Source organism: Methylococcus mesophilus, from assembly GCF_026247885.1.
Taxonomy (GTDB): Bacteria; Pseudomonadota; Gammaproteobacteria; order Methylococcales; family Methylococcaceae; genus Methylococcus; species Methylococcus mesophilus.
Genome location: NZ_CP110921.1, coordinates 3004994 through 3062448 on the forward strand (window position 1 = coordinate 3004994; position 57455 = coordinate 3062448).

Genomic DNA, 57455 nt, shown 5'->3' on the forward strand with positions numbered 1-57455 from the left:
GCCAGGATGCCGACGCGGAAGCCCTGGGCTTCCAGCAGTCGGCCGATCAGCGCCATGCCGAAGCTCGGGTGGTCGACATAGGCGTCTCCCGTGACCAGAACGACGTCGCAGGAGTCCCAGCCGAGTTGCTCCATCTCGGCGCGCGTCAACGGCAATTGGGGGGCGACGCCGAAGCGGGCGGCCCAGAATTTTCGATACGAGAAGATGTCCCGTGCTTGCTGCATGGTGCCGAGGACCTGAGTGGGGAGGTTAGTCTAGCGGATCGGGCAAGCCCGCCGCCAGCTTGAAAGGGCGATGGCGCGGCGTCAGCGCCGTGGCGGGGCGGATTTGCCGCCGCGGCCCAGTTTCAGATTGGCTCTGGATTCCTTGAAAACACCGATGCCCCAGATTCCCCAGGACGCGGTTTTCAGCATGATGAGCGGGATGGCGACGGTTTGCAGTCCCCACACGGCCACCGCCATGGCGCTGGCGCCCGAGATGCCCCAGGCGACCATTCCCCAGCGTCCGCCGACCGCGGCTTTTCCCCATCGCAGGGCGGTTTGTTTTTTTTCTTGTTTTTTCATCCCGGTGCGATTTCTGAGCGGGATCGGCAGGCATCGTCGCGCGTTCATGGAGCGATCGGCCGATAAGCGCCGCGGGGCATTGAAATGTGATCGTAACAATGAGGCTGTTGTCATGCAAATGACATCTGGCGGGCTGTTTGCCTTTTCGGGAACGAAAAAAGCCGCTATCCGTGCCTTAAAGCCCGGACAGCGGCGCCCGTCTTGCAGTTTCCGTAAGACTCTTAAGGGGCGGCTGCCCCGCGAGCCTTACGCCGGCATCAGCGGATGTCCGGGCACAGTTCGCGTTCGAACAGGTGCGAGAAGCTGTAGAAGGTCTGGGTCAGCGTGCCCATGACGGCCAGCGCCAGCCAGCCGAAGATCACGAAGCCGTAGTGCAGCGGCGCCACGAACAGCTCTTCCATGAACCAGAAGGTGTGACCCCACTCGTTCAGACCCACGTTCGGCAGAATCATGAACGGACCCACCACCAGCACCAGGTACGGCAGCGAGATGCCCTTCGCGAAGAACGGCAGACGCGTCTTGGCGTAGAGGAACGCCGCAAAGCCGGTGATGATGTAGATCGGGTAGCTCAGATAGAACTCGATGATGTGCGACGGGGTGAAGTCGGTGTCGCGCACGATCGTCTGATGCCAGGTGCCGTCCTGCTCGGTGAAGTAGGAAGCGCCCCAGTAGATGGCCCAGGCGTAGGCTACCAGCCAGGTCAGGTGGGTGAAGTTGCGGCGCAGCTCTTCACGCGGGGCCAGCGCGGCCAAGTTGCGGTCGCGGGTCTTCCACAGATAGCCCCACAGGATCGAAGCCGTCACGATTTCCAGGACGATCTCGGTGTACAGGAAGTTCATCCAGTAGGTTTCGAACTCCGGTGCGAACGAGTCCAGGCCGGCGGACCAGCCGTAGACGCCTTCGTACCAGCGTACCCACATGTAGAACACGGTGTAGATAGCGAGCGCGAAAACCAGCCACTTCTTGTCCAGTAGCGGCCGGTCGGCAGCGGCGATGCCGCCAACGGTTGTTGTAGCCATCTGATTTCTCCTGAGTTGGTGTTGGTTTGATGCCATCATGCCCACTCTTTTGGTGGCTATGGCAGTACATAAGACCGGCGCCGGCGGAAAAAATTCCCGAGCACCGTTCTGGGAAAATGACCCGTCGGTTGGAGCCGGCATGCGGAAGGTTAATGATACACTTCCGGCTCGCCGCGTTTCTTTGTCTTTCAAGATCGGTCTGGGTCGAGGTCCGGCTGCGATGACGGTGCCTGCAAAATTCGATTACTCAACGGGATCGCCCTTGCCCCTGGGCGTTCATTTCCAGGGAACGGACGCTAACTTCTCCCTGTTCAGCCGCCATGGCTCGCGGGTCCGCCTGCTGCTGTTCGCCGACCCGAGCCATGCCCAGCCTCACCAGGTCATCGATCTCGATCCCCATCACCACCGCACCGGCGATATCTGGCATGTGGCGGTGCACGGTGCGCACCGCGGCCTGGCTTACGCCTTTCAGGTCGACGGACCCCATGAGCCGCATCTGGGCCATCGTTTCGACCCCGAGGCGGTGCTGCTCGATCCCTACGCCACGGCTCTGGTGACGCCGGAGCATTGGGAGTTTTCGGGGGCCGCGGTTGGCGGGCCGGGGGGCGTGGCTGCAAAGGCATTGGTCACGGCGGACCATTTCGACTGGGGCAACGACCGTCCGCTCAAGCATCATTGGTCGGAACTGGTCATCTATGAGGCCCACGTACGGGGACTGAGCATTCATCCCTCGTCGGCGGTCAGGCATCCCGGCACCTATCTCGGCGTCATAGACAAAATCCCCTATTTCAAACAGCTCGGGATCACCGCGCTCGAGCTGATGCCGCTGCAGGCGTTCAATCCCTACGAAGTGACCCGCTACAACCCCGTCACCGGCGACAAGCTCCGGAACTACTGGGGCTACAACACCATTGCCTTCCAGGCGCCGCATGCGGGCTACGGAACCGGCGCCTACCCCGGCTGCCAAGTGGAAGAGTTCAAGCACATGGTCAAGGCCCTGCACGAGGCCGACATCGAGGTCCTCCTCGACGTGGTGTTCAACCATACCGCGGAAGGGGATGAAACCGGTCCGATCTTGAATTTCCGCGGCCTGGACAACAGCATTTATTACCTGCTGGAAGAAGACCGCCGGTGTTACCGCAACTATTCGGGTTGCGGCAATACCGTCAACTGCAATCACCCCGTCGTGCGCAACTACATTCTGGACTGCCTGCGGTACTGGGTGGTCGAGATGCACGTGGACGGCTTCCGGTTCGATCTGGCGTCGATCCTCGGGCGCGACCGCAGCGGGCATCTGGTGCCCAATCCGCCGCTGCTGGAGCTGATCGCCGAGGATCCGATCCTGCGCGACGTCAAGCTCATCGCCGAGGCCTGGGACGCCGGTGGCGCCTATCTGGTAGGGCGTTTCCCGGGCGAACGCTGGTGCGAATGGAACGGCGTATACCGGGACGACTTGCGCCGCTACTGGCGCGGCGATTCGGGCATGGCGGGGGCCTTCGCCAGCCGCCTGTGCGGCAGCGCGGACATCTACGAGCATTCCGGCAAGGCGCCGGTGAACAGCATCAACTTCGTCACCTGCCACGACGGCTTCACGCTCAACGACCTGGTCAGCTATGCGTGCAAGCACAACACCGCGAATGGGGAGGACAACCGGGACGGCTCGGACCATAACTTCAGCGCCAACTATGGCTGTGAAGGGCCGAGCGGCGATCATGAAATCAATGCCATCCGCCGCCGTCAGATGAAGAACTTCATGGCCTCGCTGCTGCTGTCCAGGGGGGTTCCCATGATCCTGGGCGGCGACGAGTTCTGCCGGACGCAGTTCGGGAACAACAACGCCTACTGCCAGGACAACGAGATATCCTGGTTCGACTGGCGGTTGCTGGAGGAAAACCTGGCCTTCTTCGAGTTCATCCGCAAGATGATCGCGTTCCGAACCCGTCATCCGGTGCTGTCGCGGGAGCTATTCTACCGGCCTGAAGATATCCTCTGGTTCAACCCGGCCGGCGGCCAGCCGGACTGGCAGACCGATACAGCTTTGGGTTGCTGCATTCGTGTCGTGGGGGAGCAGGAGCAGCCGCTGTGCCTGCTGTTCAATCCGACGGCGGAAGGGCTGTGCTTCCGCCTGCCGGATACGCTCCGGGGCGGAGTCTGGATCAAGGCTGTGGATACCGCCGTGGAATCGCCTTGCGACACTTGCGAATTCGAAGGGGTAAGCCCGTTGCCCGACCAGCGGCGCCTGTTCCTGCCCGACCGCAGCCTGGTGGTGCTGGCGGAGGGGACCGCGACGGCTGCCGCGGCCTGCGCCTGATCAGTCGGTAACCGATTGGCTGGCGGTGAAGGTTTTCCCCAGGTTGTCGCGGATTTCGGCTTTGAGTTCGCCCGCCTTGTCCGGCACGAAATAGAAGCGGAAATTGGGGTCGGCGCTGATGGCGATGTCCGTCTTGGCGGTCAGGACCTGAGTCCCGTTGAAGCTCACCTTGACTTCCTCGACGTAATGCGCGGGTTTGATCAGGCGCGAAATCTGGTCCATCTGCAGTCCGGTAATGTTCGGATGGCTGACGAGGAGCTGGACGGCGTTGGCTTGTCCCAGCGAGGCCTTGTCTCCGTCCATGCGGAACTTCATCTTCCCCAGCCGTGCCATGGCGGCATCGAGGTCCGAGCCGAGGGGGGCGGAGCAGCCTCCGCTGGCCTTGACGAAGGCCTTGCTCATATAAAGTTTGCCGTCGCTGGTCTCGGCGATGGCGCGGATATAGGTATAGGAGTTGACGCGTACCCGCATCGCCAAGTCGGCTTTGCCGGTCGCCGGAGTGAGGTCGAAGGATGCGGCGAAGGGCACGGGATTGTTGTCGATGATCAGGGTGATGCGTCTGATGTATTTCTCCGGCGTCTGCGGGATCTTGCCCGTGATCTGGAGCGGAACCAGGGCAGGGTCCTCGGCGCGGTAGGGCGCCGTCAGTTCGATGACGCCGCTGCCTTCTTCGATCGGCTTGTCGCCGAAATACTGATTCCGCAGTGCGCTTGTCCATGCGCCTTCGTCTTGCGGGTCCGCCGCCTGTGCCAGGGCGGAGAGAACGATTCCTGCCAATAGGAGCCAAATACGCGGGGCGATTCCAGCTTGCATGTGATGATCTCCGGGTGGGTATTATTAGAGAATACTGTTAGTCGTCTTCCCATTCCAGCGCGGCGAACGCTGTCGAGACGTTCCTCTTGTTGAATTCGTCGAACAGTTGCCACTCGCCCCGCATCGAAGTCCCCACGCTTTCCATGGCCTGTTCCATCGTCCTGTGCTGTTTGATCGCAGCGCGGACCTCGGTTGCGAGACCGCTGAGATAGCGCTCCTCGGCGGCGATGGCCTGGGGCCAGTCGCTGACGGCCGGGCCGTGGCCGGGGACGGCGAGTCTGGCCGGCACGGCTTTCAGTCGCTCGATTTCCTTCAGCCAGCCGGTCAGGCTCCCGTCCACCACCGGCAGATGCCCCATGAACAGGAGGTCGGCCGCCCATAAGGTGCCGGTCTTGGCATCATAGACGCTCAGGTCGTTGTCGGTATGGGCAGGGCCGTGGGCGGTGAGACTGAGCGTTCGGTTGCCGAGGTCGAGTTCCATCCATTCCTGTACCGGCTGGTCCGGCGGCACGAAGTCGTCGGCGGTGAGGGTAAAGCCCAGGTCCCGTGCAGCCTTTTCGATATAGTACGGTGCCCGCATCGCCATTACCTGAGCGAGCTTGTGATGGCCGATGAACGATACGCCTGGCCCCTTGAAGGCCCGGTTGCCGTAGATGTGGTCCGGGTGGACGTGGGTGTTGATCACGTAGCACACGGGCAGCGGAGTGCGGGCGGCGATCGCGGCCTTGAGTGCCCGGCCCTGTTCGGGGCTTCCGCCGCTGTCGATCACGGCGACGCAGCGTTCGCCCGCGATGAAGCCGATGTTGGCGATTTCCCCCCGGTTGTGCGTGTCGGGCAGTTCGTGCCGGCCCTGATGAACGAAAATGCCTTGCGCGATTTCACGCAGGTCGAGGTCCGGCTGGGCGGCGGCCAGACCCCACCATAGGCCGCATAGGGCCGCTCCGGTGGTTCGGGCGAATCGGGGGGGCACTGGGATGTCCTCTGTAAGGAGTGAAAAATACCTGACAATAGCGTTCTGGCATTTTCCCCGTCGGCGCTGCGATGTTCAACTGTCCCGGTTCCGGCCGAGCGTGGCGAATTGACGCGCTCGGCCCGGTCCGGTTGCGGGTCAAACCCACGAAAGACGCGGCTTCCGGGTGCATTTCCCGGGTCTGTCTTCAGGTTGACTTTTATGGCGAAATCCTTCACCTTACGCGTCCAGACGGGCTGGACGGGGCATTTTCATGCCTTTTACCGGGAAAAATTCCGGCGATACCGGCCGCCGTCCTCCCTAGAGTTTTCGGAAATTTTTTCACTAACAAGACGTATTCTGCGGACGCAGATACCAGGAGGAAACAAGATGAAAAAACCCGTGAAAAGCTGGCTCATCGCGAGTTCCATTGCATCGTTGCTGGCAGTACCCGGGGTCTCTTTCGCGAACGCCGAAGTGGAAGCACTCACCAAGGATCCGAAGAACTTTGCGACTTGGGGTGGCAACTACGCGGGCACGCGTTACAGCACGCTGGACCAGATTAATTTCAAGAACGCCAAGCACCTGCAGCCGGTCTGGACGTTCTCCACCGGCATGCTGCGCGGCCATGAAGGCGGTCCGCTCGTCGTCAACGACGTGATTTACATTCACACCGGGTATCCTCACAAGGTCTACGCCTTGGATCAGGCGACCCAGTCCGTGCTGTGGGAATACGTCTATTCGGCCGATAAGGGCACCGATCAGTCGCAGGTCATTTCCGTGATGTGCTGCGACGTGGTCAACCGCGGTCTGGCGTATGGCGACGGCAAGATCTTCCTGGGACAAGGCGACGCCACCTTGGTCGCCCTCGACGCCAAGACCGGCAAGGTCGTCTGGAAAGTCAAGAATGGCGATCCGAAGTTGGGCATGACTTCCACCAACGCACCGCTGGTCGTCAAGGACAAGGTCCTGACGGGTATCTCCGGCGGTGAATTCGGCGTGCGCGGCTTCCTGGCCGCTTACAACATCAAGGATGGGAGTCTGGCCTGGAAGAAGTTCAGCATGGGGCCGGACGACGAAGTGGGCCTGGATCCCGCAACCACCATGACCTGGACCGACGGCAAGATGGCGCCGGTCGGCAAGGACTCGTCGCTGAAGACCTGGCAGGGCGACCAGTGGAAGATTGGCGGCGGCACCACCTGGGGCTGGTACAGCTACGATCCGGACCTGAACCTGGTCTATTACGGTTCGGGTAACCCGAGCACCTGGAACCCCGTGCAGCGTCCCGGCGACAACAAGTGGTCGATGACCATCTGGGCCCGCGACGTCGATACCGGCGAAGCCAAGTGGGTCTACCAGATGACCCCGCACGACGAATGGGACTACGACGGTATCAACGAAATGATGCTGGTCGACCAGGAAATGACCGCGAAGGACGGTTCCAAGCACTCCAAGCTGCTGACCCACTTCGACCGTAACGGCTTCGGCTACACCCTGGACCGTGTCACCGGCGAGTTGTTGGTGGCCGAGAAGTTCGACAAGGCCGTCAACTGGGCGACTCACGTCGACATGAAGACCGGCCGTCCGCAGGTCAATCCGAAGTATTCCACCCAGCACGGCGGCCAGGATGTCGACACCAAAGGCATCTGCCCCTCGGCAATGGGTGCCAAGAACGAGCCGCCGGTTACCTATTCGCCGCGGACCAAGCTCATCTACATTCCGGGTAACCATACCTGCATGAACTATGAGCCGTTCGAGGTCGAATACACTGCGGGTCAGCCGTATGTCGGCGCTACGCTGAACATCTTCCCGGCGAAGGCCAACGTGAAGACCGGCGAGAAGGAGTCTGGCAACCACATGGGTTCCTTCACCGCCTGGGACCCGGCGACCGGCAACATCGCCTGGCAGATCGACGAACCGTTCTCCCTGTGGAGCGGCATGCTCTCGACCGCTGGCGACGTCGTCGTCTACGGTACCCTGGAAGGTTACCTGAAGGTGCGTGACGCCAAGACCGGTGAAGAACTGTACCGGTTCAAGACGCCGTCGGGTGTCATCGGCAACGTCAACACCTGGACCTACAACGGCAAGCAGTACATAGGTGTTCTGTCCGGCATCGGTGGTTGGGCCGGTGTGGGCATGGCAGCCGGGCTGGAAGGCGACACCGAAGGTCTGGGCGCAGTCGGCGCCTACAAGGGCCTGAGCAGCCATACCAAGCTGGGCGGTGTGTTCACCGTGTTCACTCTGCCCTAAGAACCGGTCTGGTTCCATGAGCTGAGCGCCGGCTTCGGCCGGCGGATGAATGCCCCGGATCGGTCACCCGATCCGGGGCATTTTTGTTTGTGCCGGATGCAAACGGTGACACAATCGCCTAGGTGGCCGCTCGGCCACGAGCTCTTATTTCGGGTCACGACGATATGATGAAAAAGACAGGTCTGATTTTGGCCGGGTTTGCCTGGCTCGTCACAACCGCCACCGCGCAGGCGGGCGGCGACGCGTTCAAAGTATGTGCCGATCCCAACAACCCGCCGTATTCCGATCAGAAGGGCGGCGGGTTCGAGAACAAGATTGCCGAGTTGTTCGCCAAGGAACTGGACAAGAACCTCGTCTACACTTGGTTTCCGCAGCGGATGGGGTTCATCCGCAACACGCTGAAGGCCAAGGAGCCGGACTCGGAAGAATACAAGTGCGACGTGGTGATGGGCTTGCCTGCGGGTTACGATCAGGCCGCAACCACCAAGCCGTACTACCGATCTACCTATGCCTTGGTTTACGTCAAGAAGAAGGGTTGGGACGACATTCATTCAGCCGCGCATCTGGATGCGCTGCCTCCGGAGCGAAAGGCGAAACTTCGGATCGCGATGTTCGACGGCTCGCCGGCTACGACATGGCTACTCAAGCACAAGCTGGTGGAGCAAGGTGTCCCTTACCAGTCGATGACTGCGGACGCAACAATCAACACCACGCAGACGGTAGAGAAGGAACTGCTCGCCGGCAAGATTGACATGGCGATCGTCTGGGGGCCGATGGCGGGCTACCTGGTTTATCACAACAAGGCGGGCACCTTCGCCATGATTCCCATGCAGTCCGAGGAGGGGGTGCGCTTCGATTTTCCGATGTCGATAGGGGTCCGGATTCCAGATAAGGCGCGGAAAGAGCAGCTGGAAGCGCTTATCGACAAGAAGGCCACAGACATCGAAGCGCTGCTCAAGAAATACCACGTCCCGCTGCTGGACAAGGACGGAAAGCTGCTGACTCCGGCCGAGGAGTAGTTCGCTCGTCCAGTTAGAGTCGGCGTTCTGTGGTCGGTAGCGGTGGGCCGGTGACGTAAAGCTGAAAGAGCCCCTGATATTTCGGGGCTCTTAGTGTGCTTAGGCTTGTGCCTGATTGGGTGGGATGGAGAACTGCTACGGCTTTAGGCCCGTAGATCAAGAGCTCACTATTTGATTTGCCGACTCGGCTTCAGGCCTCCTGGAGTCATCAACCCGAATGGTTTGATTTGATTCCGGCCGCATGTGGGGAAACAGGATCACGTCGCGGATGGAAGGCGAGTCGGTGAAGAACATCACCAAGCGGTCGATGCCGATGCCTTCGCCGGCGGTGGGCGGCAAGCCGTATTCGAGCGCGCGGATGTAGTCGGCGTCGTAGTGCATGGCTTCTTCGTCGCCCGCGGCCTTGTCCTCCACCTGCTTGCGGAAGCGCTCGGCCTGGTCTTCCGGATCGTTGAGCTCGGAAAATCCGTTCGCCAGCTCGCGCCCGCCTACGAAGAATTCGAAGCGGTCGGTGACGAACGGGTTGTCGTCGTTGCGCCGGGCCAGAGGAGAGACCTCGGCCGGATAGGCGGTGATGAAGGTCGGTTCGTCCAGCCGGTCTTCCACGGTTTTCTCGAAGATTTCGGTCTGGATCTTGCCGAGTCCGTCGCCTGCGGCGACTGGGATGCCCAGTCGCGCTGCGATGCAGGCGGCGTTTTCGCGATCGGCCAGCTCTTCAGCCCGAATATCCGGGTTGTGATGCAGGATCGATTCCAGCACCGTCATGCGCCGGAACGGCTGTCCCAGGTCGTAATCCTTGCCTTGATGGGTAACGACGGTGCCGCCCAGCAGGCTCAGCGCAATCCCCCGCATCAGCGTTTCGGTCAGGTCCATCAGGTCGCGGTAATCGGCATAGGCCTGATAGAACTCGATCATCGTGAACTCGGGATTGTGCCGGGTGGACAAGCCCTCGTTGCGGAAGCTGCGGTTGATCTCGAATACTTTCTCGAAGCCGCCCACCACCAGCCGCTTGAGGTAAAGCTCCGGGGCGATCCGCAGGTACAGGTCCAACCCCAAGGCGTTGTGATGGGTGACGAAGGGCTTGGCGCGGGCACCGCCGGGGATCACCTGCATCATCGGCGTTTCGGCCTCGATGAAGCCGCGCTCGCTCAGGAATTCGCGGATATAGCGCACGATGGCGCTGCGGAGCTGAAACACCCGGCGCGAGTCCTCGTTCATGATGAGGTCCACGTAGCGCTGGCGGTAGCAGGTCTCGGCATCAGTCAGTCCGTGAAACTTCTCGGGCAGTGGGCGCAGCGACTTGGTGAGCAGGCGGATGCCAGTGGCTTTCACCGACAGCTCGCCGGTCTTGGTGCGGAACACCGTGCCTTCCACGCCAACCACGTCGCCGATGTCCCAGCCCTTGAAGTCCTCGTAGACGCCTTCCGCCAGGGCGTCCCGCTGCAGGAATATCTGCATGCGGCCGGACATGTCCTGGATATGGGCGAAGCTGGCCTTGCCCATGATGCGTTTGCCCATCAGCCGGCCCGCCAGCTTTGCCGTCACGGGAAGGCTCTCCAGCGCTTCCGCCGTTTCCTCGCCGAAACGCTCGTGCAGCTCTGCAGCCAGAGTGTCGCGGCGGAAGTCGTTGGGGAAGGCGACGCCGGCCTGCCGCCGTTCAGCGAGCTTTTCCCGGCGCAGCGCGATCAGTTTGTTTTCGTCTTGCAGTTCGCTCATGTCTTTACAGGCCGCTCTTCAGGCTGGCTTCGATGAACAGGTCCAGGTCGCCGTCGAGCACTGCCTGGGGATTGCCGGTTTCCACGTTGGTGCGCAGATCCTTGATGCGGGACTGGTCCAGCACGTAGGACCGGATCTGGCTGCCCCAGCCGATGTCGGACTTGGAATCTTCCAGCTTCTGCTTCTCGGTATTGCGCTTCTGTATCTCCATTTCGTACAGCTTGGCGCGCAACTGCTTCATGCACCAGTCGCGGTTGGCGTGCTGGGAACGCTGGCTTTGGCATTGCACCACGACACCGGAGGGGACGTGGGTGATGCGCACTGCCGACTCTGTCCGGTTGACGTGCTGGCCGCCGGCGCCGCTGGCGCGGTAAACGTCGGTGCGCAGGTCGGCCGGGTTGATGTCGATGTCGATGTTGTCGTCGATTTCAGGCGAGACGAACACCGAGGAAAACGAGGTGTGGCGGCGGTTGCCGGAGTCGAACGGCGATTTCCGCACCAGCCGGTGCACCCCGGTTTCGGTGCGCAGCCAGCCATAGGCGTATTCGCCCTCGAAGCGGATGGTCGCGCTCTTGATGCCGGCGACGTCGCCGGCGGATTCTTCCACCAGTTCGGTCCTGAAGCCTTTGCGTTCGCCCCAGCGCAGGTACATGCGTTCCAGCATCTGGGCCCAGTCCTGGGCCTCGGTGCCGCCGGAACCGGCCTGGATGTCCAGGAACGCGCTGTTCGGGTCCATTTCGCCGGAGAACATGCGGCGGAACTCCATTTCGGCGACGACATCCTCATAGTGAGCCAGGTCCGTGGCGACCGATTCGACGCTGTCCTCGTCGTCTTCCTCGACCGCGAGCTGGAGCAGCTCCTCCGCATCGCTGACGCCGGCCGCAATCTCGTTCAGCCGGTTGACCACGCCTTCCAGTTGGGTGCGCTCTTTGCCGAGCGCCTGGGCGCGTTCCGGGTTGTCCCAGATCTTTGGGTCTTCCAGTTCGCGCAGGACTTCGGTCAGGCGTTCCTGCTTGATGTCGAAGTCAAAGATACCCCCTAAGAGCATCCTGGCGGCTCTTGAGGTCTTTGATTTGATTGTAGAGAGGATTGAGTTCGCGCATGGCGGTAATCCGTTGAAAACCTTGCATTGTACTATATGGGCTGCGCTTTCGGCAGGCGTGGCCTTTCTGCTATCGTTGGGACTTTTGGCGTCGAACCGATTTGTGGAGTCTCATGGCTAAAGTGACCGTTACCCGATGCGACGATTCGACCTTCGAAGTGGTGGTGGAGGACGCCGCTATGACTTCGCACACCGTGACGGTGGACCCGTCCTATGCGGCCAAGCTGGCGGGCGGGGTGCCGGTCGAGATGCTGGTGCGCCGCTCCTTCGACTTCCTGCTCGAACGCGAGCCGAATCTCAGCATCCTCCGCCAGTTCGAGCTTTCCCTGATCGGGCGTTATTTCCCGGAATACGAGCGGGTGATACGGGGCATGCTTTCGTAGATCTCGCACAGAGTTATCCTTACCTTGTGAAAATGGGTGAGCGACAGGATTGATCGAGGAAAAACATGGCGGAATTGGACGAAATCGGAACGGAAGCGCGCGCGCTGCTGAATCAGGCATATGACGGCGTGCTTTCCACGCATTCGGCAGACATGCCGGGATATCCCTTCGGCTCGGTGATGCCGTACTGCCTGGATCGGGGCGGTGCGCCAGTCATCTACATTGCCAGCATCGCCCAGCACACCCGGAACATCCAGGCGAACCCGAAGGTCTCGCTGATCGTGCTCGACCGCAGCGTCGGGGACGTGCAGACAAACGGCCGGTTGACCCTGCTCGCCGACGCGCAGCCCGTGCCCGAGGACGAAGTGGATGCCGCCGAGCGTTATTTCTCCTTTTTCCCGGACGCCCGCCGTTTCCAAAACACCCATTCCTTCGCCTTCTACCGGCTGGCGCCGGTGCGCCTGCGCTATATCGGCGGCTTCGGCCGGATTCATTGGCTGTCGCCGGAACGGGTGCTGCTGTCCAACCCCTTCGGTGCGGAGGAGGAAAGGGCGATGCTGGAGCATATGAACGCCGACCACCGCCAGGCGATGTGCCGGTATTGCGATGCGGCCAGCGTTGCCGTCGAAGCCGGCACCGAACCGGCCATGGTCGGGATCGACGGGGAGGGATTCCATCTCCGGGTGGGTTCCAGGGTGGTGCGTTTCGCCTTTCCCGCCCCGGCGTCGACGCCGGCCGAAGTGAGGGCGGCCCTGTTGGCGATGGCGCGCTCCGGCCAGTGAGGCGGGCTATTTTGCCAGCAGCACGATCTCGTTGTGTTCGTCGTCGATGGTGACGCGGAATCGGTTCAGATAGCTCATACCCAGCAGCATCGCGCCGTTCAGTCGTTTGTCGGCGATGAAACTGACCGGGACGTTCTCGGCGGAGGCGGGGCCGACGGTGACGGAGGGAAGCATGCCGGTCTTGGTGTGGACCTGGCCGCTCGCGGTCTGGCTGATGCCTGCGGCAAGCCTTTCGGCGTCGAATCCCAGGGTGGTGATCATCGAGGTCGGCAGCACTACGGTCGATGCGCCTGTGTCGACCAGGACGGATACCGTCTGAGGAACCCCGTTCGGGCCGACGAGGATGGCTTCCACCTGGTGATGGACGCCGATGCGAAGAGTGGGGATGGTCGAACTCGGCGGCGGTTTCCCTCCGCTGCGTGCGGTGCCGGTGATGACCACCCGCTCGATCTGCCCCGGCCGGCTCTCCATCAGGATGTAATTGTAACCCTGCAATAGCGCCTTGAGGCTGTCTTTGATGTCGCCTTCGGCGATGCGGCCCGGTTCGGCGCTCAAACGGTCGAGCCCTTCGATCGAGAATCCGTGTTCCTGCGCCAATGCGGCGAGCTGTTCCGCCAGCCCGGCCGCTTCAGCGCCAGCCGGCCACAGCCCGAAGATCGCGCATGCGAGCAGATACGGCCGGGCGATTCCCGGCCATGGGTCTTTGGGGCAAGCCATTCAGAGGCCGGTGTTCGAGTAGAACAGTATTTTCTCGCCCATGAACTGCACGCTGATGGTTTTGGGTTCCTTGCCCCAGACGCAGCTCTTGACCGAAACCACGGACTGGCAGTTCTCCGGCTCGCCCAGCAGTTCGACGACCTTAGAATATTCCATGCCGATGGCGAGCTTGTCGTAGTTCTCGCGGGTCACTTTGTTTTCGCAGGCGGCCAGGATCAGGCCGAGTGCAACCGGCAGCAGGGCGCGTGTCATGCCACGCAGGAGTTGCTTCATAGCGTCACTTCCGGAAGTGGGTGAGGGTGGGGTTCGATGATCCCTTAAACGGTCCGCGGGAGGCAAGCGGTGCAATCCGCGGTGTCTTGCAGCATACTGCCTTTCCCCGAACCTGCGGGGGCGTCGTGATCGAAACCTGTTCAAGGGGGAACTTGCCGTGAATGCGCGAATCCGGGTTTTGGGTTTTCTGCTGGCGTTGTCGGCCCTGTCCGCCGTGCATGCGGACGAGCGGGCGCCATTGACTTACGACCGAATCGATATATCGTCCGAGGCTGAGGGCGATGTGCAGAACGACATCCTCTTCGCCGTGCTGTCCAGCGAGATGGAAGGCCCCAAAGCCGCGGCCCTGGCCGCCGAGGTCAACAGTGCCGTCGCCAGGGCGGTCGAGCGGGTCAAGCAGGTGCCGGAGATCAAGGTGCAAACCGTCGGTTACCAGACGTCGCCGGTCTACCAGAAGGAGCGCATCAGCGGCTGGCGGGTGAAGCAGTCGATCCGGCTGGAAAGCACCGATGCCGGCAAGCTCGGCGGCCTGCTGGGGGAGCTTCAACAGCAGCTTCATCTCGAATCCGTCGGTTACGAAACCTCCCCCCAGAAGCGGAAAGAAGCCGAAGACGGCTTGATCAAAGAAGCGCTGGGGGCGTTCCGCCAACGGGCCGAACTGGTGACCCGGGAACTGGGCCGCAGCCGCTACCGGATCGTCGCCCTGCGGGTCGATACCGGCGGTCCGCCGGTCCGGCCGATGGCGCTGGGCATGCGCGCCATGGCTGCGGACGCCGCTGCGCCGGTACCGATCGAGGCCGGCACGCAGAAGGTTGAAGTCAACGTGAGCGGTGCCATCGAGCTTCAAGCGGACTGACTCGAGCCGTTTGCCCGGCTGCTCGAATAGACAAGGAGCCGATATGGAAAATTCGAACTCACCCTGGGGGCGTATCGCCAAGCCACTCCCCAACTCGCTGCCGGCTTCTCCCGCCCGCATCGTCCTGATCGTCTTGGCGCTCATGGGGCTGTGGACCGCCTACTACACGATCCCGGCCGAATCCGAAGGCGTGGTGCTCCGGTTCGGCAAGTACATCCACAAGGTTCCGCCGGGTCTCCATTTCAAGCTGCCTTACGGCATCGACAGCGTCATCGCCGTGCCGACACAGCGCCAGCTCAAGCTGGAGTTCGGGTTCGCCACGACGGGCGCGACCAATCCGGACCAGGTCGGCCTGGAGCCCGGCAAGGAGCGCTCCATGGTCACCGGCGATTTGAATGCGGCGCTGGTGGAGTGGATCGTTCAGTACCGTATCACCGAGCCGCAGGACTACCTGTTCGCGGTGCGCGATCCCGGCCTCACCCTGCGCGATATTTCAGAGTCCGTCATGCGTGCCGTGGTCGGTGACCGTACGGTGGACGAAATCATCACCATCGGCCGGCAGGAGATCGAAGAAACCTCGCTCCAGCGAATGCGTGCGCTGGCCGAGCTTTATCACCTGGGCGTCTCCATCAGCCAGGTGCAGCTCAAGAACGTCAATCCGCCGGAGCCGGTCCAGCCTTCCTTCAACGAAGTCAACCGGGCCCAGCAGGACCGCGAAAACGTCATCAACCTCGCCAACGGCGAATACAACAAGGCGGTGCCCCGTGCCCGCGGCGAGGCCGACCAGCAGATCCGGGCGGCGGAAGGCTACCGTTTCAAGCGGATCAACGAGGCGGAAGGCGATGTTGCGGCCTTCAGTGCCGTGCTGGAGCAGTACGTCAAGGCGCCGGAGGTGACGCGCACCCGGCTCTACCTCGAAACCATGGGCGATGTGCTGCCCCAAGCCAAGCAGTCGATCGTGGTCGACGAAACAGTGCAGCAGATATTGCCGATGCTGCCCCTGCCGACCGCCATGCAGGAGGAAAAGCGATGATCGCCGCAAGACACTGGGTTTCCCTCGTGGCCGCGCTGGTGCTGCTGGCGCTGTATCTGTCCGCTTACACCGTCGACCAGACCGAGCAGGTCATAGTCACCCAGTTCGGCCGTCCGGTGGGCGAGCCGATCACCGAACCCGGCCTCCACTTCAAGCTGCCCTTCGTCCAGCAGGTCAACCGCTTCGACAAGCGCTACCTGGCCTGGGACGGCCCCATGGTCGAGATGTCCACCAAGGATAAGACCTACATCCAGGTCGACACCTTCGCCCGCTGGCGGATCACCGACGCCATGCGCTACTACCTGCGGCTGCGGGACGAACGCAGCGCCCAGTCGCGGCTGGAAGACATCCTCGGCAGCGAAACCCGCACCGCCATCGCGCGGCACGAGCTGATCGAAGTCGTGCGCAGCGACAAGGAGCGCCAGCCTTTGCGGGACGAAGGCCTGGCCGCCCAGTTGCCGGAGGTGGGGCTGCGCCCGATCCGAGTCGGGCGGCAGCAGATCGAGAAAGACGTGTTCGAGAGTGCGGCCCCCAAGCTGGCGGAATTCGGCATCGAGCTGCTCGACGTGCGCTTCAAGCGCCTCAACTACAATCCGGAGGTGCTGGAGCGCATCCACCAGCGCATGATCAGCGAGCGCCTGCAGATCGCCCAGCGTTTCCGGTCGGAAGGGGAAGGCGAGGCCGCCCGCATCGCCGGCAACAAGGAGCGCGACATCAACGAGATCGCGTCCACCGCCTACAAACGGGTCCAGGAGATCGTCGGCGAAGCCGATGCCAAGGCCACCGAGATCTACGCCAAGGCCTACACCCAGCGCCCCGAGGCCGCCGAGTTCTACCGTTTCCTCAAGAGCATGGAGACCTACCGCAGGATCATCGACCGCGACGCCACCATCGTCCTATCCACCCGCAGCGACCTGTTTTCTTTGCTCAAGCGTATCGAGGCGGAGCGGAAGCCTTGATGCGCAAGCGCCAACGCCAACGATAAGACTCGAATGGGCCGGATGACGGGCGCCGTGGAATCGGCATCGGTGGCCAAAAGTCGCAGAACGGTTGTTCAGTCTTTCAGCAGAACCCGCTTCACCGCCTCGCGCATTTCGTCCTTGGACGAAATAAAGCGCTCGAACTGATCGGGCGTCAGTACCTGCTGCAGCTCGGCATCCTTGTTTTCCTGGATCGCCTTGGCTTTGAGCATTTTGCCGAGGCCGCCGTCGGCGCTCTTAATCACGGGTTCCATCTGTTCGGCGAATTTTTGATTGATGGCGGCGATCTTGGGCATCTGGGCATCCGTCAGGGCCAGATGGCTCTTCATGTACTCGGTCTGGGCCGAGGCTCGCTGGACCGGCGTCGTCGCTTTGAGCTGGTCGAAGTCGTCCGCGCGGGCGGCGGTGCCGAAGGCCATCGCCAGGAAGATGCAGAGTTTGAGGGTACTCTTGATGAGGTGATTCACGAGGTTCTGACTCCTGTAGTGGTGAATTTTTTCGCTGTGGTGTGCAAGGATCGCCACATTCTCAGGCAGGCAAATTGCGGCATCGGGTCAAGTCTGCATGCTTGCCAAATTAAGACGACCGGTCGTATTATTTTGCCATGGCGAAAACCGCGACCAAACAACTCACCCGGGAAAGGCTGCTGAACGAAGGCGTGGCTTTGCTCATGGAGCAAGGCTACCACGGCACCGGACTGCAGGACATACTGAACAGCGTGGGTGTGCCGAAGGGGTCGTTCTACAACTACTTTGCCAGCAAGGAAGAATTCGGCGCCGAGGTGATCCGGCACTATATCGAGCCTTTCATCCTGCAACTCGACGGCCATCTCCGGAATTCCGCACTGAACGGCGCCCAAGCCCTGCAGGCGTATTTCCGTGCACTGATCGAAGAAGCCGGCCGCCGGCAGTTCAAGGGAGGCTGCCTGCTGGGCAACCTGATGGGCGAGATCGGGGACACCAGCGATACCTGCCGTGAGGCACTGCGGGAGGTGCTGCACCGTTATCGGGACAAGCTGGCGCAAGGCATCGCCCGTGCCCAGAGCGAAGGCGCGTTCCGGCGCGATCGGGCTGCCGAAGACCTGGCCGATTGCCTCGTCGACGCCTGGCAGGGCGCCTTGCTGCGGATGAAGGTCGAACAGTCCGTCCGCCCGCTGGAAGAATGTTGCCGCAACCTGTTGGAGGGTTATTTCCGAGCCTGAAAAATTTTTTGAGCCATTTCGAGACGACCGGTCATATAACAGAGAAGAATGAGGTTATGCCATGAAGACATCCGTTTTTTCAACAACATCTGCGCGCTTCGCTTTGCGAGCCCTGGTTTCGGGTTTGGCCTTGGCGCTCGCGGCACCGGCCGGCGTGAGGGCCGATGAAACCTGCGCCTCGCCCTACATGAAGAAAATCACCGGCCAGGAGGATTACGTCTACGTCTGGACCCTGGGGGCGGAAGGCATCGGTGACGAGCAGGACAAACTGGTCACCGTCGACGCCAACCCGAAATCGCCTCAGTACGGCAAGGTGGTGAGCACGCTATCGGTGGGCGGACGCAACGAGGCCCATCATTCGGACTTCACCGACGACCGCCGGTACCTCTGGGCCGGCGGGCTCGATACCAGCAAGATCTTCGTGTTCGACGTGCACAGCGATTCTGCCAAGCCTGTCCTCTCGAAGACCATCACCGACTTCGTGGAAAAGAGCGGCGGCGTGGTCGGGCCGCACACCTTGTACGCCCTGCCGGGACGCATGCTCATCACGGGGCTTTCCAACAACAAGGACCACGGCGGCCGCACGGCGCTGGTGGAATACACCAATGCCGGCGAATACGCCGCCACCCATTGGATCCCGACCGACGGCGACCTGCGCGGGGCGATCAAGACCGGCAAGCATGCCGATGGCTACAACTACGACGTACGCGCTCTGCCTCGCAAGAATTTGCTGGTGACCTCATCTTTCACCGGCTGGAACAATTACATGATGGACTTCGGCAAGATGCTGGCGGACCCCGAGGCCATGAAGCATTTCGGCAACACCGTGGTGGCCTGGGATCTGCTCACCAAGCAGCCGAAGAAGGTCTTCGACGTGCCCGGCGCGCCGCTGGAAATCCGCTGCGCCTGGGGCGAAGCCCACAATTACTGCTTCACCAGCACGGCGCTCACCTCGCAGATCTGGCTGATTTACGAGGATGCCAAGGGCGAGTGGCAGGCCAAGGCCGTCGCCGACATCGGCGAGCCGGCAAAGGTGCCGCTGCCGGTCGACATCTCCATCTCCAATGACGACACCCGGCTGTGGGTGAATACCTTCATGGACGGCAAGACCCGTTTGTTCGACATCAGCGATCCGCACCACCCCAGGCAGGTCTACGAAAAAACCATCGGCGCCCAGGTCAACATGGTGTCCTCGAGCTGGGACGGCCAGCGGCTGTACTACACCTCCTCGCTCCTGGCCAACTGGGACAAGAAGGGCAAGGACAACGAGCAATTCCTGAAGCTTTACCACTGGGACGGCAAGGAGCTGAAGGAGCAGTTCGCCATCGACTTTTACGCCGAGAAGCTGGGGCGTCCGCACCAGATGAGGTTCGGGGCGCGGGCGCTTTATGCGGGGCCGGCGGGCGACGGAAACCGCGTGGTGCAGGCCAGGGCGGAATGAGTCTTCGTCACCGGAAGTTTCCGGCGTGAACCTTATTCCCCTTTCGTGCCGGCTCCTGGCCTGGCTGGTTCCAGCGCTGCTGTCGGCGGCGCCGGTTCTCGCCGGCGAACTGGCGCCTGGCTACCGCGACCTGCCGTTCTCCGCGCCAGAACCGGGCAGCTACAAGCTCCCAGTTTTGGGTTCGGCGGCGGACGGCGCGGCGTTGGATTCCGACGGGCAGCCGGTCAGGCTTAATGCTCTGTACGACGGCCGCATCGTCCTGCTCGGCTTCATCTATTCCACCTGTGACGACGTCAACGGCTGCCCCTTGGCGACGGCGGTGTTCCAGAAGCTCAGGAATGCCTTGAAATCGGAGCCGGAGCTGGCCGGCCGGCTTCGCCTTCTCACCCTGAGCTTCAATCCGGAGCACGACACGCCCGAGGCCATGCGTCGCTACGGCGAGGGCTTCCGCGACGGAGGGGTGGACTGGCATTTCCTCACCACGCGCTCTGAGGCCGAACTTCAGCCGATTCTGGAAGCCTACGGCCAGTCTGTGCAGAAGGAATACGACGCGGATGGACGCTCCACCGGCAAGTATTCCCATCTGCTGCGGGTGTTCCTGATCGATGGGCAAAAACGGATTCGCAACATCTATACGGTTTCGGTGCTGCATCCGGATTTGGTGCTGGCGGATGTGAAGACCCTGCTGCAGGAAGCCCCGGCGCCGGTGGCCGGAGGCAGACAGGTGGCATCCCCGCCGCTTCGGGCCGGCGATGACAAGACCGGCTATGCCAGCCCGGCTTATGAGACCCACGCCTTGGCCTTGGACGCGCGCCGTGGCCGGCCGGCCGATCTGTTCCAGCGGGCGCAACGGCCGGTGCTGGGACTGCCGAAACTGCCCGTGCCGGCAGACGACCCGCTGACTCCCGCCCGGATCGCCCTGGGGCGCAAGCTGTTCTACGACCGCCGCCTCTCGCTCAACCAGACCTTCTCCTGCGCCATGTGCCATATCCCCGAGCAGGGATTCACCAGCCAGGAGCAGGCCACGGCGATCGGCATCGAGGGGCGCACGGTCCGGCGCAATGCGCCGACGCTCTACAACGTCGCCTATCTGACGAAACTGTTCCACGACGGCCGCGAATCTTCGCTGGAAAACCAGGTCTGGGGGCCTTTCCTGGCGGCCAACGAGATGGGCAACCCTTCCGTCGGCTTCGTGGTGGACAGGCTCAAGTCGCTGCCGGATTACCGCGGCCTGTTCGAACAGGCCTTCGGCCGCGGTCCGGGCATGGAAACCGTCGGCCAGGCCTTGGCCGGCTACGAGCGCGTCCTGGTATCGGGCGATTCGCCGTTCGACCGCTGGCGCTATGGACACGAAAGCGGGGCGCTGTCGGAAGCCGCACGCAAGGGATTCGAACTGTTCACCGGCAAGGCCGGCTGCGCGGCCTGCCATACGGAGGGAGACCGCTATGCTTTGTTCACCGATGACGCCCTGCACAACACCGGCGTCGGCTACCGCGCCAGCATGAACAAGGAGCCCGCCAGCCGGCGCGTCCAGGTGGCGCCGGGCGTATCCTTCGAGGTGGACGCGAAAATCCTCGCCCAGGTCGCCGAGCCCGCCCCCGGCGACCTCGGGCGCTACGAAATCACCCAGAACCCGGCCGACCGCTGGAAATACCGTACGCCCACCCTGCGCAACGTCGCCCTCACCGCGCCGTACATGCACAACGGCGTCTTCGCCAGCCTGAGGGATGTCGTCGAGTTCTACAACCAGGGCGGCGAGCCCAACGAAAACCTCGACCCGCTGATCCGGCCGCTGGGGCTGTCGGCGCAGGAAATGGATGCCCTCGTCGAGTTTCTCGCCAGCCTCACCGGCGGGGACAATCAGACCCTGGTGTCGGATGCGTTCGCGGCGCCGGTGGGGGATCGGCACTGAACTGGGGGCAGGGTACGGCATATACTTGCGGCCTAACTCCTTCGTAGACAAAGCCGATGACAGCTATTCTCCATATCACCAGCGGCGACCTCGCCGGGGACCTGATCGCCAGGAGCGGCATCCCCGGCGAAGTCTTCGTCTGGCATGACATTCTCTACGACGGCCCGCGCCTGCCTGGGTGGCCGGACGAAGAGATTCTGACTGCCAGGGCGGCTTATCTCGAAGCCGCGACCGGTGGCGGCTTGAGCCGCGCTGTCATCCTGCCGACGCTGAAAACGCAATATGCGAGGCTGAAAACCCTGCTGTCCATGCACGTGGTGCTCTGGTTCGATGCCTGTTTGTTCGACCAGTCCATGCTCTGCCACGTGCTGACCTGCTTGCGCATTGCTGGAGTGGGGGCTGCGGAGTTGATCTGCGTCGATGCGTTTCCCGGCATCGAGCCCTATCACGGGCTCGGCCAGCTTTCTCCGGAGCAGATGGCTTCGGTCTATCCCCGGCGCCGGCCCGTGACGCCGGACCAGTTCGACTTCGCCGAGCGGGTCGGTCGCGCCTTCGCTTTGCAGGACCGGCAAGCGTTCGAGGCGTTGGGGCGGGAGGCCGATGCGCCGCTGCCCTGGGTGCCGGCGGCAGTGCGGCGCTGGCTCGCGGAACAGCCGGACGAGACGGGGCTGGGGCGTCTGGAGCGGCTGGCCCTCGAGGCGATCCGTGCCGGTTGCGAAACCCCGGCGGCGATTTTCGCCGCCACGGCAGCCGCTGATTCGCCGCCCCAGTTCTGGACCGACATCACCCTGTGGGCGCGGATCAACGCGCTGGCGGACCGCGACCCGCCTTTGGCCGTCATCGAGGGGCCCGAGGTCCGGTTGCCGCAATGGGGAGGCATGGCCGGTCTGGAGCGGTTCCGGATACGGCCGGGGTAGGCGTTTTCAGTCGGCCAGCCAAGTCCGGAACCGGGGCAGGACCAGCAGTCCAGGGATGGCGAACAGGGCGCAGAGGATGAAGAAGTTCTGCCAGCCGACGGTCGTGGCCAGCCAGCCGGAGGGGGCGGCGGCGATCACGCGCGGCACGCCCATCAGGCTGGACAGTAGCGCATATTGGGTGGCGGTGAAGCGGCGGTCGGTCTGGTTGGCCATGAAGGCGACGAAGGCTGCCGTGCCCATGCCTGCGGACAGGTTCTCGAAGCTGATCACCGCGGTCAGGGCCGGCAACTGCGGGCCGGTGTGCACTAGTACGGCGAAGGCGGCAGTGGAAAGGAGCTGCAGCAGGCCGAACTGCCACAGCGTGCGGTAGATGCCGTAGCGCAGGATCAGCGCGCCGCCGGCTAGGCCGCCGAGCACCGTGGCCCAGAAGCCGAACAGCTTGACCACCGCGCCGATCTCGGTCTTGCTGAAGCCCATTTCCAAATAGAACGGCGTGGTCATCTGCCCGGCCACGGTATCGCCCAGCTTGTACAGCAGGATGAACAGTAGTACCCACATGGCCTCGCTGCGCCGGAAGAACTCGACGAAAGGCAGCACCACCGCGTCCTTCAGGCTGTTCGGGTGGGCTTCCCCGGCGGCGGCCTCCGGCAGCAGGAGCGTGACCATGATGCCGGAGGCCATGACGATGGCCATCAGGCCGTACATGTCCGGAAAACCGATCCAGTCGGCCAGGATCAGGCCGCCGCCCGAGGCCAACAGCATCCCCAGACGGTAGCCGTTGACGTAGAGCGAGGCGCCCAGGCCCTGCTCACGGTCGTGCAGGCTCTCCCGCCGGTAGGCATCGATCAGGGTGTCTTGCGACGCGGAGAAGAAGGCGACGGCCAGCGCCAGTCCCGCCAGCATGAGGGCGGAAGCGCCGGGGCCGTATACGGCGAGGCTGGCGATCGCCACCGCCAGCAGAAGCTGCATCAGCAGCAGCCAACCGCGCCGCCGGCCCAGCCGTGGCCAGTGGAAGCGGTCGAACACCGGCGCCCACAGGAATTTCAGGGTGTACGGCAGGCCCACCAGGGCGAACAGGCCGATGGTGGTCAGATCGATACCGCGGTCCTTCATCCAGGCCAGCAATACCGAGCCCGTCAGCAGCAGGGGCGCACCGCCGTAGAAGCCCATGGCGAACGCGGCCAGCATGCGGCCGCTCAGGATGCTGCGCACAACCGGTTCAGAAGGCGAGGTCATAATCGATGGTGAGCGGGGCGTGGTCGGAGAAGCGTTCGTCCTTGTAGATCGCTACGGAGCGGATCAGGTCGCGCAGGGCGGGGCTGACGACGTGGTAGTCGATGCGCCACCCCACGTTTTTGGCCCAGGCCTGGCCCCGGTTGGACCACCAGGTGTATTGCTCGGGCTCGGGATTGACGGTGCGGAATGCGTCCACCCAGCCGTTGTCGTCGAACACCCGGTCCAGCCAGGCGCGCTCTTCCGGCAGGAATCCCGAGTTTTTCTGGTTCGAGCGCCAGTTCTTCAGATCGATGGGTTTGTGCGCGATGTTCCAGTCGCCGCAGAAGACGTATTGCCGGCCGGAGCGGGCGCAGTCGTCCAAAAAGGGAAGAAAGCGGTCCAGGAAGCTGAACTTGACGGCCTGGCGTTCTTCGCTCGACGAACCGGAAGGGATGTAGAGGGAAACCACGCTCAGATTGCCGAACCGCGCTTCCAGATAACGGCCTTCCGCATCCATGTCTTCCCAGCCCAGGCCCTGGATCACTTCGTCCGGTTCCTTGCGGGCATACAGGGCCACGCCACTGTAGCCCTTTTTCTCGGCCTCCAGGTAATAGCAGGAATAGTTTGCCGGCCAGAACAGTTCGTCGTTGAGCTGGGCGGTCTGCGCTTTGATTTCCTGCAGGCAGACCACGTCGGCGTTTTGCCGCGGCAGCCAGTCGAAGAAGCCCTTGCGCGCGGCAGAACGGATGCCGTTCGCATTCAGCGTGATGATTTTCATAGGTGGAGTCGGGATGTTCGACGGGATATGGGAGTGTCAGGCGAGCGTTCCGGGATTGCGGCTTGCTGCGGTGGTCCGATTACAGTACCATGCCAGATTTCGTCTGATCGAGCCCCTTGGAGTAGCCTCGTACCATGAAGCCTGACATTCATCCCGAATACGCGACAGTGACCGTAAGCTGCAGTTGCGGAAACACCTTTGAAACCAAATCCACGATCGGCAAGGATTTCCAGGTGGAAGTCTGCTCGGCCTGCCATCCATTCTATACGGGCAAGCAGAAGATCGTCGATACCGCCGGCCGCGTCGACAAATTCCGCCGTAAATACGGTCGCGGCTGAAAATAAAGTGGGCAGGGCGGTTCGCCTGATTGCGGCAGGCGGCCCGCCGCTTCTCGCGGGGCGGCTTCTCCCGTCCCCTTAGTTTCTTGTGCCGGCGGGTTTCCCGAGCATGGCGCGCAGCTCACGTATCGACGCCGCGGTTTCCCTGTTTCCTGCGGAGGCCGCCCGCCCTGCCGCCGTAGCCGGGAAGATGCACAGATCCATCGGCGTTTCGTCCACGAAGAACGACAGGGCGGGGAACGTCGTGTTCTCGCCCCGGATCCGGCAGCGGCACGAGGTTTCCCGGAACGGCACGTGGGCGTCGAGCAGTTTGCGCATGACTTCTTCCGGCGCATCCGCAAACACGTGCAGCGTGATTGCACTGTGCCGGCCGGCGGTTCCATCCAGTGCAGCGCCGGTCAGGCGCGGATCGAATTCCGCGAGAAACTCCATGGCCTCAAGCGCTAGAGCGCGCTGACTCTCCAGTTCGGCGTTCTGAGCGGCGGGCCGGAACAGCCTGTTGTATTCGATCAGGGCGGCGTCGACTTCCTCCGGTTCCGGCAACTGGCGCTTATCGGCCGGGCCGAGCCTTGCGGCAGCCTTCTCCAGCGCTTGCCGGGGGTTGTCGATGCCCTGTTCGGCCATCAGCCGGGCGGCCGCCCATGCCAGATGAGAGCGTGCCTTTTGCCTGGTTTTCACGTTCGGTTCCGGTCTTCAAAACAAGGATTCCATCGGCTTCGGCGTCTCCGCCGGCCGCACGGCCTGAGGAGGGGACGGAGCTTCATCCACTTCTTCATCTTCCGGTGGGGCCGATTCCGGTGCCGTCCCGTCTGAGGCATCGGTCCGGGATTCAGTCGACGCTGCTTCGGGCTCTTCGATTGTGGCTTCGAAGTTGGGTTGCGGTGTCGGCCGTGGCACCATGTCCACGATGCCGCCGGCGATGCTGGCGGGCAGCCTGTTACCCGTCGCGGGGTCGATCCGTGCGGCCATGATCCCGGCAGGTTGAGGAAATTTGCGCTCGGGAACGTCGCGCAGCATTTCCTTCATGAACTCCGTCCAGATGGGCAGTGCTGTCTGCCCGCCGGTTTCTTTGTCGCCAAGCGTCTTGTACGAATCGAATCCGACCCAGGCTATCGTCACGATGCCTGGCACGTAGCCGTTGAACCAGGCGTCGCGATATTGATTGGTGGTGCCGGTTTTGCCCGCCAAGTCGCTCCGGCCGAGCTCGAGGGCCTTAGTTGCAGTGCCTCGGCGAACCACATCCTGCAGCATGGAGTGCATCATGTAATGCACTTCTTCCGAGATCACCCGCTTCGCCGTGGATTTGCCGTCGGCGCAGTCCAGGCAGGCGATGGCTGGTGTGGCCTGATACAGCAGCCGGCCGTTCTGGGTTTCGATGCGGCTGATGATGAACGGGTCGACCCGGTAGCCCCCGTTGGCGAAAACGGCATAGACCTGGGCCATCCGTAGCGGGGAGGCGGTGCCGGAACCCAGCGCGAGCGTGAACGACCGGGGCAGTTCGTCCGGCGCGAAGCCGAATTTCTCGGCGAGCTCGATCACTTTAGGCAAGCCTACTGCGCGCAGGAGGCGGATGGACACCATATTGCGCGATTTGGCCAGGGCTTCCCTCAACGGGGTGGGGCCGGCATATTTCATCGAGTAGTTGTGCGGCCTCCAGATCCCGCCGGGCGAGGCGGGATCTGGGAAGGACACGGGGGAATCGTTGACCACGCTCGCAGGGGTGAAGCCTGAATCCAGGGCGGCGGAATACACCACGGGTTTGAAGCCTGAGCCGGGCTGGCGCTGGCCCTGGCTGGCGCGGTTGAACTTGCTGAGACGATAGTCGAATCCGCCTGCGACGGCGATGATGGCGCCGCTATCGGCGTCCAACTCGACGAGCGCGCCCTGGACCTTGGGTATCTGGGTCAGCACCCAGCGGCCTTCGGCGTCCTTGCGGATCCGGATGACGTCGCCGGGTTTGAGCACTTCCTTGACCGATCTGGGCGGCGCTCCATGGGCGTCCACGCTGATGAACGGCTTGGCCCAGCGGATGGCGTCGTAGGACAGTTCGGGTTCGCCGTGGTTCGCCGTGTAGAGGCCCGCGGCCGTGTCGGTGGCGGTGAGCACCAGTGCCGGCACGGTGTCTCCGGCAGGACCCGCGTCTTCCAGCACTTGGTTCCATGCGGACTTGGCTTTGATCTGCTTGAGATCGATGTGGACCTTGGCCTTGCGGTAGCCATGCCGTTCGTCGTAGCTTCGCAGACCCGACTGCAGGGCCGATTCCGCTGCCTGCTGGGCATGGCTGTCGATGGTGGTGTATACCGCGTATCCGCTCTCGTAGGCATCTTCGCCATATTGCTGGTACATCTCTGCCCGCACCATCTCGGCGACGTAGGGGGCATCCAGCTCGATGGCGCGGGTGTGGATGCGGGCGGTGATCGGCTCGTTCAGGGCTTTCTGGTAGGCCTCGTCAGTTATGAAACGCAGCTTGCGCATTCGGCGCAGCACGTAGTTGCGCCGAATCTGCGCCCGCTCGGGATTGGCGACGGGGTTGAAGGCGGACGGCGCCTTGGGAAGGCCGGCTATCATAGCCATCTCGCCGAGGGCCAGTTCACCCACGTGTTTGCCGTAGTACACCTGGGCCGCCGCCTCGATGCCGTAGGCATGCTGGCCGAAATAGATCTTGTTCAGATAGAGTTCGAGAATCTGGTCTTTGGGCAGTTCGGAATCGATCCGGACCGCCAGCATGATTTCCTTGACCTTGCGGAGAAAGGTCTTCTCGCTGCTCAGGAAGAAGTTGCGCGCGACCTGCATGGTGATCGTACTGCCGCCCTGGCGTTTTTCGCCAGTCCTGGCGAAGGTGAGCACGGCACGCAGGATGCCTTGGTAGTCTACGCCGACGTGGTCGTAGAAGCGGTCGTCTTCGGCGGCGATGAACGCGTGGGCCAGGTCCTGGGGCACGTCGCCGATGGCGACCGGACTGCGCTTCTTCTCGCCGAACTGTGCTATCAGCTTGCCGTCCCGGCTATAAACCGACATCGGGATCTGATAGCGCACTTCCTTCAACACCGCGATGTCCGGCAGTTGCGGCTCGAGGTGGCGGTAGAGGCCGAACAGTCCCAGGCCGATGACCAGGGTGGCGACCAAAAGGACTTCGAACGTCACCAGCCAGTAGCGGGGCCTTGTGGGCTTTCGGGATAAAATTGCCACAGTGTTGGTTTCGGCGATGGCAGCGGGGCCCGTCGGCGCACGGCGGGCCTTCACCGGAGAGGATTTTGTATGAAGAACGGTTTTATATTAAGGTCTGCATCATACCCCAGTTGTCCCAAGGGAGCGAACCGCCCCGTCAGGCTGCTTCGGACGATCGCCATGCTCTGTACTCCGGCAGGTGCCGTTTTTGGGTATTCTTGATTATCAACAGTAGTATTTTCCCGTAGCATGCCGCGGCTTTCTGAGCCCCGTTCAATTTTAGGGTGACTGTCAGACATGTGGGGCTTCGGAAGGAAGAAACCGCTCCTGCTGGGGATCGACATCAGCGCGGCGGCGGTCAAACTGCTCGAGTTGAGCAGAAAAGACGGCGGCTACCAGGTGGAAAGCTACGGCGTCGTGCCGTTGCCCCGGAACACGGTGGTCGACAATACGATCGCCGAGCCGGACAACGTGTCGGCGGCGGTTCGGGCCGTGGTCAAACAGTCGGGGACCCCGCTCAGGCACGCGGTGGTCGCGGTGCCCGGCTCCGTAGTCATCACCAAGCACCTTACCCTGCCCGCCAACCTGGAGGGCGACGAACTCGAGGCGCAGATCGAGCTGGAGGCGGACCAGTACATCCCTCATGCGAGGGAGGAGGTCAGCCTGGATTTCGAGGTGCTGGGAAAGAGCCTGAAGAATCCCGATCTGATGGACGTGCTGCTGGTGGCTACGCGCCGGGAAAACGTGGAAGACCGGGTTTCGGTACTGGAAAATGCGGGCCTCGGTGTCGAGATCGTCGACGTGGAGTCCTATGCCATCGAGCGCGCCTTCAAGCTGGTCAGGGACCAGCTTCCGCCGTCCATGCGCGACCGCGCGATAGCCGTGGCCGATGTGGGCGCCGTGGCCACCACGCTCAACGTCATTCACGGCGGTTCCATCATCTACACCCGCGAACAGGGTTTCGGCGGCATGCAGTTGACCGACGAGATTCAGCGCCGTTACGGCCTGACCTACGAGGAGGCCGGTCTGGCGAAGAAGGAAGGGAGCCTTCCCGGCAACTATGCCGAGGAAGTGCTGGAGCCGTTCAAGCATGCCCTCGTGCAGCAGATCAGCCGCTCGTTTCAGTTTTATCTGTCGTCCACGGCGCAGTGCGGCTTCGATGCGGTGGTGCTGGCCGGAGGCTGTGCCATGATTCAGGAAATCGACCGTTATGTAGAGGCGGCGTTGCAGGTTCCAACCGTCGTTGCAAATCCCTTCCGTAACATGAGTTTTTCAGGGAGGGCGCGGCAGGAGCGCCTGAATTACGATTCCTCGGCCTTGATGCTGGCGTGCGGTCTGGCGTTGCGGAGCTTCGACTGATGGCGCGTATCAACCTTCTGCCCTGGCGTGCTGCTCTCAGGCGCGAACGGCAAAAGGCGTTCGCCATCTGGACCGGGCTCGGTCTTGCCCTGACCGCGGCGATGCTGCTGCTGGTCCGAACGCAGATCGGCGCCGCCATCGACAGCCAGAGCCGGCGGAACCAGTATCTCGAAGGGGAAATCGGCGCGCTGGAGCGCCAGATCGCCGAAATCCGGGACTTGGAAACCAAGAAGAGCCGGCTCGTGGCCAAGATGGAAATCATCCAGCAATTGCAGTTGAGCCGGCCGGAAGAAGTGCATCTGTTCGACGAAATCGCGCGGACGGTGCCGGAGGGGGTCCGCCTGCAGGATCTGACCCAGGAGGACCGCGCCGTTACGGTCAACGGCATGGCACAGTCCAACGCCCGGGTTTCCGCCTATATGCGCAACCTGGAAGGATCGGAGTGGCTGTACGAGCCGGTTCTGGAGGTCATTGAAAACAAGCAGGACGGACAGGCGAGGGGTAAGGAAAGGGACAGGGGCAGCCGGTTCACCCTGCGGATGAAACAGGGCCCCAAGACCCGGACTGGCGAAGACTCTCTGCCGGCGGACAATAAGGCGCCGTGAATCTCGCGAAGATCAATTGGGACCTCGAGTATGCCGGGTCCTGGCCGACACCGGTCAAGCTTGCCGTCATCGCTATGCTGAGCACTGTGCTTGCCGGCGTCTGGTATTACCTCGACACCAGCGCCCAGTTGGCCGAACTGGATGCTCAGCAGCACCGGGAGCAGGAACTCAAGGAGACTTTCGAGATCAAGCAGAAAAAGGCGGTCAATCTCGAAGAATACAAGCTGCAGCTTTCGGACATCGAGAAGACGTTCGGCGATCTCCTGCGGCAGCTTCCCGACCGCACCCAGGTACCCGATCTGCTGGTGGACGTGTCCCAGACCGGACTGGCGAGCGGCCTCGAATTTGAACTGTTCAAGCCCGATGGGGAGGTTTCGAAGGATTTCTACGCCGAACTCCCCATCGAGATCCGGGTGGTCGGGACCTACATGGAGTTCGGCGCTTTCGTCAGTGGCTTGGCCTCGCTTCCCCGCATCGTCACCGTCCATAACGTGAAGATCGCTTCGCGTTCCGCCGACGGCGGCGGCCCCAAGCCCGGGGATGCCGAATTGGTCATGACCGCGCTGGTGAAGACCTATCGCTATCTCGACGACGGCGCCGTACCGCCCTCGTCGGCGGCCGAACGCAGGCGGCGTTGATGGCGGGTTCGGCCGTCCCGATGAAGAGCGTCGCGGCGCTGGCGGTGCTGGGCTTCTTGTCCGGCTGCGCCGAGGACGAATTGGCCGACCTCAGGAGCTATGTGGCCGAAATCAAAGCGCGCCAGAAAGTCAACGTCGAGCCATTGCCGGAAATCAAGACAGTGTCGCCGTTCCTGTTCAATCCGGCTGATCTTCACGACCCATTCAAGCCCATTGACAAGCCCGACGAAGCCGAGGCCGCGGCTGCGGACAACGGCATTCGTCCCGATCTGTCCCGCCGCAAGGAGCAGCTCGAGAGCTATGAACTGGACACCTTGAAAATGGTCGGGACGGTCCGGATGTCCGGGAATCTGTGGGCGCTGGTGCGCGCCGCCGATGGCACGATACACCGGGTTCGGACCGGCAATCACATGGGCAGGAATTTCGGCAGGGTTACACGGATCAGCGAAAGCGGGGTGGAGCTGGTCGAAATCGTTCCGGATGCACAGGGCGGATGGTTGGAGCGTGCCGCTACGATGACGCTGATCGAGGCGGGGGGTGAAAAAAAGTGAAGAGGGTCGCGTGAGACGGTTTGTCATTCGAGAGTTGGCGGGGGAGCGAATTCCGCTGTGCTGGATCACGGGCCTCTTCGCCCTGTGTTGGGGCTGGGCGGCGTTGGCGGCGGGGCCTGCTTTGCAAGCCGTCGATTTCACGGCACTGCCCGGCGAAAATTTTCAGCTTCGCCTCAGTTTCGACGGCCCGGTGCCGGAGCCTCAGTCCTTCACCACGGAACACCCTGCCCGGATCGCGCTGGATCTGGCCGGTGTCCGAAGCAGCCTGGACAAGAAGCCGATCCCGGTGCATCAGGCCGGTGTCGAAACGGTCCAGGCGATTGCGGCCGGTGGCAGGACGCGGGTGATCATGAATCTGGCCTCCGCGGTTCCATACACCACCCGTGTCGCGGGGCGATACCTGTATGTGACCCTGCAGAGCGGGAAGGTCGGGAGCGTGGCCGGCAATTCCGTGTCGGCGCCTATCGTGGTGACCGAACGGCCGGTGGTCTCGGGGTCGCAGGTCGAGAGCGTCGACTTCCGGCGCGGCGAGAAGGGGGAGGGAAGGTTGCTGGTCACGCTGAGCGATCCGAATTCCCTCGTGAGCCTCCGTGAAGAAGGGCGCAGCGTCGTCGCCGACCTTCCCGGTACCAGCCTGCCGGGCCGGCTGGCGCGCAGGCTCGAAGTGCTCGATTTCGCCACGCCGGTGAAATGGATCGAGGCGATGCCGGTCGGCCGGGGCACGAGGCTGCTGATCACCCCGGTTTCGGACGAATACGATTACTCGTCTTACCAGTCCGGCAAACTGCTCACCGTGGAACTGCGCCCCTTGAGCCGTGCGGAAAAGGAGGAGGCCAAGAAGCGGCGGCGGGTCTTTACCGGGGATCGCCTTTCCCTGAATTTTCAGGACATTCCGGTGCGGAATGTCCTGCAGATTTTGGCGGACTTCACCAATCTGAACATCGTGGCTTCCGATTCCGTCGAGGGAAACGTCACCTTGAGACTCAATGAGGTTCCCTGGGACGAGGCGCTGGATCTGGTGCTCAAGGCCAAGGGCCTGGGCAAGCGGCAGGAAGCGAACAGCAACATCATCCGCGTGGCTCCGATGGCCGAGATCAGCCGGCTCGAGCGCGACGAGCTGGAAGCGATGAAAGTCGTGGAGGATCTGGAGCCGCTGCGTACCGAAATCATCCAGATCAACTACACCAAGGCCGACGACATCAAGAAGGTCATCATGGGCACGACCGAAAAGGCGGAAAAAGCCATCACGCGACCGGAGGCGCTGACCGGCGGGCCGGGTGTGACTTCCACCGAAGCCTACGACGTCACCCAGTCGATCCTCTCCAGTCGCGGCAACGTGACCACCGATCCTCGTACCAACCAGCTCATCGTCCAGGATACACCGCGGAATCTCGAACGTATCCGGGACCTGGTGCGGCAGCTCGACAAACCGGTCCGGCAGGTGATGATCGAGTCGCGGGTGGTGATCGCCAACGTGGATTTTCTGCGCGAACTGGGCGCCAAGCTGGATTTCCGCCCTAAGGACTGGACGAACAGTGCGCTGCCGCCCACCGGCAGCATGACGGACCTGGGGGTCGATCTGGCGCGGCTGACCACGCTCTCGCCTTACGGCACGGCGCAGTACGTGGTTTCCATGGGCGACTACCTGCTGGATCTCGAACTGTCGGCGGCCCAGAAGGAGGGCCGCGGAGAGATCGTCGCCAATCCGCGGGTGCTCACGGCCGACCAGTCCAAGGCCAAGATCATGCAGGGCGTGGAGCTGCCCTACCAGATCACTCAGCAGGGCACCGGCGGCGGCACGCCGGTGCAGAACGTAGCGTTCAAGCCCGCCGTGCTGGAGCTCGACGTGACGCCGCACATCACGCCGGACGATCACATTCTGATGGACCTCATGATCAAGAAGGACGACAAGGGCGAACTCACGCCCAGCGGCAATTTCGCGATCGACAAGCGCGAAATCGATACCGTGGCGCAGGTGGCCAACGGCGAAACGGTGGTTCTGGGCGGCGTATATGAAGGCACGCGGCGGAACAACACCGACAAGGTTCCGTTTTTCGGCGATCTTCCCGGGATCGGCTTCATGTTCCGGCGCAATGCGGTCGAGGACAAGAAAAAGGAACTCCTCATCTTCATCACGCCGAAGATCGTCAAGCAGACGACGATGAATCCTTGAGGCCGCCGGGGATGCCGTCTTGCCGCGTGTTATCATTTCCTGCTTGATTTAGGGCGGGAAACGATGAGGAACCGTCGAAACATCTTCCTGATAGGCCCGATGGGTGCGGGCAAGACCACCGTGGGCCGCCTGCTTGCCAGGGCACTGGGGATGGAGTTCTGGGACAGCGACAAGGAAATCGAACGCCGGACCGGCGTCACGGTGCCGATGATTTTCGAATACGAGGGCGAGGCCGGATTCCGGCGCCGCGAATCGGAAGTCATCGCCGACCTGACGGGCAAGGAAGGGATCGTGCTGGCCACCGGCGGCGGTTCGGTGCTGATTCCGGAAAACCAGGAATATCTGGCGGCACGGGGGCTGGTAATTTACTTGCAGTGTTCTGTCCAGAAGCAGTTGGAGCGGACGCACAAGGACATCAACCGGCCCTTGCTGCAGACGGAGAATCCCAGGCAAAGGCTGGAAGAGCTGCTGCGGGGGCGGGATCCCATCTACCGCGAGCTCGCCGACTACGTCGTCGATACCGGCCAGCATTCGAGCCGCAGTGCCGTCCGCCGCATCATCAACGCCTACGAGAAATCCGGAACCAGACTGCGGACGGAATGAAAACCTTACACGTCGAACTGGGAGAGCGCAGCTACCCCGTTTACATCGGGCGCGGCCTGCTGGGCCGCGCGGACCTGATACAGCCGCACCTGCCGGGCAAGCAGGTCATGGTCGTGACCAACGAAGTGGTGGCGCCGCTGTACCTCGACCGCATGCTTGCATCCCTGGCCGGCAAGGACACGGGCAGTGTCGTGCTTCCCGACGGCGAGGCCTACAAGACCATGGACTCGGCGATGGCCGTGTTCGATGCCTTGCTGGCCCGGCGCTTCGGCCGCAACGCCGGCATCGTGGCGCTGGGCGGCGGGGTGATCGGCGATCTGGCCGGTTTCGCGGCAGCCTGCTATCAGCGCGGCGTGCCATTCATCCAGGTGCCCACCACCCTGCTGTCCCAGGTCGATTCCTCGGTGGGCGGCAAGACCGCGGTCAACCATCCGCGCGGCAAGAACATGATCGGCGCCTTCTACCAGCCGCGCTGCGTCCTGGCCGATACCGACACGCTGAACACCCTGCCCGACCGCGAGCTGAGCGCGGGTCTGGCCGAGGTCATCAAGTACGGCTTCATTCGCGACCCGGAATTCCTGGCCTGGCTCGAAGAGAACGTCGAGCGCTTGCTGCAGCGCGATCCCGAAGCGCTCGCCTATGCCATCGAGCATTCTTGCATCAACAAGGCGCAAGTCGTGGCGGAAGACGAGACCGAAACCGGTGTGCGGGCGACGCTGAACCTGGGCCACAGCTTCGGCCACGCCGTCGAAACCGGCATGGGTTACGGCGTCTATCTGCACGGCGAGGCGGTGGCCATCGGCATGTGCCAGGCGGCCGACCTGTCTCGCCGCCTGGGCTGGATCGGCGACGGCGAAGCGGCGAGGGTAGTCCGCCTGTTGGAGCGGGCAGGGTTGCCGGTCGTTCCCCCGCGCGAGCTGGATGCGGATGCCTTCCTCGAGCACATGGCGGTCGACAAGAAAAACGTCGACGGCGGCCTGCGCCTGATTCTGCTCAAGACTCTGGGCGAGGCGACGCTGCCGGTGGCGGTGGATGCCGGACCGCTGCGCGCCACTCTGGAAAGCTACGGCCGTTGAGGCCTCGAACCGACAAAGGACACGCCATGACTCATTGTTTCATTCGCGCCCTGCTGCGCCAGCCGGTCGACAGGACCCCGGTCTGGATGATGCGCCAAGCGGGCCGCTACCTGCCGGAATACCGCAAAGTGCGGGAACAGGCTGGCAGCTTCATGAACCTGTGCACCACGCCCGACTTGGCGTGCGAGGTGACCTTGCAGCCGCTGGATCGCTACCGGCTGGATGCGGCGATCCTGTTCTCCGACATTCTGACCATCCCCGATGCCATGGGGCTGGGGCTGGAATTCGTCGAGGGCGAGGGGCCGAGGTTCCGCAACCCGATCCAGGGGGCTGCGGACATCCACCGGCTGGGCGTGCCGGATCCGGAAGCGGAGCTGGCCTATGTGCCGGCCGCGGTGCGGCTGATCAAGCAGCGCCTGGGCGACAGAGCGCCGTTGATCGGTTTCTCGGGCAGCCCCTGGACCCTGGCGACCTACATGGTGGAGGGCGGCAGCAGCCGGGAGTTCCGCAAGGTCAAATGCCTCATGTACGAGGAGCCGGCCTTGATGCATGAATTGCTGAGCAAGCTCGCCGATGCGGTCGCCCTGTACCTGAATGCCCAGATCGCCGCCGGGGTCGATGCGGTGATGGTGTTCGACACCTGGGGCGGCAATCTGGATACGGAGCACTATCTGGAGTTTTCGCTGCGCTACGCCGAGCGCGTGCGCCAGCAGCTTCGGCTGACGGAGCGGGGCCGTATCCCCGCGATCTTCTTCACCAAGGGCGGCGGGCAATGGCTGGAGGCGATGGCGGACGCCGGCTATGACGCGCTCGGTCTGGACTGGACCACGGACATCGGGTCGGCGCGGCAGCGGGTCGGCGATCGTGTGGCTTTGCAGGGCAACCTCGATCCGGTGGCGCTCTACGCCAAGCCCGAAGTCATCCGCGGGGAAGTCCGGAAGATCCTGGAGCGTTACGGTACCGGCAGCGGCCATGTGTTCAATCTCGGCCACGGGGTCACGCCGGACATCAAGCCCGACCACGTCGGCGCGATGATCGAGGCGGTGCACGAATTCAGCCCGGCGTTCCACCGGACTTGATCCCGTGCCGGAGTCGAATCCCTGGCGCCTCCTGAGTCGGCGGGAGATCTACGACAATCCCTGGATTCACCTCGACGAGGACCAAGTCGTCAATCCCGGCGGCGGCATCAGCCTGTACGGCCGCATCCACTTCAAGAACCAGGCGATCGGTATCATCCCCCTCGACGGCCAGGGTAATACCTGGCTGGTCGGCCAGTACCGCTATGTGCCCGATGCCTGGTCCTGGGAGATACCGATGGGCGGTTCGCCCGCAGGCGAATCCATATTGGAATCGGCTCGGCGCGAGCTGAAGGAGGAAACCGGCCTTTCCGCCGCCTCCTGGCGGCTCCTCATGCGGCTCCACACCTCGAATTCCGTCACCGACGAGGAGGGCTTCGTGTTCGTCGCGGAGGACCTGGAAGAAGGCGAGCCGGAGTTCGAGGAGACCGAAGACCTGCGTATCTGGAAGCTCCCGCTGGCCGATGCTGTCAACATGGTCATGTCCGGGGAAATCACCGATGCCATCAGTGCGGCGGGATTGCTGAGATTGGCGCTGGATTCCAGCCGGACTTGAAAGCCTCGCGGCGGTCGCCGCGAGGCTTTCCATGACCTACCGGCTCATGAGCCGCTCCAGCCAGAGCGCCGACAACTTCTCCTGCACCGAATTCTGCCGCAGCCTCGCCTGGAGATTCGGGAAATCCACGCGGTCCAGTTCCTGGTCCTGGTTGTAGCAGGAATACACGAAATACTCGCGTCCCGTTTCCGGGTCGACGTGTTTGCACAGGCATTGCGCGCATACGCCTTTCATCATGCACTGCATCGGCGAATTGATGGAGCCGATGGCGGCATGGTGAGGCTTGAGGTAGGGCGCCAGCAGTCCGTGGCGGGCATGCTTGACCGCCTCCATCATCCGGTCCGAGCCGATCACGATCATGTGGTCGACGTCGTCGAGATGGATGGGGGTAGAGCCGAGCTCGCCCTTGGCGTAGGCCAGCATGGCTTCGACGATGTTGCCCACGAAGGATTTGTCGTCCGGACGGGTCACCGGGATCGGGGTGTTGCCCTCGCGCTTGTCCACGGTCCAGACGAGCAGATCCGACGCCGCTTCGATTTCTTCAATCTTGAATACGTCCGAGCTGTTGCGGTAACCGGCGAAATAGATCACTTGGTTGCCGGCGCTTCGCAACGCCTTGCCGATCGAGAACAGCACCGCGTTGCCTAAGCCTCCGCCGATGAGGGCGATGGTCTGGCCGGAGGGAATCTCGGTCGGCGCGCCGGTGACACCCATCACCACCAGCGGATCGCCGGGTTTCCATTGCGCGCACAGCCGCGAAGAGCTGCCCATTTCCAGCGCGATTAGCGAGATCAGGCCGTTGTCCTTGTCCACCCAGGCGCCGGTGAGGGCGATGCCCTCGGTGGCGAGCACCGTGCCTTCCACCACCGGGGCCAGCGCCTCGTAGTTCTGCACACGGTAGAACTGGCCGGGCTGGAAGTGCTTAGCCGCGGCGGGGGCGCGGACGACCACTTCGATGATGGTCGGCGTCAGCCGGTTCACCGCCACGATACGGGCAGTCAGGGCATCGTCGATGACCGCCTGGAATGCCTGCAGGTTCCGGTCGCGGTGGGGCTGTTCCGCGGGGTCGAGCCGGTTCAGCTCCTGTTCGAACAAGCGGACGATGTAAGGATACCCGTCCTTCGCGCTGGCCATGGCTTTCACCACGTTGCCGGCGTAGACCGGATGGTTGTCGCCGTAGAAGGTGATGAACTTGCCGCTGCGGTGATAGGAAGTGAATGGCGCGGGCTTGCCGATCTTGGGCCAGGCCTCGTCCTGCACCGGCACGAGATCGGGTATCTCGCCGACCCATTCGGGTTCGTGGCGCTTGTAGAACTTGTGGTCCATCTCGAAGGTCTCGGGGTGCTCCGATTCGTAGATGGTGTTGGGCGAAGTGCCGGCGGCGATGAAGAGGCTCCTTATCGGCACCTCGATTTCGCCCGTTGGTTTCCAGCGCCCTTCCTGCTCTTCAAGTTTTTCGAAGCGCACCGCTCGCAGGTGGCCGTGGTCGTCTTCCAGCGCGACCAGCGGGCTCAAGCCTTCCGCCAGCACGATGCCTTCGTCCATGGCTTCCTTGATTTCCTCATGGTTCTGGCGGTAAGCGGGCGAATCCTTGATGCCCTTGCGGTAGAACAAGGTGGCGCCGCCCCATTGATTCAGCAGCGGCAGGAAATCCGGCGTCTCGCCTGCGGCCTCGGCGCGCTGCCGCTCGGCCTGGATCGCCCGCCCGTGCGCGAGGAATTCGTCGAGTATTCCGATCTCCTCGGCGTCATAGCGGGCACGCACGGCCGGCTCGCCATAGGCCACGCAGAGCTTTTGGTAGCGGTGCAGGATCTTCTCGACTTGGACGGGATAATAGGCCAGCAGTTCGGTAGCGGTGTCGATGGCGGTGAGTCCGCCGCCGATGACGCCCGCCGGCAGCCGGACCTGCAGGTTCGCCAGCGAGGATTCCTTGGCCGCGCCGGTGAGCTGCAAGGCCATCAGGAAATCGGAAGCCTTGCGGATGCCGCGGATCAGGTTGTGCTTCAAGTCGATCAGGGTCGGCTTGCCGGCGCCCGAAGCGATGGCGATGTGGTCGAACCCTAAGTCCCAGGCCTCGTTGATCGTGATCGCCCCGCCAAAGCGCACGCCGCCGTAGCAACGGAAATTCCGGCGTCGCAGCAGGTTCAGGTAAATCACCTTGAGGAAGTTCTTGTCCCAACGGACCGTGATCCCGTATTCGGCGACGCCGCCGAAGCCGAGCATGATGCGCCGGTCCAGCCGTTCATAGAGTGCGCCGAAGTCGCGGATCGGTTCCGGCGGACGGTGCTCGTCGCCGACCAGCTCCGGCGGCAGCGGCTCGATCTTGAGTCCGTCGATGCCCACGACGCCGAAGCCCTCATTCACCAAATAGTGCGAGAGGGTGTAGCCGGCCGGTCCCATGCCGGCCACCAGCACGTTCCTGCCGTTGTAGGGCAGGGCATACGGGCGCTTGACGTTGAGCGGATTCCAGCGCGTCAGCAGGCTGTAGATCTCGAAGCCGTAGGGCATGAACAGTACGTCGGTGAGGACGTTGGTCTCGATCTGCGGAATGTTGACCGGCTCGGTCTTCTGGTAGATGCAACCCTTCATGCAGTCGTTGCAGATGCGGTGGCCGGTGCCGGGGCAGAGCGGGTTGTCCACCGTGACCAGGGCCAGGGCGCCGATGTTGTCGCCCTGGCGCTTGAGCCAGTGCATCTCCGAGATCTTTTCTTCCAGCGGACAGCCGGTGATGTGGACGCCCAGCGGATTGGCCTTGAAGCTGCCGTCCTTCTTGTTGCGCATGCCCTTGGAGCAGGAGTCGGTGTCCCGGTCATGGCAGTAGATGCAGTGGTCGACCTCGTACAGGACCTTGCGCTCCGGGAAGCGCGGATCGGTCAGGCCGAAGCCGTCGCGGCGGCGGTGATGGCCGGCTTGGGCGGCCCAGACGCCATAGCCCTTGCGATTTTCCACGACGTGGTGGACCAAGTGCTCGAAGTCGGTCTTTGCCGGGACCTTGAAGCTCACCCAATCTTTGACCTGAGGCCTGAGCCGGTCGTCGCGGCTGGCGGCGAAGCACCAGCGCTCGAATTCCCCGAACAGGCCGGCGGCGAAATCGGCATCGCCCATGGAGACCACATCCTTCCAGGCGGTGGCCCGCGGATGGGCGCCGATCTGGGCACGAAGTTTGGCGATGCGGACTTCAGGCTCGGCGAGCGGGCCGCCTCCCGGCTGTTTCGCTTCTGCGTCGTAATGCGCCTGGAGATCGCGCAATGCCAAGCCGAGCCTGGATAGCGCCGCCTCGCGGTCGGAAGCCGCATATTCCGGAGCATAGGCTTCGACGAGAACGTCGATCTTCTCCGTCAGCCCGGCGACATCCCAGTCCGCAGTGGCCACGTTCTTGAAGCGGCTGGGCAATTTCGCCACGATTTCCGTACGGAAGGCCAAGATCGTGGCGAAGCTGCCCCGAATTTCCGCCATCTGCCGTTGGCGCTCCGCCTCCACGCCGAACAGGCGGGCGACGAACTCTCCCACATGCGGAGCCATTTTTACCAGAAGCTCCGAGATGGCCTCGGGCGCCATGTTCAAGCCGTTCGAGGCGCGGTAGGCCTGAAAGGCGGTGATCAGATCGGGGTCCCGCTGCCGAGTCCAGTCCTCGAAAACTTCATGCAGATGCCGAAGCTTTTCGGGTTCGTAGAGGTCGGGGTAGCTGAAACCGGTTATGCCCAGTCTGGGCGTGGCGGCCTCGTTCATCGCGCATGTTCCTGTGGGTAATCTTTAATACAATAACGTGTTCCAGGCCATGCCGCCTAGAGGGGACTTTGGGTCACACGTCTTTGACGAGGGTGTTTGTCGTCGTCGCGATGTTTTGCCGCAGGTGCTGCGAACTTCAGCCCGTCGGCAGGCTCTAATCTCAGGTGCGGCATGTAGCGGGCCGTCCGATTCGTACTTAGGGAGATTGGTCGATGAGCCACGAGCGTAATTTCAAACAGCTGCTCCAGGTTCGGGTCAAGGAGTTCAGAATACCCCCGATTTCCGGCGGGGTGGTGCTCGGACGTGAGGCGCCGATCGGTTGTGCTGCATTCCGGAAGGCGTTGGAGCTTCTAGTGGTATCGCCGTTCGAGCATATCGAGCTGGACGACGAAGTGATCAGCGACATCTTGGTCCGGCGGGCGTTTCTACGCCGGGTACCCAGGAATTATCTGGTCCAGTTCGTTCTCCAGCGGATCAAGCCCCTGATGGGCGCGGAGGAGATCATGCAGCTGGATCTCAACGCTGAAATTCAAATCGAGGATGAAGCCCTGTGAGCTCCGTTCGCGCCGGTGATGCCTTATGCGACAGCAGGATCGTCGTCCGCGTCGAGGCCGATGCCCGTCCGCCCAGAGACCGTCGGAGTCCGGCGATTTATGCGGTTTTCCACACGGAGGAACAGGGCGGCGACAGCCTGTTTCTGGGGCTCGTGACCGAGCACCAGATCGCCCGGTTTCCGCAACGTATTTTCGCCGACCTGATCGACCCGCGGGTGCCGCCTCCTGTGACCTCGGACGTTACCCTGGAGCAGTTGATCGATGAGGTCGATGATTGCCGGCGCGTCTTTGGATCGCCGCTGGCGGTATTGGCGCGGGACGGAACTTTCGTCGGTGTGGTTACGCCGCACAGCATCGTCGAAGTGCTGTTGGAGTCCGAGCGGCGACGGTTGCAGGAGACCCGCGAACTCAACGCGGCCATCTTGAATAAAGCCGCCAGGGCGATCGAGCATCTGGATACCAAGGCGCATTACGACAGCGTGACGGGATTACCCAATCGCCAGCTGTTTTGCGATCGGCTGCAGCGGGTGATTGCCGCTCAGAAGCCGAACGGCAGACCGGTCGAGCTTCTCTTTCTGGATATCGATAACTTCAAATCCATCAACGACAGTTTCGGCCACCTTGTCGGAGACAAGCTGTTGAAAGCCGCAGCCGGACGGATCAAGGCGGCCGTCCGCGACAGTGATACGGTAGCGCGGATCGGCGGTGACGAGTTCACCATTCTCTTGAACGGAGTGAAGGAAAGCCTAAACGGGGCCTTGGTTGCACAAAAGATCCTCGATAGCCTGGCGCAGCCTTTCATGTTCGGTGAGTTGGAGTTCATCGTCAGCGTCAGCATCGGGATCGCCGTGTGCCCGACGGACGGAGACACGATGGACCAATTGCTGGGCAATGCAGACACCGCGATGTATCACGCGAAGTCATTGGGCAAGAACAACTACCAGTTCTTTTCGCCCGACCTCAATCTCCAGGCCTATCGGCGGCAGGAACTCGAGAGAAACCTCCGGTCTGCGCTCTCCAAGCGAGAGTTCGGCCTGCGCTATGCGCCGCAGGTGGATTTGCGCAGCGGCAGGGTTGCCGCGTTGGAAGTATCACTGTGTTGGAACAGTTCCGCGCTCGGTTCCGTCACGCCGGATGACTTCCTGGCATTGGCGGAGGAGACCGGGCTCATCCTACCGATCGGCGCCTGGGCTCTGCGGACGGCTTGCGGTCACGCCGCCGAATGGGCTGGGCTGGGGTTTCGCGGTCTGCGGATCGCTTTGAGGCTGTCTCCGCGCGAACTCGAAGCCCCGCAGCTCAAGGACAACATCCTGGGTGTTTTGGATGCTTGCGGCCTGAAGCCGGAAAATCTGCAATTCGAGCTTACCGAGCGCATGCTGGTAGCGAGCACGGTACGTACCTTGGCGATGCTGCGCGAACTTAGCGATACAGGCATCCGGTTCTTGGTGGGAGATTTCGGCACCGGGCATGCTTCGCTGCGAGGCCTTCGGCGGTTTCCGGTCGACGAACTCAAGATCGATATGTCATCCGTCCGCGACCTCAGTTCCGATTCGGACGATGCAGCCGTTGTTACTGCGATGATCGCCATGGGCAAGAGCCTGCGGATGGATGTCGCCGCCGCCGGCGTGCAAACGCCGGAGCACGCGGCTTTTCTTCTGGAGCACGGATGCTGCCTCGGACAAGGCTGCCTGTTCGGCGAACCGTTGCCGCCGGAGCGGATCGCCGCCCTGCTGGCGGGTGATGAGACGGGCTTTTTCGTCGCCTGAAAAAAAACTAAGGCGTTTCCGACCTCGAGTCGGAAACGCCCTGCAGATATTTTGGGAGGTTTTATCGTTCGCGGCCAGCTCTTGAAATGACCGCGAACGTTGCCACTCCCGGCAGTTCTACTGCTCGAAGCTCTTGCTCAAACTGTGGCAGAGATTGCAGGCCACAGGCTGGCCGGCTTTGACGCTGACGGTCTTGCCTTCCACCGAGAAGCTCCGGTCGGCCGCCGCACGCGACAGTACGGTACCGAGGTGGTCACTGCCATGGCAGGAGCCGCAGGTGCCGCCGCCGGCCTGGCCGTTCTGGCTTTCCGCCAAATCGCCGTGAGCGTCCGCGTAGAAGCGGCTGTCGTTGACCAGGTGCATGCCGTGGGGCCCGCCCTGGGTGCTGCTCGACAGGCTGCCGGCGGTGTGGCAGGTGCTGCACTCGGCGATCGTGCCGGTGTGGCCCTGCAACTGGTTGGCGGCCAGGTTGTCGTTGGCGTTTGCCGTGGCGTTCGGCCACTCGGCGTGGGTCGCGCCGTGACAGCCTTCGCACATCACCCCGCCGTGGCCGGTGCTGACCCGGTACAGCTTGGGGTTGCCCGCGCCGGGGTTGTCGAAGCCGTTGAACTGGGCGGGAATGGCCGGCTCGGCGAAGCGCTTGTTGGTGGGCACGATGGGCGTGGCTTTGGCATCGCCCGTGCGGAAGGCCTGGCGCAGGCGGATGCCGTCCTTGTTGCCTTTGCTATCGACCTTGTTGGCGATCACGTTGGCGGAACCCGCGAGGTTGCCGTTGGCATCGCCCGTATGGCAGGAGCCGCAGCCGGGTTCGTTGGCCCAGGGTACCCGGGGCTGACTGCTGGCCGGGTCGTAGAAGTTGCCCTGGTTCAATACGAAGGCGCCTGGGTTGCTGGGGGAGACGCCGGTGGAGAAGTCGGCGCCGACCTGTTTCATGTCGCCGTGGCAGTCGCTGCACAGCATGCTGCCGTTGAACATGGCGCCGCGCAGGCACTTGGTTTCCTTGCCCGGATGGCACTGGTAGCAGTTCTGCTCCAGTGCCGTCAGGCGTTCGGCCTGATTCCGGATGGCGCCGGTTGCCGGATCCTGGTCAGGTGCTGGAATGGCCGTGAACAGGTTGGTGAAAGAGCCGTGGTGGTTGTGCATCACCCGCGAGTTGCTCTGGTGCGCCACCTGGTTGCGGCCGTTGGCCGGGCTGCCGACGGCGCCGGCTTGCGGTCCGGCCTGGGCCAGGTCCAGGGCCGGGGTGTAGTGGCAGCTCTGGCATACCACCGGCTTGTTCTGTACCACCGCCTTGTATGTCAGACAGTTGGCGTCGCCGCTGGAACTGGCGGGGAGGCCCGACTTGATGTCGCAAGGTGTTTTTGCACCGGTGGGATCGACGTAGTTCGTGCCCTGGCGGAGGTCATGCAGCCGCAGGATGTTGATGTCGGCGGCGTATTCCACGCTGATCTTGTGGGGATTGTTGGTGTCTGGGTCCTGGACGCTGGTGGCGACTTCCAGGCCGGCTCCCCGCAGTGCATCGGTCGGCCAGCTCGCCCGGCTGTTCGCGACGTCGGCGGGGTCGGAGTGGCAGTTGGTGCAGCTCGCTTCGCTCGATACGGGGAGCACCGCATCCACCGTGGCCAGTACCGTGTTGCCGTTCTTGGCCTGTACCCTGACCAGCGGGAACGGGTTCTGCCGACCGAAGTCGTCGAACGGTGCCATCGGGATACCGGCGGCCTCGAACCAGTTGACGCCGTTCGCCACATAGCCGAAGGGGAAATTCACGAACATCGGCTTGTTGGTGTAATGCTCTTCGACGCGCTGCGGAACGTTGGCAGCGTACGGACCGGAGAATCCCGGCATGCCGTGCTGAGCGACGGTGAGCTGCTCGTCGCCGCTGTTGACCTTGCCATCGCCGCCGATATAGAGCTTTTCCGCGTTCGGCACGGGCAACCCCTTGTCGGCCGGTACCAGGTCGCTCAGTTTCGTCCCGGCGGGAAGGTTCAGCGGCGGCTGATCCAGTGGCGGGTAGAATGCGTCGTAGGCGCCATTGGCGAGGCTGCCCCAGAAATTGGTCTTGAAGGTCGTTCCGTCGACAGCGATGCCGTCGAACAGGTCGCTCCGGGATAGGATGGGGTCTTTGGGATTCGACACCGCCGAATAATACAGCTCGACCCCCTGGGGATTGATGACCGGTTTCGCGCCTTTTTGGATGACCTGTCCGAGCATCACCTGGAAGGGCGGCAGGATATTGACGATCCGGGTGTCGAGATCGACGCAATGCATGCCCAGGTCGTTGACGGCCAGCACGCTGTAGCTGTTGCTGGCGACCTTGGATTGTTCGGGCACTGGGGTGGTGACCTTTGCCAGCGAGCCGACGCTGGTGGAATTGATCGAACTACCGGATGCGGCGGGCGGTGCGGCGACGGTGACCTGCACCGTGTCGGCGGCGCCGGCCGTGCCTTTGTTGTCGGTGACGGCGAGTGTGAATACATAAGTGCCCGCCGTCAGGGTGACGCTGGGGTTGACCGTATCGGCGGGATCGGGGTTGCCGGTCCACTTGTAGGACGCGATGCTGCCGTCCGGGTCGGAGGAGCCGCCGCCGTTGAGGGCCACGGCGATACTGCTCTGGCCCTGGGCGAGGGTGACGGACTGGTCCGGGCCGGCATTGGCGATCGGCGGCTGGTTGGGGGCGCTGCCGGAGCAATTGGCGGGAGCGTTGGAGACGTCGCGTTCGGTCGCCGAGTCCTTGGAAGTCGCGCGAACGCGGCACGGTACGGCCGCCGGTTTCGAGAGCGTCTTGCTCCAGGCGCCCTTCTTGGTGGCCGTTGCCGAGGTGAGTTTCGCATTGGTCCTGGCGTTGGACAGGGTGACCGTGGCCCGGTCTTCGCTGGTGCCGGCAAGGCTCAGGTTCTTGGTCTTCGCATTCCAGGACGCCGAGGTGATGGTAAGGTCCTTGGCCTGGACCATGCCGGCAAAAGCGGCAATGGAGACGGCGAGTAAGCTCGCCATCCCCTGTTTGAAACGGTGGTTTGTCGTATACATTGTGTGGTCCCCTTCTTTATCCGTTCGGGTGCCGCCGCAAGGAACGAGCGGAACCCGCTGTTTTGTTTTCGATGCACCGACAGGATGTCCCCGAATCCAATGTTCCGGCATTGATCCCGGTCAAAGATTTATTCGGAATTCCTAATGTGGTCGAGCGTCCCCCGCTTGGAAACGGTCTGGCGGGGGAGCGCGCACCCTCGCGTTCAAGATTAGACTATTTTTATATTAATAAAAGATAATGTCATTGATCGAAGACTTTGCTCCATTTGTCGCTGTTGCAGTTCTCGTCGGTATCGTTTTGCCGCTGTGGCTGTGTTTGCTTCTCTGTTTCCGCCAAGGACGGCGGCTGGCGTCCGTCGTATCGGAGCGCGAACACGTGGAGCGCATGCTGCGCGAGGAGCTGAGCCAGCTTAGAGCCGAGATAGGCCGCGCTTCCCGCGACAACCGCGAGGAAATCGGCGGCGCGATCGGCCGGTTCCAGGCGGCGCAGCAGGATCAGGCAGAGCGGATGCGACTGCTGATGGACGAAAAGCTCGTGCGGGTTCAGGCCGACGCCCGCGAGGGGCGGGAGGAAATGGGGCTGGGGTTGAAGCGTTTTGGCGAGTTGCAGAAGGAGCAACTCGACAGCGTCGGCCTGCTGCTGAAAAACCAGCTCGAAGCCCTCGCCGGGGCGAATGAAAAGAGTATCGAACGCTTGCGTCTCACCATCGAGGAGCGGTTACAGGCGCTGCAGAACGACAACGGCCAGAAGCTTGAGCAGATGCGCCAGACTGTCGACGAGAAGCTCCACAATACGCTGGAGCAGCGCCTGGGCGAATCGTTCAAGCTGGTCAGCGAGCGCCTGGAACAGGTGCACAAGGGGCTGGGGGAGATGCAGACCCTCGCTTCCGGTGTGGGCGATCTCAAGCGGGTGCTCACCAACGTCAAGACCCGCGGCACCTGGGGCGAGGTGCAGCTCGATGCCCTGCTGGAGCAGATCCTGACGCCCGAACAGTACGGCAAGAACGTGGCGACCCGGCCGAGCGGCGCGGAACGGGTCGAATTCGCGATCCGGCTGCCGGGGCGCGACAGCGATGCGCCGGTGTGGCTGCCGATCGACGCCAAGTTTCCGGTCGAGGACTACCAGAAGCTGCTGGATGCGCAGGACAGCGTGGATCACGCCGGCATCGAGGCGAACGGCAAGGCCCTGGAGCAGCGCTTGAAGAGCGAGGCCCGCACCATTCGCGACAAATACGTGGAGCCGCCCCACACCACCGACTTCGCCATCCTCTACCTGCCGATCGAGGGTCTGTACGCCGAGGCGCTACGCCGGCCGGGGTTGGCCGAGGTCTTGCAGCGGGATTACCGGGTGACGGTGGCCGGCCCGACTACCCTGGCCGCCATGCTGAACAGCCTGCAGATGGGGTTCCGGACCCTGGCCATCGAGCAGCGCTCCTCGGAGGTGTGGACCATCCTGGGGGCGGTCAAGACCGAATTCGGCAAGTTCGGCGATGCCCTGGCCTATACCCGCAAGAAGCTTGAGGAGGCGACCAGCTCCATCGACAAGGCGGAAACCCGCACCCGCGTGCTGAGCCGCAAACTCAAGGACGTCGAGGCCATCCCGGCGCAGGAGGCGGGATGGCTGCTGCCTCAGGCCGGGGAGGCGGATGAGGCCGCGGCGGACTGAGCGCTCAGTCGGCGCTCAGTGTCTCGAGATCCCGGTCCAGTTCCAGCCGCATGTCGCCATTGCGCCACACCGCCCGGCCGACGTCCTGCCAAGGCTGGCTGAGGTTGTAACGGCGCAGGCCCGGCTCCCAGTCCATCGGCGCCTTGATGGTCTTGAGCTTCAGGACGAACGTGGTGCCGTTCAGGTCCAGTCCAAGCCGGGCGCCCCAGAACGCGGTCACCTTGCGCACGAATTTGTCGAGCCGGCGCTGATCCATGTGCCTGGTCACCGCGACGTTGGCCCACATGGAATGCACCCGTCCCCAGTTTGGCGAAACGATGCGGCCCTCCTCGTCGACGAACGGGAGCCAGTGTTCCTTGCCGTCGGCGTCGAGATAGGTGATCCCCAGGATGTGCTCATAACCCTGGAAATGGTCGTGCAGATAGAGCGGATGCGGGGTGATGCCCAAGAACGTGTGCGAGGCCGAAATCAGCGCATTGCTGAGCATCGTCAACACCTGTCCGGCTTCATTGGCCTTGGTGTCCACGCCCAGCCGGTAGAGGATGGCGTAGTGCAGGGTGCAGTTGAGCTGCAGGATCAGCACGACGACCAGCATCCGGCTGATGCGGTTTGCCCGCTGACGCAGGCTGCCGCCGACCCACAGGGCGATGCGCTGGGCCAGGTCGGGCTCCGTCAGGCGCGGCGCCGGCGCGCAGGACGCATCGCAGCCCAGCCGGACGCGGCTGTCGGCGATACGCCGGTAGACCCGGTTGGCGATCGCATTGAGGCCCGGCAGCAGCATCGCCAGTCCGATGAGTGCCGGATAGCGCATGGCGATCAAGATTCGGGCATAGGTCGCCACCCCCGAGTGCGTCCGTCCCGTCCGGTCGACGGCGTAGAGATCGCCCAGCAAGTCCTGTTCGGGAATGTCCTTGAGGGCGGATACCGCCGCGGCGTGGGTCTGCAGTCCGCGGAAAGCCACGGCGCGGAACACGTCGAAATGCTCGACGGCGAGGACGGTCTTCAGGCACAGCGGGCAGCGTTCGTCGTAGAACACCTGTAACACCGGCTCCGCCGGGCGCAGGGTTCGCCCGAGGGCCCGCCACCAACGGAACGGCACCATCAGGAAATAATGCACCAGCATGCCGAAACCGAACGGGTAGATGTTCAGCGACACGATGATGCCCGCGTGCAGCGACATGCCGACCAGCAGCAGGGGCACGCGGAAGCGGCGGAAATAGAGCAGGAACAGGAAGGCGAACTGGAACGCGATGATCGTGTAGCCGATCGCCCGCTGCAACGGCTCGATTTCCAGCAGCCAGCTCATGTCCAGCGGCGACATGTAATAAGGCAGCGAGGAGGGCAGCCAGGGCCCCAAGCCGTTGCGCCAGAATTCGGCGAACAGCTTGTGGATCACCGAATCCAGGTAGATGAAGCCGAGGGATACCGCCAGCGGCAGGAAATAACACAGCACCGGCACCGTCTGCGGCAGCAGGTAGCGCCGATCCACCGTCGAATGGCGCCAAGCCAGGCGCAGCCGGTCCAACGACCAGGCGCGTTCCGACGGCAGGAAGATCAAGAGAAGGCTCGATCCCAGCATGAGCTGGTCGAAGCCGCCGTCGAAGTCCTTCCACATCGGCGTGAACACCGTGAAGGCTAGCCAGAGCGAATAGTTGGCGATGGCGGCGAGCCGCGTGTGGAGCCCCAGCGCCAGGCACAGCGCGGCGATGCCCCACAACACCAGGAACAGGTGGACCGAAGGCGAGGCGATGTCCAGATAGGGCACCGGATCGAAGATCAGCTGGCGGAAGTAATACAGGAAGCAGACTTCCTGGAACGCGACCAGACCGAACGCCATCCGGAACAGGCCGAGGCCGGTGGCCGGCACCTGCTTTTCCAGGCCGCGCAGAACGAGATTGAACAAGGCTTTTTGCATAGGGGCTCTTCGAGGGTTCGCCGGATTTTCCGGCGCCCGGATGCGGGCGGCTAATGGTATGCGCAGCCGGGGGTTGCCTCAAGTTCGGATCGGCGTGGCAGGAACCTTGGTACGCGGAGCGGATCGCCCTTGCGACGGGGCAAAAGGATTTCCAATAATCCCTGTGGAGAAAACGCTCGGGTTATCCCGTTCGGAAAGCCAAGTTCAGGGATTCGGCTACCGCATTGAGCCGCGTGTCCCGTGTCCACAGCCGTGCAGTTCCCGCCAGGGAGGTTGCGGCCAGCAGGTGGGCGTCGATATAACCGATGCCGCGCCCGATGAGTGCGTGGTGTTCGATAAAGAACAGCACCTCCTCGTCGCTTGCCAGGGGAGCGGCAGGCATTTACCGGAAAAGGGACAAGATCGACGCCCGGTTCTTGAGGTTGCCACATGCCAACTCGCCGGCAACGAAAGGATGGGCTAAGACGCGGCGGTCGTTCAGCAATTCCGCCAACAGCGGATCGCCGGCGCGAAAGTGATCTATCCAGATCGAAGTATCGACCAGGATCACGCCGGTTCCGTTTGGCGGCGGGGGATATTTTGCAACTGGGGTTCGCTGCCAGCCAGCAGCGCGAGGCGCCGCGCGCTTTCCCGTTCGACCAGGGCTTTGAGCCCCTCCCGTACCAAGACCGATTTTTCCACCAGACCGGTCATACGCTGGGCTTCGGCCAACAAGCGATCGTCAATATTCAATGTAGTCCGCATCGAATCGCCTCCAATGGTTAACCATCCAACAAAGCATACATCGTTTGATGCTTGAATCGATGACGGCCCGGTCGCCGCTTTTTGCTTTCCTCCGCCCAACCGGTACAAAATCGTATTTTATGAGTTGAGCGAGGGGGCTTTAGTGGAATCCATCAATGTCCGGGGCTACCCGACGATTTTAAGGTCCGACAGCAAGGAACCGCCCAAGATCCCATCGGTCGCGCCGGGGCGGACCGGCGAGGCGGCGCTGGACGAGCAGGTTTTCCGGGTCATCGAGGTCGACAAGCTGTTCGAGGCCGCCGACCATGCCACCACGGCCATCGGGCGGGCTGTCCTGTACCGCTCCCTCGCGCAGCCGCCGGTCGATGCCGGGCTGATCCGCGCCAAGCAGGAGGCGGTGCGGGAACTGGAGCGGAACGGAGAGCTGCGGGCGGGACTCGAAGTCCTGTTGGCCGAAGCCGCCAAGCTGGAAGGGGAGTTCTACAATCTCCTCTACGCCCAGTTCCTGGGGCTGATCAGTTCACCTGCGCATCCGCTGGAAATCGACGGCTACGGCTACGCCACCTATATCAAAGGCACGCGCTTCATGCTCGACCTGGTCGAGCGCGCCAACCGTTTGCCCGAACCTGACAGCGCCTATCTCAAGGCGCTGGTACAGGAAGTCCGGGATTTCGCCCGGTCACGGTCCTACGCCCTGATGAAGGGGCCGGTGTACCGGACCGAGAAGCGGGTCTGCACCCGCGCCGAAAAGGGCTGGCTCACGCCGGGCATCCGGTTCCGGTCGTCCTTGTTCAAGCCCGTGGGGCTGACCGTCACGGGCTTGCTGATCCTGGCGGCGCTGGAATTCCTGCCTTTCGCCCTGGACATCGCCGCCTCCATCGCGCCGGTGTTCTGGCTGTTCCTGCTGCCGATCGGCTTCGTCTACGTGCCGATCGTCGGCGGCATGGATCGTGACGGCATCATCTATCCTCTGCGCGAGGTTTACCGCCGCTCCGAGGAGGTACAAGCCACGCTGGATACGCTGGGCCAGCTCGACGAACTGATGAGCTTCATCCGGTTCCGCGAGGCCTTCGTGCATTTCATGACACTGCCGAGCATCCTGGACGGGGAGCGGCATCGGATGTCTCTGCATGGCGTCCGCAATCCGGTGCTGGCCAAGAACAATCCGCTCTACGTGCCCAACGACATCGATCTGACGGAGCAGCGGCTGACTTTCATCACCGGTCCCAACAGCGGCGGCAAGACCGCGTTCTGCAAGACCCTGGCGCAGGTCCAGATCCTGGCCCAGGCCGGCTGCCACGTGCCGGCGGAGCGGGCCGAGCTGACCGTCGCCGACCGGGTGTTCTACCAGGTGCCCGAGATCAGCCATCTGGCGGACGGCGAAGGCCGCTTCGGCACCGAGCTCAAACGGACCAAGGACATCTTCCTGGCCTCGACGCCGCGCAGCTTGGTCATCATGGACGAGCTGTCGGAGGGGACGACCAACGAGGAAAAGATGGACATCTCCGTCGCGATCCTCGACGGGTTCCGGGAGAAGGGCAATACCACGGTTCTCATCACCCACAACCACGAACTGGTAGACGTCTACCAAGGGAAGAAGGTCGGGCAGGCGCGGCAGGTGGAATTCCGCAATGAACAGCCGACCTATCGATTGATCGAGGGCGTATCGCGGGTCAGCCATGCCGACCGCATCGCCAGGAAGATCGGATTTTCCAAGGAAGACATCGCCAGATACCTGAAAGGCAAGCCCTGATGCTCGAAATTCTTCAAATCCCCGTGCTTGAAGACAACTATGTCTATCTTCTCCACGAGCCCGACAGCGGCGCCACCGCGGCGGTGGATCCGGCCGTTGCCGGGCCGGTGCTGGAGGCGCTCGATGCCAGGGGCTGGCGGCTCAGCCACGTACTCAACACCCATCACCACGGCGACCATGTCGGCGGCAACCTTGAACTCAAGGCGGCGACCGGCTGCGCCATCGTCGGTGCGGCAGGAGATCGTCACCGCATTCCGGGAATCGATGTCGCGTTGAAAGACGGCGAGGAATTCCGGCTCGGTTCCGCATCGGCCCGGATGCTGGAGGTCCCGGGGCATACCTCCGGCCATGTCGCCTTCTGGTTCGAGGACGATGCCGCCCTGTTCTGCGGGGACACGTTGTTCGCGTTGGGCTGCGGCCGACTGTTGGAGGGCAGCGCAGAGCAGATGTGGCGCTCCCTGGAGCGGCTGCGCGCGCTGCCGCCGAAGGCGAAGGTCTTCTGCGCCCATGAATACACCCAGGCCAATGCCCGATTCGCCGTTACGATCGAGCCCGGCAACACCGCCTTGCGCGAACGCCTGGGCCGGGTCGAGGCCTTGCGGCGTGAAGGGCTGGCCACGGTGCCTTCGAGCCTGGGCGAAGAGCTGGCGACGAACCCCTTCCTGCGGCCGGAAAGTCCGGAGATCAGGCAGGGGCTGGGGATCGTGCAAGCGCCGGATGTCGAGGTGTTCGCTGAAATCCGGCGCAGGAAGGACGGTTTTCGGGGTTAATCCGCTGTCTGTTCCGCCAACTTGCTGTGGCGGTAGGAATAGGCGAAATAGATCATGATGCCCACCACCAGCCAGATCACGAAGCGCAGCCAGGTCAGGGTTGGCAGAAAGGCCATGAGGGCACCGCAGGACAAGGCGCCCAGGATCGGAAACCAGGGCACGACCGGTGTCTTGAACGGCCGATCCAGATCCGGCCGGGTGATGCGGAGCATGATGACCCCAAGGCAGACCAGGACGAAGGCGAACAGGGTACCGATGTTGACGAGTTCGGCCAGTTCCCCCAAGGGGACCAAGCCGGCGACCACCGAAATAAAGACCCCGCACAGAACGATGACCCGCACCGGCGTCTGGGTGCGGCGGTTGACCGTGGAAAACCACGGCGACATCAGCCCGTCGCGGGACATGGCGAAGATGATTCGCGTCAGGGCGTAGTAGAGCACCAGCATGACCGTGGTCAGGCCTGCGATCACCCCAGTGGCGACCAGCCCGGATGCCCAGCGGATGCCGAGCAGCTGCAGCGCATGGGCGACCGGCGAGGAAACGTTGAGTTCGGTGTAGGGCACCACGCCGGTGAGGAGTCCTGCCACCAGGATGTAGATCAGGGTGCAGAACACCAGTGAACCGATAATGCCGATCGGCACGTCGCGCATCGGATTGCGCGCTTCCTCCGCGGCGGTCGAGACCGCATCGAATCCCACGTAGGCAAAGAACACGATCGAAGCCCCGGCCATCACGCCGATCGGCTTACCGTCGACATCGTGGCCGAACCAGCCGAAGGGCATGAACGGGTCCCAATGGGTGGGATCGACGTGGGCGCTGGCGACGGCGACGAACACGGCGATGGCCAGTACCTTGATTGATACCATGACGGTGTTTAGGCGGGCGCTCTCCTTCACGCCGACGATGAGCAGGGCCATCAGCAGGAAGATGATCGCGGAAGCCGGCAAGTTGATGATTCCCCCCTGTTCCGGCGCCGTGGTCAGATAGTCCGGCAATGCCAGACCGGCTGCGGTCAGGGCGTTGGCGAAATACCCCGACCATCCGTTGGCGACCGCGGCCACCGAGATCGCATACTCCAGAATGAGGTCCCAGCCGATGATCCAGGCGATCAGTTCGCCGAAAGCCGCATAGCTGTAGCCGTACGCGCTGCCGCAGCCGCCTACGCAGGCCGCCAGCTCGGCGTACGCCAGGGCGGCGAAGGCGCACGCGATTCCGGCGAAGACGAAGGATAGGACGACGGCGGGGCCGGCCTGGGTCGCGGCGGCGATGCCGGTCAGCACGAAGATGCCGGTTCCGATGATCGCGCCGATCCCGAGCAGGGTCAGGTCGAGCGCCCCCAGGCAGCGCTTGAGGCCGCTGCCGGTGCAGTCGTCCGTGGAAACCGCCTTGGTTCGAAAGATTCGCATGTCGCCTCTCCGTATTCTTTGGATGTTTGGGGCGATTATGCCTGAACCGCAGTATCCGCCGAACGGCGCTCGCGGTCTACGGCCGGAAATGTTGCAGGACGTTGAAATTCTCCCCTCGGGCACCATGTCAAACCTATGAGGCGCCCGCGATTCCGGGCGAGGAGAATTCTGATGACTATCGAAATCACGATGTATCTGCTGTTTCTGGCGGTCGGCTTCGGCCTGGGCGTCGTGGTAAGCCTGAACGTGTCTGCGCAGCGGCTGGAGAAGAGAATGCAGCGGCTGAGCGAGCCTGCGCCGCCGCCGCATGTCGAGATCAACGTCAATGAGGAACTGGTAGCGCGCTATCTGGACTCGTTCGATCTGGTCGCAATACCCAAGGATCTGGTGGTGCGGGCGGGACAGGCGCCGACCCGGCACTGACCCGGCTGTGGGGCGGTTGCAAACTAGCGCGTAATTCCCTATAAGAACGCGCTGGACCCGGCGATGCCGCCGTTTGAAAACAACACCACACCGAGGAGGAAGTCACCATGTTCATTCTACGTTTGCTGACCTGCGCCCTGGCCCTGGCCGGAGCGTCGGCGGCGGTTGCCGACTGGCAGGCGCTGCCCGCCAAGGCCCCCGAGCCCGCGGCCAATCCGAGCACCGCGGCCAAGGTGGAACTGGGCAAGATGCTTTACCTGGACCCTCGCCTGTCCTCGACCGGCACGGTCTCGTGCAACTCCTGCCATAACGTGATGCTGGGCGGCGAAGACAACCGCGGCGGATCGGTCGGCGTCCACGGTCAGGTCGGCGGACGCAGCGCGCCGACGGTCTGGAATTCCGCCTTCAACTCCGTGCAGTTCTGGGATGGCCGCGCACCCAGCCTGGAAGCGCAGGCCAAGGGACCCGTGACCAACCCCATCGAGATGGGCATGAAGAGCTGGGACGACGTCGTGGTCCGGCTCAAGGCCATTCCGGGGTATCCGGAAGCCTTCGCCGCCGCCTTCGGCGGCGGGGACGCGGTGACGGCGGACAACGCCGCCAAGGCCATCGCCGCCTACGAGCGCACTTTGATCACGCCGAACAGCGCCTACGACAAATACGTCACCGGGGATAAGACCGCCCTGACCGAGCAGCAGGTGCGGGGCATGAACACCTTCGCCGAGACGGGCTGCTCGAACTGCCATAGCGGGCCGGCGTTCAACGGTCCCACCCTGCCGGAGGGAACGCCGTTCTTCATGAAGTTCCCGACCTTCGAGAACGGCATGTTCGAGGCCAAATACGGCTTCACCCAGGACAAGGGCCGCGCCGAGGTCACCAAGAAGGCCGAGGACGAACATTTGTTCAAGGTGCCGACCCTGCGCAACGTCGCCCTGACCGCCCCGTATTTCCACAACGGCAAGGTCAAGACGCTGGACGAGGCGGTACGGGTGATGGCCAAGCTGCAGCTCAACAAGGACCTGAGCGATCAGCAGATCGCCGACGTGGTCGCGTTCCTGAACGCGTTGACCGGCGAATTCCCCAAGCAGCAGATGCCGCAGCTGCCCGGCTTGCCGAACAAGACCTTCGACTACAACTAAACGGTCCGCCCGGTTCTCGGCGTACGGAGCCAGCCCCTCGGGGGCTGGCTTTTTTGCGCCGGGCGCATCGGAAAGTCAAGGGGCGGTGTAAAGCGAAAGACGGTCGATACGCTCGTCGATGAGCTGTTTCAGCCGTTCGAACTCCGGGCTGTAGACATCCCGGAACCGCTCGAAAAATTCGGCGCCGCGAAGGCGCTCCGGCAGATCCCCGACATTCGGCATGAAGACCGCGTCGTCGGTGCCGGCGGCCAGAATGCCCTGGATGCGGCGGGCGTAACGTGGCTGGGTCGCGCGCTTGCCGAACACCGTGCCGGCGCGATCGGCAGCCAGGTCGGTAAAGCTGAACCCGCTGCCGCTGTGCGTGTCGTTCAATTCCTTGGCCAGTCCGATGGCGTCGGCCAGTGTGCGCTGGCCTGCCAGGGCGAAGGCGGCGGAGGTCATGAAATGCCTGCCGAGGTCCTGGCGTCCCTGCAGAAGCACGGACCGTTCCGGCAGCGGGGCAGCATCGCCGCCCGCGGCGCCCATCAGATCGTAGCCATTCACGTAGGCCGCGAGCAGCAGGATGACCGCCCGGTTTTCCGCCGCCGGATCGGTTGCCTCGGACCGCTGTTCGGCCAGAGTGAACAGCGCCCGCATCAATATCCCCAGGCGGACGAAGTGACGGGTGTTGGATTCGCTCAGCGCATTGGCGAGCCGGTCATGGTAGGAGCGAATCCGTTCGGCGCCGGCGGCTTCGGTAATCAGCGCGCGAAGGCGCTCGGTCGTCTGCGATTCGCCGGTGAAAGTCAGTTCCAGCTTCCCGTCGCGTATATGCGCCGACAGGATGAGGCCGTGGTCGCCCGGCACGTTCGGCAGCAAGCCCTTCCTTTCCATCTGGTGAATCACGAAGGCGTTTACCACTTTGGGCGGCAGAGGGAGCGACCCCACGCGCAGGCCGGTCACGGCGGGCAAGGGATCTCCGTCCTCGACGGTCAGCCGGATGTTCAGAAACCAGTCCGCTAAGTAAGGGGACCGCAGGGTGACGGCCGCAGTCAAACACCCGCCTTGCATGTCGGTGCGGATGGCGCCGTCGAGTTTCTTTCGGGCCATCAGATCGTTGACCGCGGCTTCGATGTCGCTGGCAGTCAACTGAACCGCTCTTGCTTCTCCTCCGCGCTTGCGTGCCCTGAGCAATTCCTGTCCGTCATAGGCATGCGAGGCTGGGGTCGGAGCGTTCACCAGCGGTTTCGGCTCCAGGGCAGACCAGAGTGCCGCCATGGGTAGCAGGACGAGCGCGGCCAGGATGACGCGGACGATTGCTGCTCGGCTGGGGCGTTTCACACGGTTTCGTTGGCGGAGGCGAGGGTGGCCATGGGGGCGAATTTTCCGTTCGCAGGGATATTAACAGAGTGTGGATGGTCAAACGGTTGCGATACAGAACCGGCGAACCTCCAAGATAGTGCGGGGCCATGGGAATCGCAAGTGATGCCGTGGCTCGCGGGCTATGTGAATTGCCTTGCCGTCGTGAGTGAATTCACGCCTGGATGTGAGGGGAATAACGCATAAGATGTGTGAAATGCCGCATGTCGTCATTGCATGTAATAGGAATGTATCGTTTTATCATGTAGTTGCAATATTGTTGGCTGTGGCACGCTTAGTGTCTCATTCAGTGGGCTTCGCCCTTTTGAGAACGCATAGTTGAGAGAAATAACAATGTCCAATACGAACAAATTTCTGTCGTTGTCCCTGCTGAGCGCAGGAATCGCCTTGAGCACCGGCCAGGTGTTCGGCCATGCCGGTTTTCAGGCTTTCCCGGACGGCTCCTCGGTGAAGTACATCGAAGGCAAGACCGTCTATCCGACGGCGATCATTCCCCATGACTGCAGCGAAGGCGAGAAGCACTTCCCGGTCGTCGAGGTCGTCGTGATGCCGCCGCAGGGGCATACTCTGAACCGCATTGCCAAGCCGGTTTCGGGCCAGCCCGTCCAGGTCATCGAGAATGCGATGATGTGGGACTGGGGAACCGCGCTTCCCTCGATGACCGCGGGGTTCGGCAAGGTCGAAACCCGTAACGGCCCCATTCATCCGAGCGGCGATGGCACTCGGGCAATGGCGTGGAAGAACGGCAACCTTCCCGGTACCCAGTACGCCGGTTTCCCGTTCCGGGCCAAGGCCGGCTGGCAGACGAAACTCTTCCCCGCTGACGCCTGC

General features: G+C 62.9%; 52 protein-coding genes (2 of these 52 running past the window's edge). 30 read left to right on the forward strand and 22 right to left on the reverse strand.

Translation table 11 applies throughout. The annotated features are described in order from the left end of the window. The 3 genes from OOT43_RS14310 to amoC form a co-directional block, all read right to left on the reverse strand. Positions 1-224: the 5' portion of a YgiQ family radical SAM protein gene (locus tag OOT43_RS14310; protein ID WP_266021243.1), read on the reverse strand. 1912 nt of this gene lie to the left of the window's left edge; the window shows 224 of its 2136 coding nt (coding positions 1-224); its start codon is at positions 222-224; the stop codon falls past the left edge of the window. 81 nt (positions 225-305) lie between these two features. Further along, a complete protein-coding gene (locus OOT43_RS14315) occupies positions 306-563 on the reverse strand; it encodes a hypothetical protein (RefSeq protein WP_266021244.1) in 258 nt (85 codons plus the stop codon). Between the two features lie 257 nt (positions 564-820). Then, positions 821-1582 carry a bacterial ammonia monooxygenase, subunit AmoC gene (gene amoC / locus OOT43_RS14320; RefSeq protein WP_266021245.1) on the reverse strand — a complete coding sequence of 254 codons (762 nt, stop codon included), beginning with the start codon at positions 1580-1582 and terminating at the stop codon, positions 821-823. Between the two features lie 220 nt (positions 1583-1802). On the opposite strand from amoC, the gene glgX reads away from it, so the two are divergent. After that, the gene (glgX, locus tag OOT43_RS14325) at positions 1803-3893 is read left to right on the forward strand and encodes a glycogen debranching protein GlgX (protein WP_266021246.1); all 2091 of its coding nucleotides are present in this window, start codon (positions 1803-1805) and stop codon (positions 3891-3893) included. Here the strand turns inward: glgX and OOT43_RS14330 are convergent, their stop codons facing one another. Continuing rightward, positions 3894-4706: a quinoprotein dehydrogenase-associated SoxYZ-like carrier gene (locus OOT43_RS14330; protein WP_266021247.1), complete on the reverse strand. Its 813-nt coding sequence runs from the start codon at positions 4704-4706 to the stop codon at positions 3894-3896. It lies immediately after the preceding gene. Between the two features lie 37 nt (positions 4707-4743). After that, a complete protein-coding gene (locus OOT43_RS14335) occupies positions 4744-5676 on the reverse strand; it encodes a quinoprotein relay system zinc metallohydrolase 2 (protein WP_266021248.1) in 933 nt (310 codons plus the stop codon). A 369-nt stretch (positions 5677-6045) separates the two neighbouring features. Here OOT43_RS14335 and OOT43_RS14340 point away from each other — a divergent pair, with 369 nt between their 5' ends. Together OOT43_RS14340 and OOT43_RS14345 are read left to right on the forward strand one after the other, a co-directional pair. After that, positions 6046-7905 carry a methanol/ethanol family PQQ-dependent dehydrogenase gene (locus OOT43_RS14340; RefSeq protein ID WP_266021249.1) on the forward strand — a complete coding sequence of 620 codons (1860 nt, stop codon included), beginning with the start codon at positions 6046-6048 and terminating at the stop codon, positions 7903-7905. Positions 7906-8069: 164 nt separating this feature from the next. Continuing rightward, positions 8070-8924: a substrate-binding domain-containing protein gene (locus OOT43_RS14345; protein ID WP_394358062.1), complete on the forward strand. Its 855-nt coding sequence runs from the start codon at positions 8070-8072 to the stop codon at positions 8922-8924. A 156-nt stretch (positions 8925-9080) separates the two neighbouring features. Here OOT43_RS14345 and lysS read toward each other — a convergent pair whose 3' ends face one another. Both lysS and prfB read right to left on the reverse strand, forming a co-directional pair. Further along, the gene (gene lysS / locus OOT43_RS14350; protein ID WP_449406823.1) at positions 9081-10640 is read right to left on the reverse strand and encodes a lysine--tRNA ligase; all 1560 of its coding nucleotides are present in this window, start codon (positions 10638-10640) and stop codon (positions 9081-9083) included. Positions 10641-10644: 4 nt separating this feature from the next. Continuing rightward, a protein-coding gene (prfB, locus tag OOT43_RS14355; RefSeq protein ID WP_266021251.1) for a peptide chain release factor 2 occupies positions 10645-11743 on the reverse strand; the annotation gives its coding sequence in 2 pieces (ribosomal slippage) (positions 10645-11667 and positions 11669-11743; 1098 coding nt in all). A 112-nt stretch (positions 11744-11855) separates the two neighbouring features. On the opposite strand from prfB, the gene OOT43_RS14360 reads away from it, so the two are divergent. Then, positions 11856-12125, forward strand: coding sequence for a hypothetical protein (locus OOT43_RS14360; protein ID WP_266021252.1), 270 nt, complete (start codon positions 11856-11858; stop codon positions 12123-12125). A gap of 65 nt (positions 12126-12190) precedes the next feature. Beyond that, complete coding sequence (locus tag OOT43_RS14365; protein WP_266021253.1) at positions 12191-12907, forward strand: HugZ family pyridoxamine 5'-phosphate oxidase; 717 nt, start codon at positions 12191-12193, stop codon at positions 12905-12907. A 6-nt stretch (positions 12908-12913) separates the two neighbouring features. Here OOT43_RS14365 and OOT43_RS14370 read toward each other — a convergent pair whose 3' ends face one another. Both OOT43_RS14370 and OOT43_RS14375 read right to left on the reverse strand, forming a co-directional pair. Continuing rightward, positions 12914-13624, reverse strand: coding sequence for a retropepsin-like aspartic protease family protein (locus OOT43_RS14370; RefSeq protein WP_266021254.1), 711 nt, complete (start codon positions 13622-13624; stop codon positions 12914-12916). After that, on the reverse strand, positions 13625-13897 hold the full coding sequence (locus OOT43_RS14375) for a DUF3862 domain-containing protein (protein ID WP_266021255.1): 273 nt from the start codon (positions 13895-13897) through the stop codon (positions 13625-13627). Positions 13898-14054: 157 nt separating this feature from the next. On the opposite strand from OOT43_RS14375, the gene OOT43_RS14380 reads away from it, so the two are divergent. From OOT43_RS14380 to hflC, 3 genes are read left to right on the forward strand one after another with little or no spacing between them, the layout of a single operon-like run. After that, positions 14055-14753: an SIMPL domain-containing protein gene (locus OOT43_RS14380; RefSeq protein ID WP_266021256.1), complete on the forward strand. Its 699-nt coding sequence runs from the start codon at positions 14055-14057 to the stop codon at positions 14751-14753. Positions 14754-14796: 43 nt separating this feature from the next. After that, the gene (hflK, locus tag OOT43_RS14385) at positions 14797-15786 is read left to right on the forward strand and encodes an FtsH protease activity modulator HflK (RefSeq protein WP_266021257.1); all 990 of its coding nucleotides are present in this window, start codon (positions 14797-14799) and stop codon (positions 15784-15786) included. Next, positions 15783-16745 carry a protease modulator HflC gene (gene hflC / locus OOT43_RS14390; RefSeq protein WP_266021258.1) on the forward strand — a complete coding sequence of 321 codons (963 nt, stop codon included), beginning with the start codon at positions 15783-15785 and terminating at the stop codon, positions 16743-16745. Before hflK ends, hflC begins: the two co-directional genes overlap by 4 nt. A 95-nt stretch (positions 16746-16840) precedes the next feature. On the opposite strand, the gene OOT43_RS14395 is transcribed toward hflC, so the two are convergent. After that, entirely contained in the window at positions 16841-17233 is a 393-nt protein-coding gene (locus OOT43_RS14395) for a hypothetical protein (protein ID WP_266021259.1), read from the reverse strand. Positions 17234-17370: 137 nt separating this feature from the next. Between OOT43_RS14395 and OOT43_RS14400 the strand changes: the two genes are divergently transcribed. The 4 genes from OOT43_RS14400 to OOT43_RS14415 all read left to right on the forward strand — a co-directional run bounded on the left by OOT43_RS14400 (position 17371) and on the right by OOT43_RS14415 (position 22237). After that, positions 17371-17967: a TetR/AcrR family transcriptional regulator gene (locus OOT43_RS14400; RefSeq protein WP_266021260.1), complete on the forward strand. Its 597-nt coding sequence runs from the start codon at positions 17371-17373 to the stop codon at positions 17965-17967. A 61-nt stretch (positions 17968-18028) separates the two neighbouring features. Beyond that, the gene (locus OOT43_RS14405; protein WP_266021261.1) at positions 18029-19408 is read left to right on the forward strand and encodes a methanethiol oxidase; all 1380 of its coding nucleotides are present in this window, start codon (positions 18029-18031) and stop codon (positions 19406-19408) included. Between the two features lie 25 nt (positions 19409-19433). Continuing rightward, positions 19434-21320 (forward strand): cytochrome c peroxidase, encoded by a 1887-nt coding sequence (locus OOT43_RS14410; protein WP_266021262.1) that lies wholly within the window; start codon positions 19434-19436, stop codon positions 21318-21320. Between the two features lie 56 nt (positions 21321-21376). Further along, the gene (locus tag OOT43_RS14415; RefSeq protein ID WP_266021263.1) at positions 21377-22237 is read left to right on the forward strand and encodes a hypothetical protein; all 861 of its coding nucleotides are present in this window, start codon (positions 21377-21379) and stop codon (positions 22235-22237) included. A gap of 6 nt (positions 22238-22243) precedes the next feature. Here OOT43_RS14415 and OOT43_RS14420 read toward each other — a convergent pair whose 3' ends face one another. Both OOT43_RS14420 and OOT43_RS14425 read right to left on the reverse strand, forming a co-directional pair. Continuing rightward, positions 22244-23473 carry an AmpG family muropeptide MFS transporter gene (locus OOT43_RS14420; RefSeq protein WP_266021264.1) on the reverse strand — a complete coding sequence of 410 codons (1230 nt, stop codon included), beginning with the start codon at positions 23471-23473 and terminating at the stop codon, positions 22244-22246. Further along, on the reverse strand, positions 23457-24230 hold the full coding sequence (locus OOT43_RS14425) for an exodeoxyribonuclease III (RefSeq protein ID WP_266021265.1): 774 nt from the start codon (positions 24228-24230) through the stop codon (positions 23457-23459). The genes OOT43_RS14420 and OOT43_RS14425 overlap by 17 nt, the downstream gene beginning before the upstream one ends. Positions 24231-24364: 134 nt before the next feature. On the opposite strand from OOT43_RS14425, the gene rpmE reads away from it, so the two are divergent. Then, entirely contained in the window at positions 24365-24568 is a 204-nt protein-coding gene (rpmE, locus tag OOT43_RS14430) for a 50S ribosomal protein L31 (protein ID WP_266021266.1), read from the forward strand. Between the two features lie 78 nt (positions 24569-24646). Here rpmE and OOT43_RS14435 read toward each other — a convergent pair whose 3' ends face one another. Together OOT43_RS14435 and OOT43_RS14440 are read right to left on the reverse strand one after the other, a co-directional pair. Further along, a complete protein-coding gene (locus tag OOT43_RS14435) occupies positions 24647-25246 on the reverse strand; it encodes a hypothetical protein (RefSeq protein WP_266021267.1) in 600 nt (199 codons plus the stop codon). A gap of 15 nt (positions 25247-25261) precedes the next feature. Then, a complete protein-coding gene (locus OOT43_RS14440; RefSeq protein WP_266021268.1) occupies positions 25262-27757 on the reverse strand; it encodes a penicillin-binding protein 1A in 2496 nt (831 codons plus the stop codon). A gap of 276 nt (positions 27758-28033) precedes the next feature. On the opposite strand from OOT43_RS14440, the gene OOT43_RS14445 reads away from it, so the two are divergent. The 9 genes from OOT43_RS14445 to OOT43_RS14485 all read left to right on the forward strand — a co-directional run bounded on the left by OOT43_RS14445 (position 28034) and on the right by OOT43_RS14485 (position 36373). Beyond that, entirely contained in the window at positions 28034-29095 is a 1062-nt protein-coding gene (locus OOT43_RS14445) for a pilus assembly protein PilM (RefSeq protein WP_266021269.1), read from the forward strand. Next, positions 29095-29700 carry a PilN domain-containing protein gene (locus OOT43_RS14450; protein WP_266021270.1) on the forward strand — a complete coding sequence of 202 codons (606 nt, stop codon included), beginning with the start codon at positions 29095-29097 and terminating at the stop codon, positions 29698-29700. Before OOT43_RS14445 ends, OOT43_RS14450 begins: the two co-directional genes overlap by 1 nt. Further along, positions 29697-30338 (forward strand): type IV pilus inner membrane component PilO, encoded by a 642-nt coding sequence (gene pilO / locus OOT43_RS14455; protein WP_266021271.1) that lies wholly within the window; start codon positions 29697-29699, stop codon positions 30336-30338. Before OOT43_RS14450 ends, pilO begins: the two co-directional genes overlap by 4 nt. Beyond that, positions 30338-30889 carry a pilus assembly protein PilP gene (locus OOT43_RS14460; RefSeq protein WP_266021272.1) on the forward strand — a complete coding sequence of 184 codons (552 nt, stop codon included), beginning with the start codon at positions 30338-30340 and terminating at the stop codon, positions 30887-30889. The genes pilO and OOT43_RS14460 overlap by 1 nt, the downstream gene beginning before the upstream one ends. Before the next feature lie 10 nt (positions 30890-30899). Beyond that, positions 30900-33062, forward strand: a complete 2163-nt coding sequence (gene pilQ, locus OOT43_RS14465) for a type IV pilus secretin PilQ (RefSeq protein ID WP_266021273.1) — start codon at positions 30900-30902, stop codon at positions 33060-33062. Positions 33063-33125: 63 nt separating this feature from the next. Continuing rightward, positions 33126-33665, forward strand: a complete 540-nt coding sequence (gene aroK / locus OOT43_RS14470; RefSeq protein WP_266021274.1) for a shikimate kinase AroK — start codon at positions 33126-33128, stop codon at positions 33663-33665. Beyond that, positions 33662-34741: a 3-dehydroquinate synthase gene (gene aroB, locus OOT43_RS14475; protein ID WP_266021275.1), complete on the forward strand. Its 1080-nt coding sequence runs from the start codon at positions 33662-33664 to the stop codon at positions 34739-34741. Before aroK ends, aroB begins: the two co-directional genes overlap by 4 nt. 26 nt (positions 34742-34767) lie before the next feature. After that, positions 34768-35820, forward strand: a complete 1053-nt coding sequence (gene hemE, locus OOT43_RS14480) for a uroporphyrinogen decarboxylase (protein ID WP_266021276.1) — start codon at positions 34768-34770, stop codon at positions 35818-35820. A gap of 4 nt (positions 35821-35824) precedes the next feature. Next, entirely contained in the window at positions 35825-36373 is a 549-nt protein-coding gene (locus OOT43_RS14485) for an NUDIX domain-containing protein (protein WP_266021277.1), read from the forward strand. A 36-nt stretch (positions 36374-36409) separates the two neighbouring features. Here OOT43_RS14485 and OOT43_RS14490 read toward each other — a convergent pair whose 3' ends face one another. Then, a complete protein-coding gene (locus tag OOT43_RS14490) occupies positions 36410-40102 on the reverse strand; it encodes a pyridine nucleotide-disulfide oxidoreductase (RefSeq protein WP_266021278.1) in 3693 nt (1230 codons plus the stop codon). 212 nt (positions 40103-40314) lie between these two features. Between OOT43_RS14490 and OOT43_RS14495 the strand changes: the two genes are divergently transcribed. Beyond that, the gene (locus OOT43_RS14495) at positions 40315-40656 is read left to right on the forward strand and encodes a hypothetical protein (RefSeq protein ID WP_266021279.1); all 342 of its coding nucleotides are present in this window, start codon (positions 40315-40317) and stop codon (positions 40654-40656) included. After that, positions 40653-42422, forward strand: coding sequence for a putative bifunctional diguanylate cyclase/phosphodiesterase (locus OOT43_RS14500; RefSeq protein ID WP_266021280.1), 1770 nt, complete (start codon positions 40653-40655; stop codon positions 42420-42422). The genes OOT43_RS14495 and OOT43_RS14500 overlap by 4 nt, the downstream gene beginning before the upstream one ends. 117 nt (positions 42423-42539) lie before the next feature. On the opposite strand, the gene OOT43_RS14505 is transcribed toward OOT43_RS14500, so the two are convergent. After that, positions 42540-45449 (reverse strand): PKD domain-containing protein, encoded by a 2910-nt coding sequence (locus OOT43_RS14505; RefSeq protein ID WP_266021281.1) that lies wholly within the window; start codon positions 45447-45449, stop codon positions 42540-42542. A gap of 316 nt (positions 45450-45765) precedes the next feature. Between OOT43_RS14505 and OOT43_RS14510 the strand changes: the two genes are divergently transcribed. Then, positions 45766-47115 carry a DNA recombination protein RmuC gene (locus tag OOT43_RS14510; RefSeq protein WP_266021282.1) on the forward strand — a complete coding sequence of 450 codons (1350 nt, stop codon included), beginning with the start codon at positions 45766-45768 and terminating at the stop codon, positions 47113-47115. Between the two features lie 4 nt (positions 47116-47119). Here OOT43_RS14510 and OOT43_RS14515 read toward each other — a convergent pair whose 3' ends face one another. The 4 genes from OOT43_RS14515 to OOT43_RS14530 all read right to left on the reverse strand — a co-directional run bounded on the left by OOT43_RS14515 (position 47120) and on the right by OOT43_RS14530 (position 49774). Next, a complete protein-coding gene (locus OOT43_RS14515; protein ID WP_266021283.1) occupies positions 47120-49030 on the reverse strand; it encodes a DCC1-like thiol-disulfide oxidoreductase family protein in 1911 nt (636 codons plus the stop codon). Positions 49031-49211: 181 nt separating this feature from the next. Next, positions 49212-49412: a hypothetical protein gene (locus tag OOT43_RS14520; protein ID WP_266021284.1), complete on the reverse strand. Its 201-nt coding sequence runs from the start codon at positions 49410-49412 to the stop codon at positions 49212-49214. Then, a complete protein-coding gene (locus OOT43_RS14525; protein ID WP_266021285.1) occupies positions 49413-49580 on the reverse strand; it encodes a type II toxin-antitoxin system VapC family toxin in 168 nt (55 codons plus the stop codon). Then, positions 49577-49774, reverse strand: a complete 198-nt coding sequence (locus tag OOT43_RS14530) for a type II toxin-antitoxin system VapB family antitoxin (protein ID WP_266021286.1) — start codon at positions 49772-49774, stop codon at positions 49577-49579. The genes OOT43_RS14525 and OOT43_RS14530 overlap by 4 nt, the downstream gene beginning before the upstream one ends. Before the next feature lie 142 nt (positions 49775-49916). On the opposite strand from OOT43_RS14530, the gene OOT43_RS14535 reads away from it, so the two are divergent. Together OOT43_RS14535 and gloB are read left to right on the forward strand one after the other, a co-directional pair. After that, entirely contained in the window at positions 49917-51527 is a 1611-nt protein-coding gene (locus OOT43_RS14535) for a MutS-related protein (protein WP_266021287.1), read from the forward strand. Beyond that, positions 51527-52297 carry a hydroxyacylglutathione hydrolase gene (gene gloB / locus OOT43_RS14540; protein ID WP_266021288.1) on the forward strand — a complete coding sequence of 257 codons (771 nt, stop codon included), beginning with the start codon at positions 51527-51529 and terminating at the stop codon, positions 52295-52297. Before OOT43_RS14535 ends, gloB begins: the two co-directional genes overlap by 1 nt. Here the strand turns inward: gloB and OOT43_RS14545 are convergent. Then, positions 52294-53703, reverse strand: coding sequence for an amino acid permease (locus OOT43_RS14545; RefSeq protein WP_266021289.1), 1410 nt, complete (start codon positions 53701-53703; stop codon positions 52294-52296). The genes gloB and OOT43_RS14545 overlap by 4 nt on opposite strands. A 171-nt stretch (positions 53704-53874) precedes the next feature. Here OOT43_RS14545 and OOT43_RS14550 point away from each other — a divergent pair, with 171 nt between their 5' ends. After that, positions 53875-54126, forward strand: a complete 252-nt coding sequence (locus OOT43_RS14550; protein WP_266021290.1) for a hypothetical protein — start codon at positions 53875-53877, stop codon at positions 54124-54126. A 107-nt stretch (positions 54127-54233) separates the two neighbouring features. Then, positions 54234-55265 carry a cytochrome-c peroxidase gene (locus tag OOT43_RS14555; protein ID WP_266021291.1) on the forward strand — a complete coding sequence of 344 codons (1032 nt, stop codon included), beginning with the start codon at positions 54234-54236 and terminating at the stop codon, positions 55263-55265. A gap of 75 nt (positions 55266-55340) precedes the next feature. Here the strand turns inward: OOT43_RS14555 and OOT43_RS14560 are convergent, their stop codons facing one another. Then, the gene (locus OOT43_RS14560; protein WP_266021292.1) at positions 55341-56585 is read right to left on the reverse strand and encodes a hypothetical protein; all 1245 of its coding nucleotides are present in this window, start codon (positions 56583-56585) and stop codon (positions 55341-55343) included. Positions 56586-56957: 372 nt separating this feature from the next. Here OOT43_RS14560 and OOT43_RS14565 point away from each other — a divergent pair, with 372 nt between their 5' ends. After that, a protein-coding gene (locus OOT43_RS14565) for a hypothetical protein (protein ID WP_266021293.1) crosses the window boundary here: on the forward strand, positions 56958-57455 show its 5' portion. The gene runs 246 nt beyond the window's last position; only the first 498 of its 744 coding nucleotides appear in the window; the start codon lies at positions 56958-56960; the stop codon falls past the right edge of the window.

What these genes read in the sequence shown, in the direction of transcription:
- OOT43_RS14315 (WP_266021244.1), bottom strand. Translation starts at nt 563, where the DNA reads ATGAAAAAACAAGAAAAAAAACAAACCGCCCTGCGATGGGGAAAAGCC.
- amoC (WP_266021245.1), bottom strand. Translation starts at nt 1,582, where the DNA reads ATGGCTACAACAACCGTTGGCGGCATCGCCGCTGCCGACCGGCCGCTA.
- glgX (WP_266021246.1), top strand. Translation starts at nt 1,803, where the DNA reads ATGACGGTGCCTGCAAAATTCGATTACTCAACGGGATCGCCCTTGCCC.
- OOT43_RS14330 (WP_266021247.1), bottom strand. Translation starts at nt 4,706, where the DNA reads ATGCAAGCTGGAATCGCCCCGCGTATTTGGCTCCTATTGGCAGGAATC.
- OOT43_RS14340 (WP_266021249.1), top strand. Translation starts at nt 6,046, where the DNA reads ATGAAAAAACCCGTGAAAAGCTGGCTCATCGCGAGTTCCATTGCATCG.
- OOT43_RS14345 (WP_394358062.1), top strand. Translation starts at nt 8,070, where the DNA reads ATGATGAAAAAGACAGGTCTGATTTTGGCCGGGTTTGCCTGGCTCGTC.
- lysS (WP_449406823.1), bottom strand. Translation starts at nt 10,640, where the DNA reads ATGAGCGAACTGCAAGACGAAAACAAACTGATCGCGCTGCGCCGGGAA.
- OOT43_RS14360 (WP_266021252.1), top strand. Translation starts at nt 11,856, where the DNA reads ATGGCTAAAGTGACCGTTACCCGATGCGACGATTCGACCTTCGAAGTG.
- OOT43_RS14365 (WP_266021253.1), top strand. Translation starts at nt 12,191, where the DNA reads ATGGCGGAATTGGACGAAATCGGAACGGAAGCGCGCGCGCTGCTGAAT.
- OOT43_RS14370 (WP_266021254.1), bottom strand. Translation starts at nt 13,624, where the DNA reads ATGGCTTGCCCCAAAGACCCATGGCCGGGAATCGCCCGGCCGTATCTG.
- OOT43_RS14375 (WP_266021255.1), bottom strand. Translation starts at nt 13,897, where the DNA reads ATGAAGCAACTCCTGCGTGGCATGACACGCGCCCTGCTGCCGGTTGCA.
- hflK (WP_266021257.1), top strand. Translation starts at nt 14,797, where the DNA reads ATGGAAAATTCGAACTCACCCTGGGGGCGTATCGCCAAGCCACTCCCC.
- hflC (WP_266021258.1), top strand. Translation starts at nt 15,783, where the DNA reads ATGATCGCCGCAAGACACTGGGTTTCCCTCGTGGCCGCGCTGGTGCTG.
- OOT43_RS14400 (WP_266021260.1), top strand. Translation starts at nt 17,371, where the DNA reads ATGGCGAAAACCGCGACCAAACAACTCACCCGGGAAAGGCTGCTGAAC.
- OOT43_RS14405 (WP_266021261.1), top strand. Translation starts at nt 18,029, where the DNA reads ATGAAGACATCCGTTTTTTCAACAACATCTGCGCGCTTCGCTTTGCGA.
- OOT43_RS14415 (WP_266021263.1), top strand. Translation starts at nt 21,377, where the DNA reads ATGACAGCTATTCTCCATATCACCAGCGGCGACCTCGCCGGGGACCTG.
- OOT43_RS14420 (WP_266021264.1), bottom strand. Translation starts at nt 23,473, where the DNA reads ATGACCTCGCCTTCTGAACCGGTTGTGCGCAGCATCCTGAGCGGCCGC.
- OOT43_RS14425 (WP_266021265.1), bottom strand. Translation starts at nt 24,230, where the DNA reads ATGAAAATCATCACGCTGAATGCGAACGGCATCCGTTCTGCCGCGCGC.
- rpmE (WP_266021266.1), top strand. Translation starts at nt 24,365, where the DNA reads ATGAAGCCTGACATTCATCCCGAATACGCGACAGTGACCGTAAGCTGC.
- OOT43_RS14445 (WP_266021269.1), top strand. Translation starts at nt 28,034, where the DNA reads ATGTGGGGCTTCGGAAGGAAGAAACCGCTCCTGCTGGGGATCGACATC.
- OOT43_RS14450 (WP_266021270.1), top strand. Translation starts at nt 29,095, where the DNA reads ATGGCGCGTATCAACCTTCTGCCCTGGCGTGCTGCTCTCAGGCGCGAA.
- OOT43_RS14460 (WP_266021272.1), top strand. Translation starts at nt 30,338, where the DNA reads ATGGCGGGTTCGGCCGTCCCGATGAAGAGCGTCGCGGCGCTGGCGGTG.
- aroK (WP_266021274.1), top strand. Translation starts at nt 33,126, where the DNA reads ATGAGGAACCGTCGAAACATCTTCCTGATAGGCCCGATGGGTGCGGGC.
- aroB (WP_266021275.1), top strand. Translation starts at nt 33,662, where the DNA reads ATGAAAACCTTACACGTCGAACTGGGAGAGCGCAGCTACCCCGTTTAC.
- hemE (WP_266021276.1), top strand. Translation starts at nt 34,768, where the DNA reads ATGACTCATTGTTTCATTCGCGCCCTGCTGCGCCAGCCGGTCGACAGG.
- OOT43_RS14490 (WP_266021278.1), bottom strand. Translation starts at nt 40,102, where the DNA reads ATGAACGAGGCCGCCACGCCCAGACTGGGCATAACCGGTTTCAGCTAC.
- OOT43_RS14495 (WP_266021279.1), top strand. Translation starts at nt 40,315, where the DNA reads ATGAGCCACGAGCGTAATTTCAAACAGCTGCTCCAGGTTCGGGTCAAG.
- OOT43_RS14505 (WP_266021281.1), bottom strand. Translation starts at nt 45,449, where the DNA reads ATGTATACGACAAACCACCGTTTCAAACAGGGGATGGCGAGCTTACTC.
- OOT43_RS14515 (WP_266021283.1), bottom strand. Translation starts at nt 49,030, where the DNA reads ATGCAAAAAGCCTTGTTCAATCTCGTTCTGCGCGGCCTGGAAAAGCAG.
- OOT43_RS14520 (WP_266021284.1), bottom strand. Translation starts at nt 49,412, where the DNA reads ATGCCTGCCGCTCCCCTGGCAAGCGACGAGGAGGTGCTGTTCTTTATC.
- OOT43_RS14530 (WP_266021286.1), bottom strand. Translation starts at nt 49,774, where the DNA reads ATGCGGACTACATTGAATATTGACGATCGCTTGTTGGCCGAAGCCCAG.
- gloB (WP_266021288.1), top strand. Translation starts at nt 51,527, where the DNA reads ATGCTCGAAATTCTTCAAATCCCCGTGCTTGAAGACAACTATGTCTAT.
- OOT43_RS14545 (WP_266021289.1), bottom strand. Translation starts at nt 53,703, where the DNA reads ATGCGAATCTTTCGAACCAAGGCGGTTTCCACGGACGACTGCACCGGC.
- OOT43_RS14550 (WP_266021290.1), top strand. Translation starts at nt 53,875, where the DNA reads ATGACTATCGAAATCACGATGTATCTGCTGTTTCTGGCGGTCGGCTTC.
- OOT43_RS14555 (WP_266021291.1), top strand. Translation starts at nt 54,234, where the DNA reads ATGTTCATTCTACGTTTGCTGACCTGCGCCCTGGCCCTGGCCGGAGCG.